General features: G+C 55.6%; 46 protein-coding genes and 5 pseudogenes (1 of these 51 only partly in view). 30 read left to right on the forward strand and 21 right to left on the reverse strand.

What is annotated here, in order from left to right; translation table 11 throughout:
* Positions 1-167: 167 nt before the first annotated feature.
* Positions 168-668, forward strand: a complete 501-nt coding sequence (locus D8U60_RS07555) for a ferritin-like domain-containing protein (RefSeq protein WP_039768421.1) — start codon at positions 168-170, stop codon at positions 666-668.
* A gap of 648 nt (positions 669-1,316) precedes the next feature.
* Entirely contained in the window at positions 1,317-1,643 is a 327-nt protein-coding gene (locus D8U60_RS07560; RefSeq protein WP_125926584.1) for a hypothetical protein, read from the forward strand.
* 1,191 nt (positions 1,644-2,834) lie between these two features.
* On the opposite strand, the gene D8U60_RS07570 is transcribed toward D8U60_RS07560, so the two are convergent.
* Positions 2,835-3,545, reverse strand: coding sequence for an SOS response-associated peptidase family protein (locus D8U60_RS07570; protein WP_130899835.1), 711 nt, complete (start codon positions 3,543-3,545; stop codon positions 2,835-2,837).
* A 97-nt stretch (positions 3,546-3,642) separates the two neighbouring features.
* Between D8U60_RS07570 and umuD the strand changes: the two genes are divergently transcribed.
* The 7 genes and pseudogenes from umuD to D8U60_RS07605 form a co-directional block, all read left to right on the forward strand.
* Complete coding sequence (gene umuD / locus D8U60_RS07575; RefSeq protein WP_125926581.1) at positions 3,643-4,074, forward strand: translesion error-prone DNA polymerase V autoproteolytic subunit; 432 nt, start codon at positions 3,643-3,645, stop codon at positions 4,072-4,074.
* On the forward strand, positions 4,061-5,341 hold the full coding sequence (gene umuC, locus D8U60_RS07580; RefSeq protein ID WP_130899836.1) for a translesion error-prone DNA polymerase V subunit UmuC: 1,281 nt from the start codon (positions 4,061-4,063) through the stop codon (positions 5,339-5,341). The genes umuD and umuC overlap by 14 nt, the downstream gene beginning before the upstream one ends.
* Positions 5,342-5,530: 189 nt before the next feature.
* Positions 5,531-5,782 carry a hypothetical protein gene (locus D8U60_RS07585; RefSeq protein ID WP_125926579.1) on the forward strand — a complete coding sequence of 84 codons (252 nt, stop codon included), beginning with the start codon at positions 5,531-5,533 and terminating at the stop codon, positions 5,780-5,782.
* Between the two features lie 379 nt (positions 5,783-6,161).
* A pseudogene (locus D8U60_RS07590) lies at positions 6,162-6,341 on the forward strand (DNA polymerase V subunit UmuC); the annotation flags it as partial.
* Positions 6,342-6,439: 98 nt separating this feature from the next.
* A complete protein-coding gene (locus tag D8U60_RS07595; RefSeq protein ID WP_130899837.1) occupies positions 6,440-6,556 on the forward strand; it encodes a transposase in 117 nt (38 codons plus the stop codon).
* Between the two features lie 196 nt (positions 6,557-6,752).
* Positions 6,753-7,088 (forward strand): IS66 family insertion sequence element accessory protein TnpB, encoded by a 336-nt coding sequence (gene tnpB / locus D8U60_RS27840; RefSeq protein WP_148101530.1) that lies wholly within the window; start codon positions 6,753-6,755, stop codon positions 7,086-7,088.
* 61 nt (positions 7,089-7,149) lie between these two features.
* Positions 7,150-7,899, forward strand: a pseudogene (locus tag D8U60_RS07605) (transposase); the annotation flags it as partial.
* A 56-nt stretch (positions 7,900-7,955) separates the two neighbouring features.
* Here the strand turns inward: D8U60_RS07605 and D8U60_RS07610 are convergent.
* Positions 7,956-8,315, reverse strand: coding sequence for a DUF2834 domain-containing protein (locus D8U60_RS07610; RefSeq protein ID WP_125926577.1), 360 nt, complete (start codon positions 8,313-8,315; stop codon positions 7,956-7,958).
* 118 nt (positions 8,316-8,433) lie between these two features.
* Here D8U60_RS07610 and D8U60_RS07615 point away from each other — a divergent pair, with 118 nt between their 5' ends.
* Together D8U60_RS07615 and D8U60_RS07620 are read left to right on the forward strand one after the other, a co-directional pair.
* Positions 8,434-9,240, forward strand: a complete 807-nt coding sequence (locus D8U60_RS07615) for a helix-turn-helix domain-containing protein (RefSeq protein WP_241663524.1) — start codon at positions 8,434-8,436, stop codon at positions 9,238-9,240.
* Positions 9,241-9,375: 135 nt separating this feature from the next.
* Positions 9,376-9,558: pseudogene (locus D8U60_RS07620) on the forward strand (DUF4113 domain-containing protein); the annotation flags it as partial.
* Between the two features lie 18 nt (positions 9,559-9,576).
* On the opposite strand, the gene D8U60_RS07625 reads toward D8U60_RS07620, so the two are convergent.
* Entirely contained in the window at positions 9,577-9,927 is a 351-nt protein-coding gene (locus tag D8U60_RS07625; RefSeq protein WP_125926574.1) for a hypothetical protein, read from the reverse strand.
* Between the two features lie 400 nt (positions 9,928-10,327).
* Between D8U60_RS07625 and D8U60_RS07630 the strand changes: the two genes are divergently transcribed.
* On the forward strand, positions 10,328-11,296 hold the full coding sequence (locus D8U60_RS07630) for a toll/interleukin-1 receptor domain-containing protein (RefSeq protein WP_125926573.1): 969 nt from the start codon (positions 10,328-10,330) through the stop codon (positions 11,294-11,296).
* Positions 11,297-12,525: 1,229 nt separating this feature from the next.
* Here the strand turns inward: D8U60_RS07630 and D8U60_RS07640 are convergent.
* Both D8U60_RS07640 and D8U60_RS07645 read right to left on the reverse strand, forming a co-directional pair.
* Complete coding sequence (locus D8U60_RS07640) at positions 12,526-13,023, reverse strand: hypothetical protein (RefSeq protein WP_125926571.1); 498 nt, start codon at positions 13,021-13,023, stop codon at positions 12,526-12,528.
* Between the two features lie 166 nt (positions 13,024-13,189).
* Positions 13,190-13,471 carry a hypothetical protein gene (locus D8U60_RS07645; RefSeq protein ID WP_125926570.1) on the reverse strand — a complete coding sequence of 94 codons (282 nt, stop codon included), beginning with the start codon at positions 13,469-13,471 and terminating at the stop codon, positions 13,190-13,192.
* A 204-nt stretch (positions 13,472-13,675) separates the two neighbouring features.
* On the opposite strand from D8U60_RS07645, the gene D8U60_RS07650 reads away from it, so the two are divergent.
* The 8 genes from D8U60_RS07650 (at position 13,676) to D8U60_RS07685 (ending at position 26,280) form a co-directional block, all read left to right on the forward strand.
* Positions 13,676-14,311, forward strand: coding sequence for a helix-turn-helix transcriptional regulator (locus D8U60_RS07650; protein WP_241663525.1), 636 nt, complete (start codon positions 13,676-13,678; stop codon positions 14,309-14,311).
* Between the two features lie 294 nt (positions 14,312-14,605).
* On the forward strand, positions 14,606-15,643 hold the full coding sequence (locus tag D8U60_RS07655) for a hypothetical protein (protein ID WP_125926569.1): 1,038 nt from the start codon (positions 14,606-14,608) through the stop codon (positions 15,641-15,643).
* The gene (locus D8U60_RS07660) at positions 15,627-18,695 is read left to right on the forward strand and encodes a hypothetical protein (protein ID WP_130899839.1); all 3,069 of its coding nucleotides are present in this window, start codon (positions 15,627-15,629) and stop codon (positions 18,693-18,695) included. The genes D8U60_RS07655 and D8U60_RS07660 overlap by 17 nt, the downstream gene beginning before the upstream one ends.
* A complete protein-coding gene (locus tag D8U60_RS07665; RefSeq protein WP_130899840.1) occupies positions 18,692-21,064 on the forward strand; it encodes an RNaseH domain-containing protein in 2,373 nt (790 codons plus the stop codon). Before D8U60_RS07660 ends, D8U60_RS07665 begins: the two co-directional genes overlap by 4 nt.
* A 58-nt stretch (positions 21,065-21,122) precedes the next feature.
* Positions 21,123-22,691 carry an AAA family ATPase gene (locus D8U60_RS07670; RefSeq protein ID WP_130899841.1) on the forward strand — a complete coding sequence of 523 codons (1,569 nt, stop codon included), beginning with the start codon at positions 21,123-21,125 and terminating at the stop codon, positions 22,689-22,691.
* Entirely contained in the window at positions 22,676-23,701 is a 1,026-nt protein-coding gene (locus tag D8U60_RS07675) for an AAA family ATPase (RefSeq protein ID WP_125926565.1), read from the forward strand. The genes D8U60_RS07670 and D8U60_RS07675 overlap by 16 nt, the downstream gene beginning before the upstream one ends.
* 191 nt (positions 23,702-23,892) lie before the next feature.
* Positions 23,893-25,047: a DUF4238 domain-containing protein gene (locus D8U60_RS07680; RefSeq protein ID WP_125926564.1), complete on the forward strand. Its 1,155-nt coding sequence runs from the start codon at positions 23,893-23,895 to the stop codon at positions 25,045-25,047.
* A gap of 399 nt (positions 25,048-25,446) precedes the next feature.
* Positions 25,447-26,280: a DUF6602 domain-containing protein gene (locus tag D8U60_RS07685; RefSeq protein WP_125926563.1), complete on the forward strand. Its 834-nt coding sequence runs from the start codon at positions 25,447-25,449 to the stop codon at positions 26,278-26,280.
* A gap of 4 nt (positions 26,281-26,284) precedes the next feature.
* Here D8U60_RS07685 and D8U60_RS07690 read toward each other — a convergent pair whose 3' ends face one another.
* The 4 genes and pseudogenes from D8U60_RS07690 to D8U60_RS07710 all read right to left on the reverse strand — a co-directional run.
* Positions 26,285-26,905 (reverse strand): hypothetical protein, encoded by a 621-nt coding sequence (locus D8U60_RS07690; RefSeq protein WP_125926562.1) that lies wholly within the window; start codon positions 26,903-26,905, stop codon positions 26,285-26,287.
* Between the two features lie 113 nt (positions 26,906-27,018).
* Positions 27,019-29,409, reverse strand: a complete 2,391-nt coding sequence (locus D8U60_RS07695) for a hypothetical protein (RefSeq protein ID WP_130899842.1) — start codon at positions 29,407-29,409, stop codon at positions 27,019-27,021.
* A 540-nt stretch (positions 29,410-29,949) separates the two neighbouring features.
* Positions 29,950-30,882: a hypothetical protein gene (locus D8U60_RS07705; RefSeq protein WP_125926560.1), complete on the reverse strand. Its 933-nt coding sequence runs from the start codon at positions 30,880-30,882 to the stop codon at positions 29,950-29,952.
* Between the two features lie 290 nt (positions 30,883-31,172).
* Positions 31,173-31,607 (reverse strand): annotated as a pseudogene (locus D8U60_RS07710) (transposase); the annotation flags it as partial.
* 369 nt (positions 31,608-31,976) lie between these two features.
* On the opposite strand from D8U60_RS07710, the gene D8U60_RS07715 reads away from it, so the two are divergent.
* Positions 31,977-33,614: a hypothetical protein gene (locus D8U60_RS07715; RefSeq protein ID WP_125926559.1), complete on the forward strand. Its 1,638-nt coding sequence runs from the start codon at positions 31,977-31,979 to the stop codon at positions 33,612-33,614.
* Positions 33,615-33,779: 165 nt separating this feature from the next.
* Here D8U60_RS07715 and D8U60_RS07720 read toward each other — a convergent pair whose 3' ends face one another.
* From D8U60_RS07720 to D8U60_RS07730, 3 genes are all read right to left on the reverse strand, one after another.
* On the reverse strand, positions 33,780-34,448 hold the full coding sequence (locus tag D8U60_RS07720; RefSeq protein ID WP_125926558.1) for a hypothetical protein: 669 nt from the start codon (positions 34,446-34,448) through the stop codon (positions 33,780-33,782).
* Complete coding sequence (locus tag D8U60_RS07725) at positions 34,448-36,496, reverse strand: patatin-like phospholipase family protein (RefSeq protein ID WP_125926557.1); 2,049 nt, start codon at positions 36,494-36,496, stop codon at positions 34,448-34,450. The genes D8U60_RS07720 and D8U60_RS07725 overlap by 1 nt, the downstream gene beginning before the upstream one ends.
* A 259-nt stretch (positions 36,497-36,755) precedes the next feature.
* Entirely contained in the window at positions 36,756-37,250 is a 495-nt protein-coding gene (locus D8U60_RS07730; RefSeq protein WP_125926556.1) for a hypothetical protein, read from the reverse strand.
* Between the two features lie 319 nt (positions 37,251-37,569).
* Between D8U60_RS07730 and D8U60_RS07735 the strand changes: the two genes are divergently transcribed.
* Entirely contained in the window at positions 37,570-37,797 is a 228-nt protein-coding gene (locus D8U60_RS07735) for a hypothetical protein (protein ID WP_125926555.1), read from the forward strand.
* A gap of 298 nt (positions 37,798-38,095) precedes the next feature.
* Here the strand turns inward: D8U60_RS07735 and D8U60_RS07740 are convergent.
* From D8U60_RS07740 to D8U60_RS07750, 3 genes and pseudogenes are all read right to left on the reverse strand, one after another.
* Positions 38,096-38,254 (reverse strand): annotated as a pseudogene (locus D8U60_RS07740) (PLP-dependent aminotransferase family protein); the annotation flags it as partial.
* 49 nt (positions 38,255-38,303) lie between these two features.
* Positions 38,304-39,770 carry a hypothetical protein gene (locus tag D8U60_RS07745; RefSeq protein WP_122698204.1) on the reverse strand — a complete coding sequence of 489 codons (1,467 nt, stop codon included), beginning with the start codon at positions 39,768-39,770 and terminating at the stop codon, positions 38,304-38,306.
* Between the two features lie 550 nt (positions 39,771-40,320).
* Positions 40,321-41,343 carry a zinc-dependent alcohol dehydrogenase family protein gene (locus tag D8U60_RS07750; protein WP_016774849.1) on the reverse strand — a complete coding sequence of 341 codons (1,023 nt, stop codon included), beginning with the start codon at positions 41,341-41,343 and terminating at the stop codon, positions 40,321-40,323.
* A 270-nt stretch (positions 41,344-41,613) separates the two neighbouring features.
* Between D8U60_RS07750 and D8U60_RS07755 the strand changes: the two genes are divergently transcribed.
* The 3 genes from D8U60_RS07755 (at position 41,614) to D8U60_RS07765 (ending at position 43,342) form a co-directional block, all read left to right on the forward strand.
* The gene (locus D8U60_RS07755) at positions 41,614-42,528 is read left to right on the forward strand and encodes a LysR family transcriptional regulator (RefSeq protein WP_016774850.1); all 915 of its coding nucleotides are present in this window, start codon (positions 41,614-41,616) and stop codon (positions 42,526-42,528) included.
* 143 nt (positions 42,529-42,671) lie between these two features.
* Positions 42,672-42,962, forward strand: a complete 291-nt coding sequence (locus D8U60_RS07760; RefSeq protein WP_123442394.1) for a type II toxin-antitoxin system ParD family antitoxin — start codon at positions 42,672-42,674, stop codon at positions 42,960-42,962.
* A gap of 2 nt (positions 42,963-42,964) precedes the next feature.
* Positions 42,965-43,342 (forward strand): type II toxin-antitoxin system RelE/ParE family toxin, encoded by a 378-nt coding sequence (locus D8U60_RS07765; protein ID WP_130887938.1) that lies wholly within the window; start codon positions 42,965-42,967, stop codon positions 43,340-43,342.
* A gap of 78 nt (positions 43,343-43,420) precedes the next feature.
* On the opposite strand, the gene D8U60_RS07770 is transcribed toward D8U60_RS07765, so the two are convergent.
* The 3 genes from D8U60_RS07770 to gcvA form a co-directional block, all read right to left on the reverse strand.
* The gene (locus tag D8U60_RS07770) at positions 43,421-44,182 is read right to left on the reverse strand and encodes an SDR family oxidoreductase (RefSeq protein WP_122881639.1); all 762 of its coding nucleotides are present in this window, start codon (positions 44,180-44,182) and stop codon (positions 43,421-43,423) included.
* Positions 44,183-44,211: 29 nt separating this feature from the next.
* Complete coding sequence (locus D8U60_RS07775) at positions 44,212-45,039, reverse strand: DMT family transporter (protein WP_122698202.1); 828 nt, start codon at positions 45,037-45,039, stop codon at positions 44,212-44,214.
* Positions 45,040-45,114: 75 nt separating this feature from the next.
* A complete protein-coding gene (gcvA, locus tag D8U60_RS07780; RefSeq protein WP_122698201.1) occupies positions 45,115-46,020 on the reverse strand; it encodes a transcriptional regulator GcvA in 906 nt (301 codons plus the stop codon).
* 370 nt (positions 46,021-46,390) lie between these two features.
* On the opposite strand from gcvA, the gene mexE reads away from it, so the two are divergent.
* The 3 genes from mexE to D8U60_RS07795 are packed head-to-tail and all read left to right on the forward strand — an operon-like array spanning position 46,391 to position 52,269.
* Positions 46,391-47,644 (forward strand): multidrug efflux RND transporter periplasmic adaptor subunit MexE, encoded by a 1,254-nt coding sequence (gene mexE, locus D8U60_RS07785; protein WP_039761553.1) that lies wholly within the window; start codon positions 46,391-46,393, stop codon positions 47,642-47,644.
* A gap of 15 nt (positions 47,645-47,659) precedes the next feature.
* On the forward strand, positions 47,660-50,851 hold the full coding sequence (locus tag D8U60_RS07790; protein WP_130899843.1) for an efflux RND transporter permease subunit: 3,192 nt from the start codon (positions 47,660-47,662) through the stop codon (positions 50,849-50,851).
* Positions 50,848-52,269, forward strand: a complete 1,422-nt coding sequence (locus D8U60_RS07795; protein WP_016774854.1) for a TolC family protein — start codon at positions 50,848-50,850, stop codon at positions 52,267-52,269. The genes D8U60_RS07790 and D8U60_RS07795 overlap by 4 nt, the downstream gene beginning before the upstream one ends.
* A gap of 201 nt (positions 52,270-52,470) precedes the next feature.
* On the opposite strand, the gene D8U60_RS07800 is transcribed toward D8U60_RS07795, so the two are convergent.
* The 3 genes from D8U60_RS07800 to D8U60_RS07810 are packed head-to-tail and all read right to left on the reverse strand — an operon-like array spanning position 52,471 to position 55,751.
* A complete protein-coding gene (locus D8U60_RS07800; RefSeq protein ID WP_130899844.1) occupies positions 52,471-53,421 on the reverse strand; it encodes an HlyD family secretion protein in 951 nt (316 codons plus the stop codon).
* Between the two features lie 4 nt (positions 53,422-53,425).
* A complete protein-coding gene (locus D8U60_RS07805) occupies positions 53,426-53,626 on the reverse strand; it encodes a DUF1656 domain-containing protein (RefSeq protein ID WP_130899845.1) in 201 nt (66 codons plus the stop codon).
* Positions 53,616-55,751: an FUSC family protein gene (locus tag D8U60_RS07810; protein ID WP_130899846.1), complete on the reverse strand. Its 2,136-nt coding sequence runs from the start codon at positions 55,749-55,751 to the stop codon at positions 53,616-53,618. Before D8U60_RS07810 ends, D8U60_RS07805 begins: the two co-directional genes overlap by 11 nt.
* Before the next feature lie 170 nt (positions 55,752-55,921).
* On the opposite strand from D8U60_RS07810, the gene D8U60_RS07815 reads away from it, so the two are divergent.
* Both D8U60_RS07815 and D8U60_RS07820 read left to right on the forward strand, forming a co-directional pair.
* Complete coding sequence (locus D8U60_RS07815; protein ID WP_130899847.1) at positions 55,922-56,977, forward strand: tetratricopeptide repeat protein; 1,056 nt, start codon at positions 55,922-55,924, stop codon at positions 56,975-56,977.
* A gap of 133 nt (positions 56,978-57,110) precedes the next feature.
* Positions 57,111-57,671, forward strand: the 5' end (the start) of a protein-coding gene (locus D8U60_RS07820) for an ATPase domain-containing protein (RefSeq protein ID WP_122698197.1). 942 nt of this gene lie beyond the right edge of the window; 561 of the gene's 1,503 nt are visible here — the first part of the coding sequence; its start codon is at positions 57,111-57,113; its stop codon lies beyond the right edge, outside the window.

Genomic DNA, 57,671 nt, shown 5'->3' on the forward strand with positions numbered 1-57,671 from the left:
TTTAACCGTCTGTCGGGTTCGAGTTGCCCGGCGGTCTTCCTTCAGCACTCACAAAATTTGAACGCCTGGCTCCAAGGACTGGTCATTTCTTCATGCAGCCCATACGCGTGGACATGCAAATGAGACGTCTCGACACCGAGACTTATATAGTGGAGAGGAGAAATCAAATGGCTAGAAAAACTGTTGAAGACCTGTTTATTCACGAACTTTCCGATATTTACAGCGCTGAGAAACAGATCACTCGCGCCCTCCCCCGCATGGCACGTGCGGCGACCAATCCTCTCTTGGCTGAAGCCTTTAATGCGCACCTTGAGGAAACTCAAGGACAGATTGAACGGATTGATCAGCTCGTCGAATTGACTGGCTTGAAACTCAAGCGCATGAAGTGCGTAGCGATGGAAGGACTGGTCGAAGAATCGAAAGAACTTTTGGAGGAAATCGAGAAAGGTGCCGTTCTGGATGCGGGACTTATCGGCGCCGCGCAAAAGGTGGAGCACTACGAGATTGCCAGTTATGGCACCCTGATCGCCATGGCCAAACATTTGAATCTGACGGATGCTGCCAAGCTCCTCAGCGCAACGCTTGCGGAGGAGAAGGCTACGGACGACAAATTGTCGAAGATTGCCGAGCAAGGCGGCAATCAAGCGGCCACGATGGAGTCTAAGTAAGGTCTAAGCTACGACTGGGCGACGTTGATCGGACGACGTCGCCCTTCTTACGATCCGTTTCGAATTCAGGATTTAGCGCCGCTTCATTTCAGGAGCGTATTCTCCTAGACTCATTTGGGGTGCTTGCGTGCCACGGTGAAACGAGCCGTTCCTTCGCTGACGGCTGGAATTACGCCAGCGCGTATCGCGTCAACTATGAGCTGTCGGGTAGCCTCTACGTCTAGCGTCTTCCCCACATTCTCTTGCATGAATTGCCTGCTAATGAAATAGCGCCCGCAAGCGGAGCAATCGATGACCTGCCACTCCCCTAATTCGTATTGAAGCTTTGCATCTTCCCAACAAATCCAGCACATACATTTCATAAATCGCCCTCCGTGACCAATGGATTGCTCCAGAAAAAGGCTGGTTCAATTCAGTGCCGTCACTGGAATAACCATCGGTCGGCTTCGAGCGGGAGAATGTACGGATGACCGATCATGACCTGTTACGGCTTTTAGCCACCAGTGAATCCAATCGGCCCCAAGTTTTCAGCCAGAGCGGGGGCTTTTTTTTGCGACGTTGGAAACCACGTACACGGGGACTGTGTCTACCATCCCATAACGCTTTGGCATCCGGCCAAGCCGTTCTAACGTGATCAGGAACAGACTTATGTCTTGCGCCTATGAAGGCTTGGCAACCGTTGGCGTGTTAGCCCTATACCTGGAGCAGTCTCCAAACAAGCTGACCACCTACGAATTAAACGTGCGCGTTCTCAACGTCGGCCCGCAGCGTTTTCGCCTTGAATTTGACCGCTACTTGCAAGGCCCCATGCAAGCCAATGCCATTCAGGTGATCTTGCCCAGCGGTCTGGTGCTGCAAGGGCCGATTGTCGACGGCAGCAACGAGCCGGCCGGCGGATGGTTGCTAATCGATGTTGAGCAGTACGAACTGCCGCTTGAGCCACCGGCCAACCTCAACGGCTGGACATGGGAATAAGCATGAATGATGCATTGACTGCATCGACCTGCCGCCAGCGATTCGGGTAACGCTTACTCCGATAAGCAGCTCCGCGTCTCGAATTAGCTCCAACGAGCGCATTGGCTCGATTGCTGTCGCCGCGAACAAACCCGCTGATGTCCTATCTGCAGGTAGTCATAGGATGGTCTCGCGCACGCTAAAGTTTTGAGGACTTCCCGCAACTGTCGATTGAGTTATTTTCCCAGCGTACGGTATCGGCAGTAATCACCGGCCTATGGTGGTGCCCCAGCCTCTGACTAACGAGCCACAGCCTTGTCGCCTGGACGGCCACTATCTTTCCCCAGAACTCCTTCTTTTTGAGAACGTCGGCGCTTACAACGTAGCTACCGCACTAAACGCAATCAACTATCACACCATAGAAGTTGGTTTCCAGCACCCGAGCCGGCGCCCCACAAATTGAACAGCTCATACGTCACTCCCTGCAGTCGTTGAACTGTAGCCGAACGCTGGTCACTCTCCACCTGTCACGGAGGGCTCATAACGATTCTTGCCAACAAAAGCCGTTTCGCCTCGGCATCGAGGCACAGATGGAGACTTCTGAAGATCTTCGAGCGTTGGATGCTACTTAGCGGTAGAGCTGTTCCCTTCTACCGGACGACCATCAAGGACAGGCAGCGGATCGGTTTGAATTCCCGTCAAGATGGAGGCCCAAGCTGCGTACGCTTGCTTGTGACGAGACACAGCTTCATCCCAGCGGCTCCCTGTCACTTCGTGCGAGACGACAAGCATCATTAGATTATTTGTGGCCGCATCCAGATCAACCAGGAGGTGATGGGCGTTGAATCGGAAATCGTCGGATGAAGGCATAATGGCACGCATATTGTAATTAAGTGGTAAGAGCATCGGCGCTCCCCACATGACATCATTATGACACTGTCAGCTATTGTTGGTTCGGATGCGTAGACGACCGGTATCTAGAGCGCTTGGCATTCAGATGAGGCTGTTGAAATCGACCTGTTGCGATGGCGCGTCGAACTGCGGAGACAGAAAGAACCAGCTAGTGAGCTATCTGAGAACGTCCGCTTTAGGGGACACTTGCCAATCGACTTACAGCCATCATCGGGGCAAATTATCCCATGTGGACTAGCCAAACGCTGATGTCGCCAGCGCCCTGACCTCCCGGAGCCAAGTTGCTTGCATCGTCATGGATCAGTCATCGACGTCTGATGCGAGAGTAGTGGGCTCAATTAGATGAAGGCCCTGATTACGTACAATGCCCACTTCTTTGCCGACCTTGTACCAATGAAAATCCGTAGCAGGCCTGCAATGCTCCATCGCTAGTTCGCGAGCGCGTTCAGGTGAAGTGTCGGGGTCGATCCATTCAAGCGCATGTTCAGGCGCCAAGACCAAGGGCTTGCGGTCGTGGATATCGACCATGCCTTCATCACTCGCGGCGGTGATGATGACGAAGCCGTCCCGTTCGTCCGGTTCCAGGGCTTCGTGCACCTCGGCCAACCCTGCGAAGAACATCGGAATCTGTTCTTTCAGGGTGATGAAGTACGGCTGCTTTTTCTTCGGATCTTCTTCGTCCTTGACCCACTCGAACCAGCCGTTCGCCGGCGCGAGTACGCGTCCGTCTGGCCAGAGCTGATTGAAAACCCTGCCGGTGATGACGGTCTCGACTCTTGCGTTGATCGGGTCAGGACGCTTTCCCTTCGCCCAGAAAGGCGCCCATCCCCATTTGACCTTGTCAATGCTCAAGCCCTCCCGAACCGGCCGGATGATTTCCACCCGCGTCGACGGTGCGACGTTGTATCGCTCAACGGGCCAGAGGTCATAGCCATTGATCACCAACTGCCTTGGCCCAAGCTCCTTGAGGTAGTGATCCATCGATTCGTAAATCGAGTAGCGTCCGCACATGCTGTCACCCGTCGAATTGTGGTGCCTATGAGATTGACCGCAAGCGAACCAAATCGTTAACTGTATGCATGTACAGTTAACCTCCAAGGCTTGCATCATGAGCATCACCCTCCTCGGCCCACTCGCTATTGGCGGCAAGAAGCTGCCACTTTATTCATCCAAGGTACCGGCGGGCTTCCCCTCCCCCGCAGCTGACCATATCGAGAAGCACATTTCCCTGGATGAACTGTTCGATATCCGGGCGCCGCACGTGTACCTGGTGCGGATTGACGGGGACAGCATGCAAGGCGCGGGTATTTACTCCGGGGATATGGTGATAGTCGATCGGAGCATCGAAGCGGTCAGTGGCGATATCGTTATCGCCGCGCTGAATTCGGAGCCCTTCTGCAAGCGTCTGCTTCTGCGCGAAAACGCCGCGATTCTCCTATCGGAAAACCCGAAATATCCGGCGAGACATGTCATGGAAGGTGACGAGCTGGTGATCTGGGGAGTCGTGAAATACAGCGTCCGCGATCATGACAATACGTGAGCCTGTCTTCGCGCTGATCGACTGCAACTCGTTTTACGCGAGCTGCGAGCGCGTCTTTAGACCCGACCTCGCCAAGACACCCATCGTGGTGCTGTCGAACAACGACGGCTGTGTGATCGCGCGTAGCTACGACGCCAAGCCTTTCGTAAAAATGGGTCAGCCGTACTTCCAGATCAAAGATCATCTACGCTGGCATGGGATCGTGGCCTTCAGCAATAACTATGCTCTGTACGGAGACATGAGCGAACGCGTCATGACTATCATAGAATCGATGGTGCCAGCGCTTGAGATCTACAGCATTGATGAAGCATTTGCTGATTTGACTGGCATGCCGGCAGATCTGTCCGCGTTAGGCAGGCACATGCGCTCCACTCTTCTCAAGCACACAGGCATTCCAGTCGGGGTGGGGATCGCGCGCACCAAGACACTCGCCAAGCTCGCCAACCACACGGCCAAACGGCTGCTGGATGTCACGGGAGGCGTGGTGGATCTGTGCGATCCGTTCAAACGGGACTGGACGCTGCGCAACACCGATGTCGGCGAAGTCTGGGGCATTGGCAAGCGCATGAAGGCTCATCTGGAAACGATGGGCATCAAGACCGCCATGGATTTGGCGAAAACCGATCCCTGGATGCTTCGCCAGAAATTCAGCGTGGTGATCGAGAAGACTGCTCGTGAGCTAGCCGGTACCCCATGTTTGGAACTGGGAGAAGCTGACCCACAGAAGCAGGAAATTTGCTGCAGCCGAATGTTTGGCACGCGACTCACACAGATCGAGCCGATCAAAGAAGCCGTCGCTACCTACACCCAGCGCGCAGCGGAAAAACTCCGAGCGCAAAATTCGCTCTGCAAGAAAATTCGCGTCAGCATTCGCACCGGCATGTTCAATCCCGAGGAAGCGAAATATGCGAATGGCGCCTTGGTGGAATTGCCGTACCCGACCAACGACGTACGCCTCATGACGAAGGCTGCGACCGAAGCGGTCAATCGCCTCTTCCGACCGGGCTTCAAGTACAGCAAGGCGGAAGTTCTACTTATGGATCTGCGACAGCCAGGCGAATTCACTGATGACCTGTTCGCGCATTCGCAACCCGTGATGGCGGACAAGGTGATGAGCGTTCTGGATGAGATCAATGGTCGCTGGGGAAAGGGAATGCTGCGTTTAGCCAGCGTGCCTACGGCACCTGAATGGGCGATGCGTAGGGAGCTTATGAGCCAGAGTTATACGACGAAGCTGGATCAGCTGTGGACGGTGAGAGCAAAGTAGCAACCACGAGATGGGTATTTACCGCCGTAGAAACGAGCAGCCTTGAACGGCGCTTACGGCCTTGAGCGGACGCTCACAACGGTTGCCCCCAAACCAGGCAAATGTTGTCCTTGCCTGCCTCCTGTCGACGCTTCTGAACTCTCGCCGCGTAACGCTGCTCCACACACAAACTCCCGATAAGTGATCGCCATGAAAATTTGCAAAGATCTTTTTTCTCCAGACGAGGAAGCTAAACTCATTGCTTGTGCTTCCTGGCACAGAGCATTGGAGAACTGCACGCTCCGAAAAGAGTGTCCGGACGCTTACCACGATGAACTTTTGCGGCAAGCGGATGAAATGGACAGGCTCGGACTCATTGATTGGCGAGAATGGCGAGGTCTGCGACGTGAAGCTGACGAAGCCTATCTGCGCGCTGTTGCAGGCTCTGACTTCCATGAGTGAGGGACATTACGTCCGCAAACTGGGCTCGCCTGAAACCATGGATGAATTTTAAAAAGCGCGAGCCACAGCCGATGCTAAGAGCCTTGAAGGCAAAAAAAGCCTGAGATCAAGCGAGGGTCGTATACGGAAAAAGCGCTGAACGCTGGAATTCCCCAAACCAGGTCTCATAGTCTCAAGCTGCGCTTCTTCTCAGAAATTCCTCCCTCCGAGCGCCTATTGACGGCGAACCTCACCACGCTTGAAGGCCTGCCCACTGAGTGGCCATGGATTCACGAATTTCATGGTCATGTTGTCACTTCCGAAAAAGTCCGACGAATATTTGAATTCCAAGCAGCACGCGTAACTCACACACTCATGAGCCAAAGGACAAATACTCATGAACGGCGCCTTGGTAGAAGTGCCGTATCCGATCAACGACGTGAGGCTGACGACGAAGGCTGCAACTGAAGAGGTTAATCGCCTCTTCCGATCGGGCTTCAAATACAGCAAAGCCGAGATTTTGCTGATGGATCTGCGACAGCCTGGCGAATTCACTGATGACCTCTTGGCGCTTTCGCGTAAGCGTCTGGGGAAGTCACCTTCCGAACTCCAGCATTAAGGGCGATGGTGTCCGCGTATTTTTAAGCGGACGCCATCGGCCTTAACGTCAGGATTTCCATGCGCCATCGAAGCTCTTATCCGAAACCCTTCAAGGCCCAGGTTGTTCAGGAATGCCTGGAACCGGGCGCAACCCTATCCAGCGTCGCCATCAGCCACGGCATCAACGCCAACTGATCCGCAAGTGGCTGCCGCTTTACCGAGACCAGCCGCCAGCAGCCTTTCCGGCTTTCGTTCCGTTGAGAGCTGCACCCAAGCGGCAGGCGGAAGCTTTGGCGATTATTGAGCTGCCGCTTGGCGAGCAATCGATCACGGTGAAATGGCCGATGTCTGATCCTGAAGGCTGCGCCCGCTTTGTCCGTGGACTCACGCAATGATTCGCATCGACGCCATCTGGCTTGCCACCGAGCCCATGGACATGCGTGCCGGCACCGAGACCGCGTTAGCCAGAGTGATCGCGGTGTTCGGTGCGGCAAAGCCGCACTGTGCTTATCTGCTTGCCAACCGCCGCGCCACTCGTATGAAAGTGCTGGTGCATGCCGGGATTGGCGTCTGGCTGGCTGCTCGTCGATTGAACCAAGGAAAGTTTCACTGGCCAGGCATTCGACTAGGCTGCGAGATGGAGCTGGATGCCGAGCAACTTCAGGCTTTGGTGCTCGGTCTGCCTTGGCAACGCGTTGGGGCTGGCGGTGCAATCACATTGCTCTAGAAGCTCTAATTAGCGCCTCGGCCTGCTGCCGCAGGCGATCCGCTTTGGTAAAATCCAGGGCATGACTTCCTCGCCCAATCTCGATCAGATGACCCCCGACCAACTGCGCGCTTTCGCTGCGCAGTTGCTGTCCCAGGTTGATTCGCTCGGACAGCAAGTCGACAGGATGGGCAAGAAGAACGACCGCGACCAAACCATCATCGAGCAACTCACCCACGAAATCGCCTGGTTCAAACGTAACAAGTTTGCCAAGCGCAGTGAGCAATTGAGTCCCGACCAAGGCAGCTTGCTCGACGACTTACTCGACACCGACATCGCGGCCATTGAAGCCGAGCTGAAGGCGTTGAGTCCGCCGGCTGCGCAAGCTGAACCACGCAAGCAGCCCAAGCGTGTTTCCTTGCCTGCGCAGCTTCCGCGTACCGTGATTTATCACGAACCCGACAACATCCAATGCGCCTGCGGCTGCCAGCTCCAGCGGGTTGGCGAGGACGTCAGCGAGAAGCTGGATTACACGCCGGGCGTGTTTACGGTGGAGCAGCATGTGCGCGGGAAATGGGTCTGCCGCGAGTGTGAAACACTGACTCAGGCACCGGTTCCCGCCCACGTCATCGATAAGGGCATCCCGACGGCAGGGCTGCTGGCTCACGTGATGGTGGCCAAATTTGCCGACCATTTGCCGCTGTATCGGCAAGAGAAAATCTTTGGCCGCGCCGGCTTGGCCATCGCCCGCTCGACACTGGCGCAATGGGTCGGTCAAACCGGTGTGCAGCTCCAGCCCTTGGTCGATGCGCTACGCGAAGGCGTGTTGGCCGGACATCTAGAAACAAAGGAATTGCCAAACGCCAACGGACTTCCTCTGCATTCCTTTTAGTCGAGATTGCGCGAAATATTGATGCTGTAACCGGTGGTATCCGTAGGCAGCTTCTTCTTGGCGAATCCGTTGATAACGAGGTAAAGCAATGGGCCAATCGATACGAAGACTGCCGTTATCAGAAAGTAAGGCACAAGAGAGACCGCAGATCGACCTTTGGAGCGAGCGTCCCGATACATCCAGATGCAAGCGAGGACGCCGAGCAGGTAAAGGTCAATAACTACTTGGGCAGTGTCCGGGCTGGATATTAACTCCAGGCCGAAGTCGATGAGCGATTGATCGGCAACGAGCATGGTACCCGCCGTATACAAGGAAAAAATTACCAATGTGGCAAGTGAGAGGTAGGGTCTTTTCATTTGTCCTCCTTGAGCAAGAAGCGATGATCAACGCTGACAAGCTAGTGATATTGTCACGACGAGATCAATGACCTCACAGGTCATGGACTCAGCCAATTCGCGCCGTCAGAGTCGAACAATGAGCACCCGACCTTTTCCTCGAACGACACCCGCCATCACTGCCAGTGAGCAGTTGCGTCAACTGCGACGTCAGGCAAAATTGAGCCAACTCCACCTAGCCTTGATGTCAGGTATTTCTCAGCGCCACCTCAGCTGCATCGAGACAGGGCGCGCCAAGCCAAGCCCAGGAACTCTGCATAACCTACTCATGGCACTCGATGCGCCTCTAGAGCACTGCAACAGTGTCTTTCTCGCCAGTGGTTATGCACCGCGCTACGAAGCAACACCTCTTACCTCGCCAAGCATGGAGGCTGTTCGTGACGCTATAACTCACCTGCTTCATGCCAACAACCCCGCACCAGCGATTGTCTTGGGGAGTCAGTGGGAGATATTGGCAGCCAACGCCAGCACTGGAGTGCTGTTCGATCTGGTCGGCCTGAGTGCCGATGCGGCAGAAGGCCTAAATCTGTTGGTAACGCTGCTGGAGCCTGGAGGGTTGGGCGATCATCTGAACAACGTCGAGGAAATCAGATTGATTGCTTGGCAAAGGGCAGCTAGAGAGGCCCTGAGCAACCCGGGGCTCGCTACGCTTCTGAAAAGCCTCCCCACGCCTCAAGAGGCTTCCACGTTGACAAACGAACTGCCTCCGTTGGTACTGACGCGGCTCGACTCAAGGCACGGGGAACTGAAATTCATGTCAACTTTTACAACATTTGGCATGCCTCTCGACATTACGATGGAGTCGCTGCGTATTGAGCATCTGATTCCTGCCGACGCGAGAACCTGGGAAGTCATGGCCCAAGCCTATGGACAATTGAAATGCTGATGCCGTTATCTTCGGTTCAACACATTCATAGGCGTGTTCGCCAGACGCTTACGATGTTCTCCACGTATTTTTAAGTGGAGAACATCGCCCTTATCGCAGGGATCGGGTAGGTGACTTCGCCGGACGGTTAAGCTTTCGCAGCCTGTGATTGCGGACAAAGTAATGGGTGCCTTGGATGAGATCGATAGTCGCTGGGGAAAGAGAGTGCTGCGTTTAGCCAGCGTGCCTGCCGCGCCTGGTTGGGCGATGCGCAGTGAACTGATGAGCCAGAGCTATATGACGAAGATTAACCAGCTGTGGACTGTCATTGCTAAGTAATGAGCGAATGTTTCAGCCTCACACGCCCAAATCAGCAGCAAACAGCGCATCTCGGAGCGCCGGTGCGACCTGATTACCTAGAACGAGGCGGCGAAGTAAGTACTGCTCAACGTGCTCTTTGAGGCGACCACGCAATTCAACATAAGCGTGCGAGCTCTCACCATTGACCTTGGGCCACTGCTGGATTAGCGCTTGTCTCAAAACTTGAAAAGCCTCGTCACCTACCGCGCTCGGGTACAAGCGCTGCATCTCATCGTAGCCGGCGCTGCGCTTGTAGCTAGTAAAGGCCTCACTTAATACCTTGCTCAGAGATTCGCCGAAGACCTGCCACGACTGTTCCCAAAGCAGATTCGCTACCTCATCCTGCACGCTAACCTCATTAATTTCCTCGGGCAGTGCCTAGCTTTCAACCCGTCGCCCCTCACTTACAGAGAGCAAGCTGATGCAAATCGAATTCGACCTTAACCAAAACGACCTAGAGGCCCTGTTACATCACTGTCAATCGCACAAGCCTGCAAGTGGCGATCCTCGGGAAGATCGCCGTTTGAAGTGCGCTCTCGCAGCTCTAAAAGAAGCGCTACTCGAAGCTAACGCACCGAAGTGACTTAGAATCCCTCCCAATATATCGATTCCCAGAGCTATGACAATTTGCGCTTTATGAATCGCACGACACGCTGCACGTTGTCCTACACGGGAAAGTTAAGGCCTGTACTTCGGCATCGGACAGCCCCTAAGATCTAAGCCGTCACCAATCCATGGAGCGCCGATCTTGCCAAGCGTATTTTTTTCATACTGCCATGCCGATGAGGCGCTTCGTGATCAGCTGGAAAAGCAGCTATCGATGCTCAAGCGCCAAGGCGTTATCGACACTTGGCATGACCGCAGGATCGGCGCTGGTCAAGAAATCGATTCAGCCATCGACAACCACATCAACAGCGACGAAATCATCCTTCTCTTGGTCAGCCCGGACTTCATCGCCTCTGATTATTGCTACAACATCGAGATGGCTCGCGCCATGGAGCGCCACGCCGCAAAGGAAGCGATCGTCATCCCTGTGATTTTGCGTGCGTGCGATTGGCATCATGCTCCGTTCGGTAAGCTGCTTGCCACGCCTGAGGATGGTAAACCCGTCACCCTGTGGCCTGACCGCGATGTAGCTTTCCTGCAAGTAGCGCAGGCAGTGCGTAAAGCTGTAGAACGATGCCGCAAGGATGTGCCCATTCCTTCATCGCAAATCGCTCGCTCGGCGACAGCTATCCTACAACCGCCCTCCCCGCTACCGGCCACTGGCCCCCGGTCGAGTAACCTTAGAGTTGCCAAGATCTTCACCCAGCGGGACAAAGATCAGTTCTTGCTGGACACGTTCGAATACATCGCTCGCTACTTCGAGAACTCCCTGCAAGAGCTTCAAGCTCGTAATCCTGGCTATGAAGGTGTGTATCGTCGAATCGACGCCAATCGCTTTTCTGCGGTCATCTACAAGGACGGACGGGACGTTGCTAGGGGGACGGTGTTTACAGGAGGTCAGCTGGGTGCCGGGATTTACTACAGCCAAGGCGATTCATTCGCGGGTAACAGCTACAACGAGTCGCTGTCGGTAAACGCTGATGATCAAGCCCTGTATTTGAAAACGCTGGGCATGTCCCACTACGCTGGGCATGATCAAAAGCTATCTCAAGAAGGTGCTGCGGAAGCGCTGTGGAGCATCGTTATCACACCATTGCAACGCGGGAGGTAACCTTTCTGATCAACCTCAAAGGCGTAGTCATGGCATGAAGGCGTGACGAATATCGAGTGCTTATCGCCTGGAGTCGATGTCTGCCATCACTTGGGGCGCTTCGAAGCAATAAGGGCATCGAACGCCCCCTTGCTCGAAAGTCCCTCCCGCATCCTCGCGACCAAAAACTCAGCATCCAACCCCGCTGGGTCAAAATGCTCTCGGGCATGCCGAACGATGCTCAACCAGAGTTCAAAAGGGACTGCTGTGTTATCACCATTTCTGCACCGATAACTTGGGCGCTGAAGCAACGACGGAGCTCGTAATACTAGGTCGTCACACAGCCGTTGGAAAATTTGGAAGGGTGTCTCGCTCATCCCTATTAGGGAGGGATGGGTGAGGCGGCTGATCGATTGGATAGCTGACTCGGTATCAACGGTATGCAGGCTCGATAAAAATCGTACATCGGCTTCGAACGCCGCTGGCCCGATTGACGCTACTAGTCGTTCAACAGATTCGAGTTCTGATAGGTTGTCACGGCCCAGCGTTCTTACGTGCTTCTCCATCATTCTCCTCCCGCTGACTAATTCCCTGCTTTCCATACTCAAGAGACCACTCTGATCCACTGGAGTAACATCGTGGGCATTCGGGAAATTGCCGTTACTCGTCATCAAGCGCCAATCGATGTTGTTCCACGTGCGCGACTTCGCGCTCCCAAGCCTCTAGAAAATCAGTCCAATCATGCCAGTAGAATCCTGCCTCCACGCGACCTGCTGGCCCCAGAGCCACCGCGAAGCGGGATCTCCAAGGCTCTGGGATATCTGAGTTCCGAATAATCCAGCATCCTACAGGATGAGCCTCCCTAGGCAGCCGAACCAGCTCAGCGTGGTCGAGATGGCAGGCGCTCAATGGAACTTCATGATCAAGTCGTTCAAGCTCATCCAATCGTTCCAGGATCGCTCGTGCGCTTTGATCGCCTGGTACTAGTTCAGCGAGCCGCCATAGCGCCTTCCTTCGTTCTCGTTCTCGTAGCCAGATATCACTCATCACGACTCCCTGGGAGCACGTAAGTACTCATAGTTAGTTGAGTGGGTGCTGCGCAGTTGTCCGTCAGCCGTATCCATAGATTGCAAGTCCAGGCTACGCCTCCCAAGCAAAGGTCGGACGGGAGACAGGGAGGTCAGCTTCATAAGTTAGCGGCCTCTCGACTACCGCAGCCGAAACACATATCCAAACGACATTCGCGGAAATTAACGAACTTTGATTCCGTGCTGCGCAAAATCATTAAGGAGTGTCTTGCGACTCAGCATCGCTGGAAGCTTGAAAATGTTCCTGTATCCGTACCAGAGGCCCATAGGCATGATCACTAACCCAAGACCGAATGTGGCCGTAGCAGCAATGATGGCCGCAGGAATTGAGCCGAGCGAGAACACCACGCCTTTCAATATTGTCGATCTAGCGATCAATCGGAGGTCATCCAGATCGTATTCAACTTTTCCAGCTTTGTTTTCAAAAGCCAGCACCACAATGGTCTTTTTCGAGATTCTCTTGAAATACCAAGTTCGTGGAGTCTCGGTCGCCATCGCACCATGAATTTTCAGGTATTTCGGAACGACCACCTGTTTGAAATAGAATGTTTCTCCTTTTTCATCTTCAAGTCGCACCCGACTGTAAAGAGCATCAAGATCGCCTTGCGCCTGGACGTCATAATTTTTGATCGTCACGGTTATTTTTTCGAGGTCAGCCATTTTTCATCCTTAAGCGCTCCGGTTTTCGGGAGGCGCGGCTATCTGAATCCCCATCAAACCCCTCCTGATGGCGTCGTTCATGCGGTACACGTTTGAAAACGAGTTTGGGGTTATTGTCCTTTTCGACTCCCAATGGGGCTGAAAGACAGTCGGAGCTTTTAGGCTTTCAACAATCGTGCTCGCTTGTGATCACGTAGTGATCTCCTCCGATACTGCGAACCAGCTTGAATCCGTCCTTCTCGGCGATGCACCGCACGGGAGGTGTCGCGATTGTCATACCGTTTTTCGACACTCCCGATTGGTCGTTGTAGACAAGCGCGACATAGCGCTCCCCCACTCTCGCGGCGCCGAAAAGGAATGCGTCGACACCGACCGACCAGTCGACGTGCTGAGCCCGAACGACCTCTGGAGGCAAGCCTTGTAAGGCGCCCTGGTGATCCTCAGCCATCCGGCGATCTCGCGCAAAATCACAATTGAACATCTGCTTGATTCTCGACAATTGGTGAAACTATTACGAACGCGGAGCGACTACGCCGCCCCATCTCCCAGTAGGCTCCCAGTACGCGGCGCGATTTAGTAAATAATTGGGGGAATTGAGTGAGCCTCCAACCGCAGTCACGCTGCGTACGCAAAACCATACCCAGGGCTGTGCATGCTGAGCCAGCCGTGTCGTACCACGCCGCTGATTGGTGCGCCGGCCAGTGCAAGCGAGATCACCGACAGCAAGTCGTACAGTTTTATACATCATATGACGTGTAACTGTACACGACAACATGGCTACATCCTCTCTTTTGAGGACATCGTTTTGTTGAAGCCAGCACTCGCAGCAGTCGTCCGCACGATTCGAGAGAATTTGGGCTTCACGCAGGAGAACCTGGCCAATGCCGCCTCCCGCACCTACCTGAGCAAAATTGAGAATGCCGTGAGCAGTCCTACGGTTGAAAAATTTGCGGAGCTCGCCGAAGCTCTTGGACTCAGCCCTACCGCTCTCATGGCATTGGTTGTCTCAACACGCGACAACACTTCAGTTGCTGCAATTCTGACGAAGGCGCATGACGAACTGGACAATCTTGGAGCCAAGGTCAGCGCCGAAGACATCAGACAGCACCTCAGCGGCGTGGAGGTGGCTAAGCGCCCCGCATCGCGACCAGCGGATATCGCTAAATTGCAAAAAGTGCTGGCGTGCAAAGAGGCAGGTTTAACTAAAGCTGAGACTGCGCGTCGACTGGGCCTCACCCGCTCAACCGTTGGGTTTCTTTGGGAACGCTCGTTGACAACCGAAGATTGAACGACCCTCGATCTGCGGTAGCGTGGAAAGCACAAACAATGCAGAGAAGGCACACTGTGGGGCACCACGCTGATGCCCTTGGGATGCGGTATGACTTATCTTTGAACAACGCGCGCCTTGTCACAACCCCCTGGGTGACAGGGCGCGTCAGATCATCATGTTCTGGGCTGTTGCTTAGGTAGCCAAACAGCAACTCGGAGAATTTAAGCTAACTTTTCTGCATTGCACACGCGGGGGAGGCCACACGCCCCATTTCGGCCATTCAAGGATGGTATCAAGCGCAGGAGCCCACTCGTGGATTCTGAACGATTCGAGTATTTGCTGAGGCTGCTTTCCAAAGCTGCATCGCTGTGCGGGTCAGACAGGGAAGCCGCGTTGCTGTTACTGCGCGAGTCTCAGGCTCACCTGTGGCGTTTGAATAACACCGATGCACTATGCTCCGCCCTGGATCTTGAGCGAAAGCTTTCACAGCCGCTGGAGCAATGGCTTCCTGCGTCGGTGCGGCTCGGCTACAGCGGCCCACTCCTGGCCTCCGGCCTACCCACTCAGACTTGTTCTGAAATGCTGCTGGAGCTGGATGCTCAACAACTCTCGGAGGCCATCCAGGTAAACGTCAGAGAAGTCCTGCATCTGTGTCGTGTGATTTCCGACGGCGACGCGCTCTACCGCCGCTTCAGACGATTCCTGATCGAAAATCCAGTTATCGAAACCGTCCAGGCCGCTGCGGTTTTCATACCCTTGGGTCGGAAGCTGGAAGACTTTTACGAGCCAATCCCTGAGCACCTTGCTATTGATGCAAATCTTTATCGATGCCCTGAGTGCCGATGGCCGATGAATCCACAACGGCGTGAGGTGCAGTGTGATTCGGCCTGGTGTCGAGAGAAGAACAGCCTTTACAGGTGGGAGAGCAATAGGCTTATCAACTTCGTGACCGGTCAAAAGCTGGAGGGCGAAACCGCCGGCAAGCGTTACAGGCTAAAAAGCGCGCTGTGGAAGTACACCCTTTTACCTGGGCTTCTGGAACTTCAGCTGGCCGAGCAGCTTTCCGAGCACGGCTTGGATGTCACCTTGTGGCCTGACGTGGATCGCTCGGATTTACGAATTACTCAAGGTGCCATGACCACCGACCTTGATGCCAAAGTTTGGGTTTCACCGCTCGCGCTAGGCCGCTACTTGGAAAACCTTGAGTACTCATCACCACGCTGGATCGTGATTCCTGACTACCAGAAGTCCCACCTGGACTGGCTGAGAAGCATATGTGCCAAAGGGCTGCAGGTTTTCACGCAAACCGAATGCATCAAGGAATTGACACAACGTGCGAACCCTTTCTGATATCGCCACGACGCTGTTTCTTGCACTCGCGGCTCGACACGTTCAGGGCATCCCCTGCTTGGCGGACGCAGCAGCGTTGATTGCCGGGCGAACGCACAAGTGGAGCACCTGGAGTAGCCTTACCCAAGACCAGCAGATCGTGATCGCAATAGGTCTACGTTTACGTCCTGCCCTCCTCGCCCAACCCGCGAACTTCATCCAAATCGCTGAAGGAGTGTTCAATAGCGAGCTGAGCCCCTTCGAGCTTATGGAGCCGGAAGTTCTGAAGCCCAAGCTAGCAGAGACGGATCGCTACCGGGTGAAGGCAATCCTGGAGGTAGATCTGATCATTCAGGAAAACCTCCATGCATTGAAGCGCTGGCGTAAACCATCATCGCCCGTTGTATTGCCTGATGGAGGGAAGCTGGTATTCAAGTCGATCACCGCAGAGCGTACTCGAATCTTCGCTGTTCCAGCCAGTGAGCGTAAGTACGTCCCACCCGCTGGCCAGCATCTCAAAATCCCCACCACAACGCCGCTCTCTGAAATCGATTGGGATTATCAGTCCCTGCGAGAAATCGCCGAAAAGCTAGATGCCGCATCGACGCCTCATACCCAGCATTGTGTATCGCTGGAGAATATCTGGGGCGAGAGTGGTCGCCGCTCAGCCACTGCAGGCAGCTTCTTTCGAGTCAACGCCGCCACCGGTACCGGCAAGACAGTCGTCATGTCGTTGATGGGCGTTGACGCGGCCTCACGTGGACACAAGGTCGTCATCGCAGTTCCAGGTTACGTTGAGCTCGACAACACCGTGAAGATAATGCGCCAAGTCGCATCCGTGGTCGCTCCCAAGCTTAAGGTCGCGCCACTGCACTCCGTATCGCGAACACATCAACGCGCGGGAGTACATTTCAAGCTGCAGAACGAAGATCATCCATACGATTACGCATGTTTGCTCAACGCCTATGCTTCAGAGCTGGAACCTATGCCAGCGGATAGTGAACCTTGCTTCAAGCTTCACGTTGTCACATCCAAGGGAAATGCCAAAGAAGAGACTCAACGACTGGATCATTGCCCTTTCCTCTTCTCGTGCGGTCGGACGAAAATGGTTGCACAGGCGCTTGAGGCTGATGTGATCGTCATCAACCACCACGCGTTGCTGTCTGGGACAACACGAATACCGTTTGACGATTCCAGCCAGTTCCCAGGGCCCCGTAGCTTCATCGAGCTGCTTCTGCGGATTTCTCCCGTGTTCCTGGTGGACGAGATCGACGGCCTGCTGAAAACCGCTATCGACAACAGTGCATTCAGTTTGCAGCTCGGCAACATCGGGGAAGAAAGCCCGCTCGTTCAGCTCTTCCGCACCATCATCAATCGATCAAAAATACCTGGCATCGACAACAGTAGCCTGATCAGACTGACCTGGGCGCTCACCTACTGCTGTGTCAGCGTTGATCAATTGATGAACCTGCAGCAGCGCAGGTACTTTGATTGGCCAAAGAAAGAAACCACCTGGGCTGAAGCCGACGACGGCTACATCATGACCAAGTTGGAGATCGACTACGAAACGCTCCAAGCGCTCTACAGCAGTGGGAATGCTAGTGTCCCAGAGCACCTTCGGAACCTGCGCGAAAATCTCATCTATTGGCGTACGAACGATCCGTCCAGTAGGCCAGAGAACAAGGCGATGGAGCTTGGTAGCTTGCTCACCGCCCTGGCAAGCAGCAATCACCTGAAAGCAAAACCGAACGCGAAAGACCTGCAGCGCCTCAAGGCTTCGCTCATCCTGCGCGGTGTACTCGACTTTATCGAAGTGGCCCTGAGGAATCTGCAGATTGAGCTGCCCAACTTTGCCAGCGCCGAAGTGCCCTATGCGCAAGAGGTGCATAGCAACCTCAAAGGCCGAGAGCCGCTGTCCTTCAGCCCAATCGGGCCACTGCACCGAACAGTTTTTGGGTTCAAACGAAAACAGACCAGTGAAGTGGAGGCGACCCTCAATGTGATCGCCATGCGAGGTGATCCTCACGGCACCCTTCTCGCCCTCCCTGAACTCGCGGCACTCGGTTACGCCGGGGTGAGACGAATGTTCATGGGGTTTTCCGCAACAGCCTACTTCCCCGGAGCCAGTGCCTTTGACCTCAAGGCCAGGGATTTCATCGATGTTCCGGATGCAAAGGGGCAGGTGACCTTTGAGAATATTGGACTCACCACCACTGTCTCTGGCGCTCCCTACTTCGAACGTAAAGACCGGATCAGGCAACTGGCTGCGGAGCTATGGCCTTGGCTGGAGAAACGGCTGCGGGCGCTTGCAAAAGATCCAGCCACGGAGAATCGCGCTCGACTCTTGCTCGTCGCTAGCAGCGATGCCGACGCCGAGTTGCTAGCCATCACCCTGTCCGACCTCTCTGAAACGTCCAAGGTAGGCTGGGTGCGGGGACGCGCAAGCGAGTACAAGCCCACACAACTCAGCGCAGACCACACACTGGTGTATGACGACCTTGCCCAGTTCATTGAGGGCATCCACAGGGATAAAACGATTCTCGTCAGTGCGCTCCATCCAATGGCGCGAGGACATAACATCGTCAACAAAGATGGTATGTCTGCCATCGGAGGGGTAGTCATCTGCGTTCGCCCATTACCCGCTTCCGATAGCCCCGAAAACAACCTGGCACATATCAGCTACGAAACGTGGAACACCATGCGTCCGCAGACTAACCTCAAACACATTTTGCAATCAGAGCGAGCCATTTCGAACATGCTGCTCAACAGCATTCGAGGCGCCCCGCCCGCATTCAGTCAACAACCCGCCAACATCCGACACTACACAGTGATGAACATCTTGGTGACGCTGACCCAATTGATTGGCCGAGGTCGCAGAGGCGGAACGCCCGTGACCTGCTATTTCGCAGATGCCGCATTCACAAAGGGTCGCACCCCATGGGCCAAGCTGCTTTCCAACAGCGTTCAGTGGCTTAAGGACGAGGGAAACTGGGAACAATTCGCCCTCCACCACAACGGCATCGCTACCGCCATCACGCGCTACATAGACCAATCAGCAAAGGACGCTCGATGAAGAACCTTGATCTACGCACTAGCCTCTTCAGCTTCGAACCTAGAGAGCTTGGGCATGCTCACCGCGTTCAGATAAGCTCGGATTACCTAGCAGCCTGGCAAGTTCTACAGAACCTGGGCAGAAAGCATCACCCCGGCCTCCCCACAAATGCGTTGAAAGAAATGCTGGCCGCAGTGTCAGGAGGCCCCGTTGACGTCAACCTGTATCCATACCGGGACAAGGGTGTGTCAGCCATCCTGATGCTAAACCCTCTACCTATCGATACGATTAACCAGATCCTCTACCTATGGTCGCTTGAGGTAATGCGCATCTGGGGTGAGCAGGTTGAGGGGTTGGAATCAAAGCTTAACGTAATCGACATCGCCCCCATCCTGGCCGATGAACTAGTGCGGGAAGATGGTTTTTCTCCATTGGCCTACAACGTGATTCCATGGCTCGTAGGACGAGCCATGTGCGCTGCTCCACTGCAGTCGACACAGAACGGTAGCCCCAATCCGATTCCTAAGCTAATCGCCTTGCAACAAGCTTCAGATGGATCCCTACTCGCCTGGGATGACCCCATTACGCCAGAAGGCGAGCGCCACGCTTCAGCCTTGCACGTCATCGAACCGAAGTTGAAATTGCTACGAGACTGCACTGAGCCCTTCATTCAGCTGTCCGTGAAGCTGAGTCAGATCATGCCGACATCGGTGGGTCGTAAAAAGCATGCATGGGTTCATGCCGGTCAGACGATAGTGAAAGCTCGCATCCGCAGCAAAATGACGGAATCCGGCTGGCGGACACTGTACGAATTCCCCACCAACAAGCTGCTCGCGTATATAGGCATTCAGCCATTGCCTGAGCCCATCGAAGGCGACATCCCGGCTAATAGTCTGGTGAGGCCAATTTACGTGAACCCGCCACTGACCCCAGCAATCGGCTCAGGGCCAGGGCCACTGTTTCTCGACCAAGCGTGCTTCCAACTTCTTCGCTGTGTGAAAGGCTCACAACCACTCTTGGTGCGCAAGGCTGTCTCCAGCGTTAAGACTGCTAAAGCCATCCCTCCTGTCGAACGAATCACGGTTCATGCAGCGGTGCTCGCCGCCAACTCCGAGATCATGCTCCGACTGTCGACCGCAAGCGAGACCCTGGGCGCCGCGATGCCTTTCTTCAAGAAGTACGCACCACCAGAAATTGCACTGACGCGCCTGGCTGTTGAGAACGCTTCCAGTATGCTCGAAGGTGCCGCGCCGATTTCCGACTTGGACAAGTGGCTTAGAAGCGCCGTCATCCCGGAAATCGAGAAGCACAATACCTCGGTGGCCATCGTTGAAACCAGTGTTGCCGCAGCAGCACGTGACGCCAATTCCGACCCCAAACACTACATACGCAGGGTACTTGCCGAGCATGGGATCGTGACCCAGTTCATCATGCATGAGGTTCCCGATCCGGAAAAAATCAAGACTAGAGCCGGGAAAGAGCAACGAGATTTCAGAGCACTCAATACTGTCACCGAAGCCATCCGCCTGACCGGCTACTTCCCTACTGCATTCGTGAAGGCCAAATCTTTACCCGCCAACACGACGCTCTTGTCCATACGCCTCGATCGGATCACGGACAGAGGTGATTTGATTCACTTGCCGGTGATCACTCGAACAGTTGCTGGCAGCCAACGTTGCGAGATCTACTGGTTCGTCAAAGGCAATCCAGATCGCGGTCAGTGGTATGAGTTCACTCAGGGTGTGGCAGCTATCCACGCTACCCCTGCGCTCATCAACCCTGAAGCCATCAATAAGCTCGTGACATGGTCGATGCTGGTCGCCACTGAAGAGGCCGACGCTCCACTCATCGTCTGCCTCGATAGCAATTTGCGTACCTTCTATAAAGGACTGCAGGACAGTCCTAACACTGGCCTTCCTCCCGTGCCGCCTGGATCTGCAATCGTGCGCATCAGAGTTGATGACGACATTGCCCAGATGTCCGGCAACCACACTGACCACCCGCACGAGCCCCGGTACATCGGCCAAAAAATTGGTCTGTTCCAATCGCTTCGCAGCCCTGCGGTGTACTACTTCGTCTCGCCTTCAAAAATCTACAGCAAGGCTGAAGGGCAACGTAAAAACACCCGCTATCAGGTAGACGACAAGCTACTCAAGGATCCTTGGCAACAGCTAGGGGTTACCGAGATAACCGTCATCGAACCAGGTGTATTTGCACCCGCAACGGTGATTGCCGAGCAGGTGGCGTTGCTCTGTCGCAACGCGCCGCTGTGGGATGGGCAGCTCAAATTACCCAGCCCGATGCACCTGGGCGCTCAAGTCGCGGGAGACCATCCCATCATGGAAATGCACCGAAAAAGTGAAGCTAATCGAATAGCAGAGAAAGCCTGACTTCTCGTAAACGATCCAACACCCGTAACCGACCCGAAATGGCGAAAGGAACCGCGCAATGCCCGCAATCAAGAAAGTGATGCTCCAGCATTTCAAACAGTTCAGCGCCCTCACCCTTGAGTTTGACGCGGGCATTAACGTGCTCATTGGTGACAACGAAACGGGGAAAAGCAGCGTCCTTTTGGCACTTGATCTCGCGCTGAGTGCGAGTCGCAGCCGCGTCGAGACCATTGGCTATGAATCGCTCCTGTCTCAGTCCGCAGTGCGTGCGTTCAAAGCAGGGCCAACGACACTTGATCGGCTCCCCAGGGTGGTAGTGGAAGTGTTTCTGGAAGAAGGAGATGACCAAGGGTACTACGGCACACAGAACCTAGCCGGTGCCATGACCGACGGAGTCGGCATGGAGATCGCACCACTGATCGAGGAATTCGGCGCGACTATCCTGCAGCTCCTTGCAGAGGATCCCGAGAATTTCCCCTATGAGTACTACGGGGTGAAATTTTACACCTTCTCGGGTGCACAGCACGTCAATTACCGTCGCCCGGTGAAACATCTACTGCTGGACAGCTCACGCATCGACAGCGAATACGCCGCGCGCGAATACACCCGCACGGTGTTCAGCTTCAATGCGGAGCCTCCAGAGCGCTACAGCCTCGAAAATCGATACCGTCGCGGGAAAGAGTCTTTCCGGGACAAAGAACTGGCCACTCTTAATGCAGAGCTAGGTGCTTACCAGTTCGGGGTCAGAACCAGTATCCGCTCCAACCTCGAAACAGATTTGATCATTACCAAAGACGGAATCCCGATCGAAAACCGTGGTAAGGGGGAGCAATGCTTCATCAAAACCGAATTTGCGCTGCGTCGTCACGATGCCAAGGGCGAGCTCCACGCCCTGCTCCTTGAGGAGCCAGAGAACCACCTTAGTCACACCAAGATGAAGCAGTTGGTCGAACAACTCTCGAAGACAGCGGGCACACAGCTCTTCATTGCCACGCACAGCAGCCACATCTGCTCCAGGCTCGATCTTCGGCATGCACTCCTCCTCGGTGGAGAGCAGAAAGCAGGGCGTCTTAAAGCCCTTTCTGAGCCGACTGCGAGCTTTTTCATGAAGGCACCGGACAACAATGTTCTGGAGTTCGCCCTATCCAAAAAGGTCATTTTGGTGGAGGGCGATGCTGAGTTCATCCTGATCGAAGAGATGTATAAAAAACACGCCAATGGCCGTACACCTCAGGCCGATGAGGTGCACATCATTTCCATTGGTGGCACAAGCTTCAAACGCTATCTGGAGCTTGGAAAACTGCTAGGCATTCGGGTAGCAGCGATCCGAGATAACGACGGTGACTACAATAGCCACTGCGTGGAAAATTATGCCACGCACCTGTACGACCGAGCCCGAGTCTTCGCGGATCAGGATGATCAGCGATCGACTTTCGAAATCGGGCTGTACCAGGACAACAAAGCGGCCTGCGACGACCTTTTCGCAGCGGGGCGTAAAAAGCTGACTGTCCAGGAGTACATGCTCAAAAACAAGGCAGATGCAGCCTTCGAGTTGCTCACCAAAAAAGGCACTGAGCTCCTAGCCCCTCAATATATTCAGGATGCGATCACATGGATAAACGAGTGATCTTTGCGGTGGCCGGGTCGGGTAAGACCACTCACTTGATTAGTCGGCTGAGCCTTGAGAAGCGCGCGCTGATCATCACCTACACGGAGAACAACCACAGCCACCTGCGAACCAGCATCATCAAAAAATTCGGCACCATTCCGTCGAATATCACCTTGATGACGTACTTCGCCTTTCTCCATGGCTTTTGCTATCGCCCGCTGATGCAAAGACAAGCAAACACCAGGGGGTTGAACTTCAGACGGCCTGCCCAGCGCAATTTTCCGCTGACCGATAGGAGGCGATACAGAGACCCCAGTGGCAGGCTGTATCACAACCGCCTGGCCAAACTCATCGAGATCGAGGGGCTACTGCCTGCGGTGCGGTCTCGCATCGAGCGCTTCTACGATGCGGTGTACGTCGATGAGGTACAGGATTTCGCGGGCCACGACTTCAATCTGCTATTGGCGATTTCCGCAGCCGATGCTGAAATGCTTTTCGTAGGAGACTTCTTCCAGCACACCTTCGATACCAGTCGCGACGGATCCGTCAATGGCACGCTTCACAACGAAATCTCAGCTTACGAGAGACGGTTCGCACAAGCCAAAATCAACGTCGACAAGGAGACACTCAGCAAAAGTTGGCGATGCGGAACGACTCTCTGTGAGTTCATCAGCGTACACCTGCAGATCAAGATCTATGCCCATGAAGACAGGCTAAGCGAGATCGTCAATGTCGAGAGCCAAGAGATGGCGGATCGACTGCATGGAGACTCCACCGTGGTGAAGCTCTTCTACGAGCAGCACTACAAGTACGGGTGTCACTCGCAGAATTGGGGAGCGAGCAAAGGGCAGGATCATTACAACGATGTCTGCGTCGTGCTAGGTGCGAAGGCATGGAAGCAGTATCAGGAGGGCAAGCTCCACGAGTCTGTGGCCAAAACCCGGAACAAACTCTACGTAGCTTTTTCCAGGGCACGAGGCGCTGTGTATGTGGCCCCAGATCGGTTGTTCAAAGCGTACAAATCATGAAATGGGCAGATGGGCAGATGGGCATGAGCGGACATACCGAATCGCCGAAACACTCTTACAATCAAAGTTAACACCCATTATCAAAGCCTAATTACAGGCCTACACCTAGACCACAAAGACATGACAAGATAAAACTCGACGTACTCATATTTCTTACTGACGTAGATCAATCACTGAAGGAGCAGCTTTGGATGCAAAACGAAAAAGATCCTAACAGAAATAAAAACCAACACTATGTACCTGAGAGCTATTTTGAAGAATTCTCTAAAGATGGCTCCAGCGTTTGCGGCTTATTTAAAAAGAGCGGAACTTCTATTCCACATGTTTCTTTTAGCGGCCAATCCTCCGCAGCGTGGTTCTACGGCGATGCGGAAAGAGAAGATGAGATAACAGAGTTCGACACCAGGCACTTCGAGAATCGCAAACGTATTTTGAAGGCACTAGCTGATGGTGTCACCGACCTTCCGCCCGCAGAGATTGAAATCCTTCTGGAGAACACTCAGTTTCAACGGGAGCGGACTCTGAGTCACCGTAAGGCCGAACAAGGAGTTCACGAATTTCATGAAGATTTTTTTGCACCTCAGGTTGAGGATCTGGACAACTACGACTCAGGCCATTCACCAGAGGCCACCCAAGCCGTCAATGACGCCATGAGGATGTTTTTCAAGTCATTTAGCGACCCCAGAGACTCCCAGTTTGTCAAACTGATGATGATCGATAAGAGTGAGGTCGCAGATCTTCAGCTAATTATCCTCAAAAATTGCACTTCGCATCCTTTTATTTTCAGCGATTCCCCGATCGCCTATACAAATCCCGCGCTTAGTGATTTTAAGTGCGACAAACTGGGCAACACCAACGTTGGGCTGCAGATTTTTTACCCCCTGAACCCCGATTTTCTAGCGTTGTTTTTTGATGCTTCCGTTTATCGAATTGGCGACGCAAAAAGTATGGTACTCAACGTCACGAATGATGATGACATTACACAGATCAATAAGCTTCAGCTTCATGAAGCTGCCAACTCGATATACTTCAGTCGCGCCGAGGATTCCGAATACGTAAAAATGCTTTGGCGCGAAGAAAACATTAGATTTGAGCAGAAGAAGAGAAACGTTGAAAACGTACCTGAACGTTCACTGGATGGTTATGCCACTGGCCGTCACACCTTCGCAATTGTCGAATCAGAGCCTAACTTTTACCCTTGTCTTAGCTTCGTAACCAGCGACCTTTCAAGCTCCAATCTTCCTTATCGAAAAGCTTATTGGCGCCGATTTATCCCTGAAGGAGCAGAAATCCCAAGGTTTAACGATGAGATTGATCGTCATTCCGATGTAGAGAGAGAGGAATAAGCGCGACTTGGATAAATTTGCCCCCGCCTCAATCCCAGCGCCGTGAAAAATTTTTGGCGCTAAACCTAACTTTTAGACAAGCGACCGCTCTCTTGTGTTTGGAGAGCGATCGTTGGTTCGACATACAGTGCTTGTCCAAGTATATAGCTCTTTCAGCGGCGCCGATCTGCAGGAACTTGGCGTGGCTAGGATTACCGAGCCACTGCCTGCGCTTAACCCCATCAGAACGCGATACACACCGGTTGCCCACGACTTCTCAGAACGGTTCGTCCGCCACAATATGACGACTCGGTTTCTAAGACGCCGGCACCTTTTCGTCCCACCTGATGTACCAATAGCAGTACGTCACTGCCCAGGCATGCGGCAACATGCACGCACCCTGTCAGTGGAGGGGGCTCAATGAGCACGTATGATGGGTACATCGAGAGGTTGGCGAGGAAGGTCGACGCACGTCTGCAGGACATTGAGTCGATTTTCAACTTTGACCTAGGGGATGAATTCGAGGTCGCCATCTGCGCTTTGCTAGAGGACATCCTCCCAGCCAAGTACGGCGTTTGCCGAGGGTTTGTTGTTGCTAAAAATGGTGACAAGGCCGGTGACGACCTGATCATTTACGACAAGATGTCCAGTCCTACCCTGCGCTCGGGCATGAGCCGTAAGTTCCCCGTGAAAGAGCAGATCACTGTTGATGCGGTATACGCGTACATCGAGTGCAAACATTCCATCACTGACGCCGCTGTCTTGGAAAAGGCCATCACTCAGGCCCAAGCGGTAAAAAAACTGATGCTTACCCGTCGTGGTCTTTCCAATCCTGAATATGAATCAAACGGGCCGACTTACAATGGGAGGGTCAGAGACTGGCCCCGTACCTTCCCCCCGCTCAAGAACCAACCCTTCTGCGCAGTTTTTGCACGCCATTATTCACTTGAAGTTGCTGTTCACAACACCAGAGGAGAGCACACTCCAGACCTACTCATTTTAGGTAATAACCATATCGCAACCCACACCGTGAACATGGGCGCGGATGGTATTCACTCAGCACTCTTCTACGATACAAAATTCCGCTCGCCCCTGTGCGTGGAGTCGGCTGCCGGGAATGCCTATGGCTTGGGCCTGGTGTCACTTTTGCAGGCCCTGAGCTGGATTCAATTGGTGCCGATCGACTGGCTGGAGGTTTTGAACGCCACCTTCCTCGACAACCTGCTCAACCGCAAAAGTGCCCCCGAGGGATAGCGCTTCAAAAAGGCAGCGGCTCAGCCGGCATGGACTCGTATCGCATCACAGCACGTGCCCACGGGTCGCCTTTAATCGCGGCATTCTTAATCAAAGCTGGAGATGTCACCAACCACTTGCCAAGTTTCGGTTTGACCAGAGGCTGCCTCATCCGCGCATGGCAGGCTGCCAGGAATGGTTCCATCTTCTCGATGATATGCGGTTCAAGATGCCCCAATTCTGGAGCGGCATAGCGGGCCTCCGGGGCGTACCTCAACCCCTTGGGCATACGGTACTCCTTACTCCAACACATTGCCGGCATCTCAGAGGCCAGGAAACTTGAACCGATTGGCAGGTAGTAAGTCCCAAGGTCGATGATCGAGCCATCGACCTCCACCCAGTAGTGTGAGTGTTCACCTGACTCGGATCCGTATCCTTGCATCGACGCTTGGCGCTGATCACGCGAGACGACAAAGGCCAAGAAATTCCCACCTACTACTACAGGGCTGTGCCCCATGGCCCGAATGAGACTATGAACGCCGAACGATGCATACAGGCAACGCTTGTAGTAATCATCAGGAAACTGGCTTTTCAGGCACCTGTCCACTACGCAGAGAATGCGCTCCACAACCACAGCTTCAACCAAAACAAGCTCCTTCTTGAAAATGCATTTCTATTCGAAAGGTGTGGCCATACACGGTCTACCCTGGAAACTCTTTTAGAGAGCCGGCCACACGCTGGAACGTATCCAGGGCTGGTCTATTTGCTCTTTCGAGGCAATCGAGAAAAGACCTCTGCCATCTGCACCAACGACTCCACCAGCGATTCAAGCATCAGACGTCCCTTCACCACGTCCAAGTCTGTTTGTTGATCGATTCCTACCAGGCCATACGCTTTGGCAAACTCCGAGGATGGTAGATGAGCATCTGCCTGCCTGAGCTCATTGATACCCACCAGCACTTTGGTCAGTGCTCTCGCCTCATCCTGGGTCACCCCAATCTGCAACACCGCTTCCAGATGCTTGACCGATCCAAGCTTCATTTTGCCTGGCGGCGCGGCGATGACTGAAAGGCCATTTCCATACAGCGACTCCACAGTGACCCTAGCCAGGTCTTTAGCCAGTTCCAGCACGCCCGTTGGTTCGAGTGCACGGAAACGATGAATTCGACCGAAGATGTCATTGATAGCGTGGTGCTGGGCAAACAGATACTTGCCAGTGAGATTCTCGAATTCCGCATTGACCTCATCATAAGCAGATCGCAACCTCGCCTCGGGGGCCCGAGTGTCGGCGGGGTCAGCTTTCGCCTGTGATGCCAGTAGCTCTTCTGAAACGCCTCCATCTGGAGCCACGTTCACCCCTGCCCATACTCGCTGTTGCCATAATGGAAGCAGCCCGATGTCCTTGGCGTAGACATTGATGAGCCCGAGATCATTCAAGCCGAAATGCACACTGTGCCCTTGCGAAATACCGATGGAGCCCGTGTCACGGGTATACCAGCTCAAAGAGAAACCCCGATAGCTGCCAAGCAGGGTCGTGACGGTCGGTCGGAACCATAGCCAGCAGCCACGATCCCGTAGCTCAGCACCATCGACCCGCTCCCCGGAGCCATCAACCGCAAAGTCCACTTTCGCAAGTGGTGGTTCATTCAATACCCGCTCGCTGACCCGGGCTGGTTCGACCACGTCGGTTTTCCACAGCGAACCGCTCAAACTGTGAAGCTTCCTTCCTTGATGCTTGACCGACCAAGACTTGGACACCACAGAGTCGTCAGTTGGCAGGCCCAACACGGGCACTTCATCATCGGCGTCAACATCGGTGCGAGAGGCATGGAAAACAGCGGTAGAGGAACCGTAATGACTGCCCCCTTCGTGGATAGCCTGGTTGATGCCCTCCCACTTATCCTCCCCTGCCATCTCCTCAACATACCCTGAAGCCCAACTGATATGAGAGGCATCTGATACGATCTGACGTCGACTTAGGAAGCTAGAGACCAACAAATACATCCCATGTGCTTTTAGGTAGTCGCGAAGGTACTCCGACCGTACCTCCAAAAGAACGGGATTCCCGGCCTCATTGCGCGATAGCCTCACCACCTCCTGATACCCCTCGGCAGGTCGAAGCCAGCTATCCCCTTGCCGCTGCAAGCCCAGCGCGATAACGAAATCTTGATGGAGGTGCCACTCGCAGGGAGCCTCACCATCAAACGACTGCTCAATGACTAAGCCGGTGCCTACAGCGCCACCGTGGTAGCTACGCCAATCACCAGCCCTGGAGTAAGTCGTGGTTCGCTGAGGCTCTGCGAGACATTCAGCTTCTGGCTCGTTCTCAGGGGGAACTGAATGAGAGGGCAGCGACTTGCTCTGTCTCGAATTCAAAGACAGAGTCAGATTCGTGAAGGGTACGCGGATAGACGCAAACAATTTCCCCGGTTCGTCTAGGGCACTTTGCGCTTCTTGGGCATGGACTTCTGGGTGACCATCATCCTTAGTGTGGATGCGTTTCGGCCAGACATACTCAGTTTCGAAACCGCCAGCGAAAGCGTTCCCACCAATGTCGCTCCAACCCAGCTTATGAATCTGCTCACGATGACCAAGTTTGAACATCACCGAACCGACGCCAAGGTACTCTTCAAGGAATCCTTCGTAGCCGTACTCTCCCTCCTTGGATATCACAGAGGCGGCGCGGAGCGGTATCCAGATTTTTTGAGCAACGCGGGTCTTCCGGATCTTGGCCATCTCAAACCAGGCTTGCGGCTTGCACTCTGCGGTTTTGGGGATCGCTGCTACCGCTGACTGCACTCCCAGCTCATTTCTGAATAGCAGCACGATGGTCATTTGGCGGGCATGATCCATCTCACTTAGCTGCTTACGCACTGCTTCGCGTACTTCCTCTGGCGGTATGAGCTGGTTGAGCGCATCAGCAGGGAAGAATCCGCCCGGGCTGGCAGTGCCGTTTTTATCGGAATACCAGAGGACAAAACTCGGGCCCTGAGCAATTACCGCCTCAGTGCGACTGAGGTCAGTCCAGGCGCTGCGCCAGTGCTCCAAAATTGGCATAACCGGATCATCCGATGCCGACGGTGGGCCATCGGCTTGACGCCCACGATCAGGGGCATCCGTAACCAATTCCATATCTTGATCCTTATCCATAGCCCCTCTCTTATCCGCTGCCTTTCGCCAAGATGAGAATTAAACCATGAGCCCAGAACGGCCTGCATGGAGCATCTGAATTTGATCACTCAGCCAGCAACGACCGAGGTGCGTAAGTGCCCGCGTATTTTTCACTGGCCAAGTATTCGGCACGGCCCAGAAGTCGAACTCGACAGCGAGCAACGTCAGACCTTGGTGTTGGGGTTGCCTTGACAAAGAGTCGATGGGTGGTCGCCATACGCTTTCCGCTTACGCCTGATCGGACGCTTGGGAGCAAGACACCCACTTCGACACCCATTCCGCTTACCGAGGTGCATTCAACTCCATCACTTGATCTATTAGAAGAAGCGAGCCATTTAAGCATCTCTTCGCACACCTGCATGCCCTGCTTGCAGCGGAAGGGATAGCAACAAGCTCAAAGTCGCACGGTCAGCGGAATCAGCGACTGGGACTGCGGCAGGTGTTGAGTTGATCTGCACAAGCTCCTACGGTCTCAACTCAAGAGCTTGAACACTGATTGGTGGCATGTAGGCTGTCGTGTTAGTCGGCGGCTTTGCGATCGTAATGAGCCTTTATTTCGGCAAGTGTGCCTTCGCTGAGTGCTGCTGTGGCTGCCTGAATTTCGCCAAGGGCTACGTCAGGGTCGCCGCCGATGTTACCAAGCTCTGTCATTGCAACGGACAGTTCTACATACGCTCCGCTAGGTGGCAGTGCTAGCAGTGCAGAAGGCTCCCCCACACCACGCAGATCTTCGCTAGCCGTACGTAGAGGCAGCTTACGAATGGTGGTGGTGCCTGTACCCAGCTTTTTGATCTCCAAGTCTTTCAGCGCAGTCGTTACAGGAGAGCTTGCTGATATGGCGACCGCGACGTTGATCTCGCCCTCGGCCAAGTTAGGTTTAGAACACCCAGCCGTGCATACCGTAGTCGAGATACTCTTTTCGACATTGGCGTAAATGGGGGTGAGTTGGTAGGCATTCTGACCAAAGGTTTTTATTTTCAGAACGACTAATGCGCTTGGTTTGCCTGCTTTGTTTGGTTCTTCACCTGCCATCTCTACTGGCTCGCCTCGATACAGCACGAGGCATGATCCGTTCCTGATGGAGTCGCTCTGAACTACGGCCTTGAATGGGAAGGATCGTGACGATTCTGCCTTAATTTTTTTTACGTAACCGCTGGCTTTTTCACTCATGTTATCCATCACTAGCTTGGCTGCGATCGGTACCCAGATAGCGGCACTCAATCCTGCCACGGGGCCTTTCTGGCACTCGTTGATTACGGCTTGAGAAGGCTTGGGCTTAGTTTCTCCCCAAAGGTAATGCTGGGTTCCGGGATGGGTAACTTGCAGCAGTCCGACATCTTTAGCTTCTGCATCCACCGGGGTTTTTGAGGTGGTTGCGACCTTGATGGTCTCGCACCCGGACAGTGAGATCATCGGTAAAAGCACTAAAGTAACGAATACGAGAGGACGCATTGCAGACACTCCTTTTGGGTTGCGTGGGATGGAGCATAGATGAGCAAATCGTCTTTGGTAGCTACGCTATTGCTTGCAGCTCTCTTGGGCTTTAAGGTAGTTCCAGCTTGAAGATCCTCCATCATGGTACGCAGGAGGGTTTCGCATTGAAGTACGGCTTCGGAAGGTGAGTGCACTCTGAGGTACCTATTGGATAACGTGTGCCAAGGCTACCTCTCGACATTTGAGGGTGACGGTTCCTATTTGAAATTCTTTCTAAGCGAATAGGTACGCGCACAACAACACCTGCGATAGGCATACGGATCATGCCCATTCACGCGCGCCGACTGGATCAGGTTCATGATTGCAGCCGCCCGCTTGGCACTGCGCAGTGACCCGACAAACAACCAGTTCGCGCGTCCGAGCGCCCATGGTCGTATCTGGTTCTCGACCTGATTGTTGTCGATCGACACATCCCCATTGTTCAGGTAGCGCATCAGCGCTACCCAGCGTTTCAGGCTGTCATCGAGGGCTTTGGCCTTGGCTGATCCATTGGGCACCAGGTCGCGCTGGGCCAACATCCACTCATGCAGTGTTTTGCTGATCGGTACCGCCAGTTTCTGACGTATTCACCAACGATCTTCATCATTCATGTCTCGCGCTTGGCGTTCGATCTCGTACAAGCCGCTGATTGAGTGCAACGCTTGTTCGGCCAACTAGCTTTTGTTCGCGACATGTAGATCGAATCCCCTCAACAGGATGCCCTTCTCAGAAGCTGGGCATGATCTCCGAAGTTGCTCTAGCCACCAATGGGGCAGACTGGCCGGTAAAGAACGGAGCTAGTAGTAGGGTGTAGATACCATGGATGAGCTTGCAGCTGGCCCTTCGGCGCGACCAAGCTTCTTCCCCTGATCTCGCCCCGACTGGAAGCTTCCGCCCACGCCAATCAGATGTACGACCCTCCAGGCTGAGCGCTCTTCAAAACCGACGGCAAAAATCCAATTAGTGAAGCTACTGATTAGGGCGCCCTCAGCAGGCATCGTGCTATTGTCAGGCAGTAGCGCTTTGACATCAATCAACATCAGGGCATCGGCTTCAGGGAATTGAGCTCGAATATGAATGTAAAACCAAATACTCGGTACAACTACCCACAGCGGAATAAAGCTTATGAGAGCGAAATTGATCTAATACTCGCGACTGAGCTAATGACAGTCCAAAGCATTAAAGTGTACCTAGACGCATTAGAGACCCTACTAAACAAATATCACGAAGAACCAGCCACCCACACACTAAGAAACTTGTCGAGATACGTCCTCCGAAACAACATCGACTTGCGACTTAACCACCCCTGCTATTACCTAAGCGGTAATCATCAGCAGTATTTAACAGAAACCGCTGAATACATAAAACTCCTTGCAGAGTCTCTAAAACCCAACAATGCAAACCGCTGGGACACCATAGAACTAATCACATACAACATTGAAACCCTTATCAGCCAGAGGAACGCCACAAACGACGATATCAAAAAATTTATTCAAGAAAAATTTAACATCCACCCTGACAAAGACTACATTGAATTAGGGCCTAATCTTGAAATTCGGTTGTTCTTTCCGGAAACCGTTATATACATTGTGCGCTCATGGCAAAACTTCAGTCTACCTACAAGTAGGCATGCGGTCGCTTTAATTGCTTGCACAACTGATTTGAGCTCCGCACCAGAGGAGATTTTTGCTACCGGGCGTCTCCGCACCCTCTCTAGCCTTAACCATTTCAATAAATTCGAAAAGATTTGGCTACAAAATCCAATCCAATCATGTATAAATATGACCGAAAACTCAATCTATCGCATGAAATGGAAGCACAGTGAATTTGAGCAAATTATTCTTCAGCTCGAAAATCTTTTCAATGAACTAAGACAGATCAGCATACAGACACATTTCGCAATAGAGCCTAAGGGGCACTTAGTCTTAACCGGCGTAAAAAGCTGCTTGAGTCTTATTCATCCACTGCTAAAAGCTGTAGAAGCGCTCCCCGACTCAGAGGTCAGAAGTACAACTACCAACAGACTAGAACAAACCGCATTTTCATTATCTGCATTTTTCACAAACCTTTCAACCAGACTAAACACCAAGAAGTATATTGCTAGCTCACTGAGCAACATACTAATCAACGATGGGCTCTACAAGCACAAGCAAAAACCCAGAGCTCTAGAGCACGCATTCAGCGAAGAAAACCTCAATACCATTTTAGCTGGCAACCTCGCGTGCTTCTATCACAATCAAAAATCTATAGACGTCTTAACTGAAGTACCGATGGGCGCCGGATTTGCAGACGTGGTAGTGAAATATGAAAAAACAGTGAGCGCGATTATCGAAGGAAAACTAATAAAACAACTTAATCAAACGGAAGCCAAAGTGCTAGATGGCCTCAACCAACTTTACAATCGTTACGGCGACCACAACAGCATTCTCGACACATTCGGCATCGAGCTTTACTTGGTAGTATTTGCTTATGACCAAGTCCTTAACAGCCTATCAAAGGCGACACTTGAGGCCGTAAAAAAATTCAGCCACAACCATAACATTGAATTGCAAACTCACTTTGAAAACCTAGGCCACCTACACTTCAGCTACTTAGACAGCCGCACAGGTACTGGGCTCCCACCAAAGAGACGCTCAATTTACATATTCTATTGCAATATGGAAGTCGTGAAGAAAAACGAGCCAGAATACCGAAGCCAGCGAAAGCTATAAACTTCCACCCAACACACCAACATCGCCATCTCAAACAAGCCTTTACTCAGGTCAAAATCTAATAGCGATGTTTACAGCCTTCGATTTCATCTCAAACGAGCTGAGACTGAACTGGTTAGACGATACTGCAGTTAAGGCCAGACGATTTCTCTGGCCATAACAACCTCAATACGTCAGACCATCGGGTTTACCACCTTCATTATCGGTGCGATGGCCATCATCCGCCGGGGATGATTTAGGCTCACCCTTGGCAGTTTCATGTCCAATCGAGAGCGCTCCGCTGGAGCTTTCGCCGAGGCGGGAACGATTCAGGAGTTTCGTAAAGGTGTCAGCATCCAACTCGTCCGAGCCGTGCGATGCCTCTGACAAACCCTGCTCAAGTGACAAATCGGGCTCACTCGATGTGTATCGTTCAATCCAAGCCTTGGCGTAGCCAGTGTTATCACCGCTCATGAACATAGCAACCAGATCGCTTATGTTATCGGCAGATGATTTGATGACCTCGCTGGTATTATTTGGCAGCTGTTTTTGGATATCAGGATCTTTGATCCAATCATAAAAATCCTCGGTTTCCATGCTAATTGCGCTGCCCTTGAAGCGTTGCACGTCTTTGGCAATAGCATCGAAGTGTGGCTTCGTTTCGTTTGTCAGGAGCCACCCGGCACGCCGTAGCGCATCAACATGCTCATGACGAACTAGCCTGCTCTGGACTGCCTCACCAACCCACTCGCCTAGCACTTTGATACGAGGAGAGACATTGACCCCAGTCGCGTGATCCGGCACGTCGATCTCCCGCGTGCCCCGGAGACCATAATCAATCAGCATCTTACCCATCACACTCCCCTCTGCACAAAGTCAGCCAGTCGCAGCTCTGATTTAATCGCTACACTCTCTAACTCTAGCACCGCCGTTTTAACGGATGCCACGAAATCTTCGAAGGATTTAATCGTGTGCCTGCTGCCGTTATCGATGTGAGCGTTGGTTTCGATAACCAGCACACATCCCCTTGGGTTCTCATGCTCGTGGTAATTTGTTGCCCGCTCACTCATTTCCATCGGAATACAAATCAAGCACTTAGATTCAACCCATAGGTGTTCGCGACTAAGTGAAGCCTTGGATTGACCATCGAGATCAAAACATTGGTCGCGTTTCTTCTCCCAAGCCGTGATCGCGCGATGCTCTCTGAAGGACTGTCCATTAGGTAAACCGACGTCTTTCTTTTCGTAACCGGCACTCAAAGAAATCTTGAATACGGATGGATCGTTAAGATCCTGAAGCGCCAAGCCAACCCTCAACCTCGCACCGATTGGGTCAGTCAAAGCCCAATTTTGCATCGACTCAAGCAACAGCTCTAAGATTGCCTGCTGAACAGCACCAAGGAATCGCTTTGCGACGTCATTGCGCAAGAACAGATCATCAATCAACTGGGCTTGGGAAATGATCCGGGCGCCCGTGGCCTCAGATTTCAAACGATATACTGGAGCGTCAAAGTCAAGCATTCCCAGTGAGGTTTTCAGGATGATATGAGAAATTTTACCCGCTGCTCGGGTGTGAACCTCAACGTTGCCGTTGACCACAGTTCCCGTGATCGCTGACAACCAGTGCTTGGGGGACGAATTGGCGGGTTCACCGATAGCCAACGCGACAGTGGCCACGTCCCCCTGCTTGCGTCGCTCATCATCAAAAGGCCAGGCAGGAAGGTTTGATACCAAACCACCGTCCTGGAACTTTGTGACTTCCGGATCTTTGTTTTTCTTGTTGTTGACATGCCTGTAAAAGGTCATTGCCCATGGCTTGAAAATTACGGGTAGACAGACGGAGGCAGCCACCGCATCGGCAACCGCCACATCTGGCGTTCGCTCGAAACAAAATAGCTCCAATTTCTGAGCATGCACATTCGTGGCAACGATTTTTAGAGGAGGTTTCCCAGCCAGTTTGATATCTCGAAACGTCACACCAATACTCGGATTAGCAGGCTTAACTTTATTCGATAGTGCAGCACTGATGAATTCCCTTACCCGAGACACATCAGTTATTCCGGAGATAATCCAACTGACAGCTGCAATGGCGAGAACGCCAGACAGGACTACTAATGTCACTAGCAAGGTGAGCTGGGTGTCACCCAGAAGTTTTAACTTAGGTGTAAGTGTCCCAGCAAAGTAGTAGATCAAGTAAGGGATGCCCAAAACGTAAGCCCAAGGCCTGACGTAAAACCAGCTTCTGCGCACTAAGCTTTTGGTTACGGCCTTTACCTTATACCACTGCCGGCGCACGAATGAGCCCTCAGGTGCTGGCGTTTCGCTGAGGATGTCAGCCAAGCAATCGGAGATTGCTCCCATCAGATTGGCCATTGGTGAAAAGGCCGTTTTGCATCCCCGACCGAAGTTCCGGGCAGCTTTGAGGGCTAGCCATCCCCAAAAAGGGAACAAGTCCGTTGGCTTCTTAACTACATTTGATTGCAGGGTCTCAAACAGATTGCCGCTACCATCCAAATTGAAGAGCTCTTTAGGCGTATACCCTACAGCAAGAAGCGCCGCCACAATCGACCCTGCCGAGGTACCCGAAATGCCTCGGATATCAAAATCCAAATCGTTCAGCGCGGTAACGCCGCCAATATGGACGATCCCCTTCGCTCCTCCGCCTTGCAGTGCAAGAAAAATCGGCGGTTTGACTTTTGATTTCTTACTATCACGGACGATGTCACTCAGCGAACCCTGAGGATTTTTTCGGCTTTTGTTGCCTTGTTTGAGCTGAGTGGCAATCGGTAAATTCGACGTGATAGCTAGGCCACCTGGCTCTGAAATGCTGGTCATGGCTCGGATGACGTCCTTTTCGCGATAAATATTAAGCTGCGCAGGATAATCCATCTGATCTAATGGCATCCGATGCGCCGGTTTGGTAATTCACAGCCTCAGCCTGATAAACCGTGGTTCACAGACAGGCGACCGCTCTCTTGTATTCAGAAAGCGATCAAAGCATCGACATACCGTGCTTGCCTGGCTGCTGAGCGTCCTCAGCGGCGCCGATCTGCAGGGCCTTGGCGATTAACCGGAGGCTCCTCCGAACGCCGTTGATACTCAGTGGTAGGCGGAGGTGGCGGAACGCGCGTTTGCTCGTTATTGCTTGGTTTCTGGTTGTCGGTCACGCAATTAGCTCCCTTAAGGTGACTAGAACAGCAAGCGCCGCAAAGGCCCCTGCTCCGATTATGATTTCCTGGTACGCCAGATCGAGTGGCTTGGTCTTCTCTGCTACCGTGACCTTCAGCGACTCCAGGGTATCGATGTAGCAGTTATAGATGTGCTTCTTCTGCGCCTCTTCATCTACTGCAATCAGATACTCGCCAGTCGGACGCGAGGACGGCAGGTTCGGATAGTCCTTGATCCGGAGCGCACTCAGCGCGTGCCCCCATGCGCAGGCGATGGCGAACGCTGCCACGGCGAAGGCAATGAAGATCAGTATGGCCAAGGGTGACCCCAGCTGAAAAATGACGCCGTTCTTTAGGCCTGCGATTGCGCTGAGGCCTGCGATGAGAATCGAGACCGCCGTGAAAAAACGTGCGCTCTTGTTCTCGACGTGGTTGAAGCGTTCCTGCTCATCCTTGAACCTGTCTTTCAGGTAGGAAATGGTTTCGTCCATTAGACCATCCAGAAGTTGCTGGCATGCTTGCACACGGGACGTGACATCAGCTGTGGCAGTCGCACGTACTAGGTGGCGCTATGATAGCGTTTTAGTGCCTCGTCGGGCACCCAACGCTACAAGAAAGGATCTGACCGGTGAGTACTAGCCTCTATCGCACCCAGGTAGCGCAGCATCAGCGCACCATCGCCAGGCTCCAAGGTGAAAAGTCAAGAAGGTCAAGGCAGCGGCGAACGCTGGCAAGAAAAGCGCCGATGCCAGCGCCGCAGCTAGCAAGACCTCCTCTGCCTCAACTATGAAGTCCAACTTACGCGACGCCATGCGCTACGACAGCGAGCAAACCAAAGCTCTCTCTGATGTGAGCCAGTTGGAAAAGAAAATTTTTGAAGCACAGAAGCGCCTCGCACAGAGTGAGCAGCGCTTTGCTGATGCACTCAAACGCGACCAGCGACGTGCAGATGCCGCGCAAGAGCTATTTTGGTCGAATACAGCCCTCGCCAAGTATGCGGGATGCGAGACGTGGGATCAGCATCGCGCTGGGGGATAAAACGAATGATGACGATGATCTCACACGGTGACGCGGCCTTTGCCGCTAGGTACTTGAGAGCGCGCAGAAATCTAGCTCTCCCCACGTAGTAGCGGACGAACAAGGCCTTTGACCGGAATTGGGTGGAAATGGAAAGGATTTTTGAAAGTGTAAACAGCGGGCATCATTTGCTGGCTATTTTTACATTTTTCCGTGTTATTATTGTCGTGAGTGACAAAGTAGCTCCGCGTCCCTCACAAACCAAGGGCCCTGCTAACGACATATTTTTTACACAGTCGTTGACAATGCGGAGTGTTTAGGCGTACTGCACCGTTGAGATGGAGACATTCAGTCGATCCGCCAGTTGTCGCAAGGAAGGCATGCGTACCGCCGCACCACCTCCGGCGTCATCAATCAGCGTGGTCAGATATCGATAAACTGCCTGATAAACAAAGTCGTTGTCCCGCGCGCTTTTCACACCCTCATTTCCGTAGATATCGGTTCACAACCCAGGCTCCGGCTCACCGTCAGCGTTCCGTCGACCGCTCGAACGGCGCAGCCGAGCGCGCCTCATCCGAACCCGAACTCTCCGAGGCCAATTGCGCGGGCGCATGAATCTGCACAGGGCCCGTTGCATAGAGGCGGATCACCAACCTGACTGGCAACCCGCTCACTTCCGTTATCCACTTCAAAACCTGCTCCGGCGCGTGCAAGCCTTGCATGGCGCGGTGCAGGTCAGGCATGGCGACCAGCATGCCGGGATGACAGTTGCGCAGGAACCGCTCGAGACCTTTGCCGTTGTCGATGAACGGCGCAAACAGTAGGCACACCAGCTGCGTTTCGCTCAATCCGAAACCATTGATGAGGTAGTCCTCGGCAAGCGCCCGCAGCTGCTCTGGCCCGCCGGCATTGTCATAGCTGGCCAGCAAGTGCTCGCAGACAGATTCGGCGACCTGTTTTCGCCGCATGTCGGCCAGCGTGTGACGAACATAATCGTCGATACCCGCCTCATAGTCGCGCCCCTCGATGAAGCGTGCGTACAAACCTCGCACGTGCGCCGAGATCAGAGGGTCAGCGAATACCGCTTCGCCCTGGTACAGCGCCAGGTCGTCAGGTTCATAACCGAGAAATTCGCCCAGCAGCGGCCAGCGATCCTCGATTTTGCCGACCATCATGTCGTTGATGTCGATAAAACTGGTGCGCCGGCAGGCTTCGAACTCACCTTCCGGGCGCCACGCTATCCGGTCATCATCTGCGCGCAGCTCGCGGTAAAAATCATCACCGAGCCCGTCGAGCAGCGGAAAAAGCGCTTCGAATCCGGCATTGACCAGTTCTGGACCGGCTATTGCCACTCGCTGCATTGCACGGTTCAGGCCTTCGAGGAAATGCTGCTGACTGCCTTTGGTTTCAGTGCTGATCATGGCGTCGACACCATTGTTCCAGCGGGCGATCTGGCTGTAGTACTCGGCCGTCGCCAGATAGGCGTCATCCCATAATTCAGGCGTTTCCAGCCAGGTGCGACAGTGCCCGACCAGCAGCAGATTGACGCGGCTGGCCTCACGCCCTTCGCTGCTCACAGGCGTGCGATGGTCGAACGGCAGCACTTCGCGGTTATCGACCATCAGCACCTCGACCCGCGGATCGTCATAAAGAAACAGTGCGCTGTAGCTGCGATGCAGGTTTTGCAGGGCGAGCGGGCTGTCGCCACTCCAGCGCAGGGACGCCACGCGCAACTGGAAGGTCGCCGGGGCACGTCCGGCGATGGTCAGCTGTGCGGCCCGGAGCAAGGCCAGGGTGTAGCAGCCGTCACGCAGGCCGGACTGAGGCACCAGCACCTTGAATTGCCCAATGTTTTCCATGCCGCCTGCGGCCACCACCAGGCGCTGTATCAGCAACTGCAATGCCGTGCGCTCGGCTCGGGAAAAGAAACTCAGCAGACGCTGCAATACTTGCTGATAGACATAGTTCATTGCCTGATCATGGATCGTGCTCATCGGTATTTACCCGGTATCAAAAGTTTCATGCCGCGCAGACATGACAATGGGCGCGCGGCAATTGGATCAATAAGTAATAGACGCTGAAATGCTAACACTTACAAAGTTGTAGTTATTTGAAACACTTCACCTGAATAAAGCCATCCAGATGCCAATCGTCACGTTCAACCACCCGTATTCATTGGGCTTTCGCCATTCGCAAATGATCTGAGGAAACTTCCCACAACGTCCCACGACAAATCATTACAAGAAAAGGAGAAGCAACTTCCGAAACGCCCTACAGCAATTAAACAGAAATTGACGAAGCCAGCCGAGCCAGCCATTTGATATTGCCTTGGACAAACTGAATGCACAGCCATAGCTCATTCCTTGAGATGAAAGTAATCATTCAATTATCAGTACTTATAGTGTGATTAGAAGATACAGATCGAAGGCAAAAACCAGTTCAGTTGCTGAAGGGCCGATGCTTCGATATCGGGAAGGGTTTACTGACAGCGGAGGATCTAAACAGAAAAGAGTCCGTGGCGGCCACGGACTCTGGTGAGCGGATTTACGCGGTTTCCACTTGCAGGGCCACTCGCTCGCGGCATGGGCATTCGTCCATGTAGCGATGCGCTTCGACGAACTCGTTGAACGCGAATACACGCGTCTTGAGCGGCAGGAGCACGCGGTCAGCGGTCAACTGGTTGATGTCACGCAAAGCACGCTGCAGAGCGACGTGGTCCTGGACAATGCCCAGCTCCGGCTTGCCGGTGAAGTTGCCGATGCAGTGCACGAAGAACTGGATGTTCTTCTGAAACGCCGCACACGCCGGGAACGGGGTCTGGTTACCACCTTGCAGGCCGTACAGCACCAGACTGCCGCGTGGCGCCAGCACATCGCCAAGCAACGACATCTGCGGGCCGCCAAGACCATCGAACACCACATCGACGCCGCGGTTGTCGGTGATCTTGTTGATGCGCATCAACAGATCTTCCTCTTCGGTGACGATGACCTTCTCCGCACCGAGGGACAGCAGGTACTCACGCTCCTCTGCCGATTTGGTCGCGGCGATCACTCGCACACCCAGCGCTTTGCCCAATTGCACAAACGACGGCCCGGCGCAGTGGCTGGCGTCAGTCACCAGGGCAAATTGACCCGGTTTGACCCGCGCCAGATCGGCATAAGCGAAGTAGGCGATCAGCAGCGGCGTGTAATGCACACTCGCTTCGATCGGGCTGAGCACATCGGGATAACGGGTCAGCGCGGTGCGCGGCAGAACGATCGACTCGCCGTAAACCGGATAGTCGTTCGGGCTTTCCGCCGGAAAGCTGGCCACTTTGTCGCCGACGGACAGGTCGTCGACATCAGCGCCCACCGCAGTGACCACGCCAGCCATTTCATGACCGAGGCCCGAAGGCAGACGTGCCTGGGACGACGCCAGATTCTGGCGCCACAGGGTGTCGTACCAACTGATGCCGATTGCCTCGACACGCACCTGCACTTCGCCAGGACCTGGCTGAGCAGCCGCATGCTCTTCGCATTTGAGCACCTCGGCCGGACCAAACTTGTGAAAACGGATCGTGCGGGACATCGCAAACCTCGTCAAAGTAACCTCTAATGCCATGAACTCTATCTGGGCTTTGGACCCAAGACCATCAGTGGCTATTAATAGTCGACATGCCTGTCATTGATTCCGCATCAAGGGCGGCATTGGCAGAATCCATGAAAAAAGGCCTGCCACCGTCGCAGTAAAGCTGAATTTTCCGGTGCAGAGTACCAGCCTTTCCCCGTAAGATTCATGCCGGCCATTGTTCTCATATGGTCGCCCTCGTCAAGTTTGATGACTCTGCCAGGACTCCAGATGAATCGTAATGACCTGCGTCGTGTCGACCTGAACCTGCTGATCGTGTTCGAAACATTGATGCACGAACGCAGTGTGACTCGGGCCGCGGAAAAATTGTTCCTCGGCCAACCGGCTATCAGTGCGGCCTTGTCGCGCCTGCGCAGCCTGTTTGACGATCCCTTGTTTGTCCGCACCGGCCGCAGCATGGAGCCGTCCGCCCGCGCGGTGGAAATCTTCGCCCTGCTCTCGCCCGCCCTTGATTCGATCTCGACCGCCGTCAGTCGCGCCGCCGATTTCGATCCGGCGACCAGCACATCGGTGTTCCGCATTGGATTATCCGACGACGTCGAATTCGCCCTGCTGCCGATGCTGCTCAAGCGCCTGCGCGCCGAAGCACCAGGCATCGTCCTCGTGGTGCGGCGGGTCAACTACATCTTGATGCCGGGCCTGCTCGCCTCCGGCGAGATTTCGATCGGCGTCAGCTACACCACCGACCTGCCGGCCAACGCCAAGCGCAAGGTCCTGCGCCGCAGCGCACCGAAGCTGCTGCGCGCCGACACCGTGCCGGGGCCGCTGAGCCTCGACGACTACTGCGCCCGACCGCACGCACTGGTGTCGTTCGCTGGAGACCTCAGTGGTTTTGTCGATGAAGAACTGGAAAAACTCGGACGCAAACGGCACGTGGTGCTGGCAGTGCCACAGTTCAACGGACTCGGCACGCTGCTGGCGGGCACCGATATCGTCGCGACCGTGCCGGATTACACGGCTGAGGCACTGACGGCGGCTGGTGGGCTTCGTGCTGAAGATCCGCCACTGCCGACGCGTACGTTTGAACTGCACATGGCTTGGCGTGGCTCGCAGGACAACGACCCGGGAGAGCGGTGGTTGAGGTCGCGGATTCAGATGTTTTTCGGGGATCCGGATAGTCTTTAGGTATCGTCGGCTAGGGTGCTTTATCGGAAGTACCGTAGGACGCACCCCGTCGGAATCAGATCCCGATTCAATATCCGGACGGGCAAATTGGCATAATATGCCAATGTTCGTAACTACCGGTTTGGCCAGCACTGGAGATAATTATGGCGACCCGAAACGTAGTGCTCACTCCTCACCAGGAACAGGTTATTCATGACCTTGTCCAGTCAGGCCGGTATCAGAATGCCAGTGAGGTAATGCGCGAAGGCTTGCGGCTGTTGGAGCAGCGCGTCGCCGAAGATACCGCCAAAATCGAGGCACTGCGTCAGGCGACCTCGATCGGCATCATGGATCTTGAGCGTGGGCGTTTTACTCAGGTGAACGAAGGGGATCTGGAACGTTACCTTGAAGGCTTGAGCCAGGAGGCTACCCTCCCCGCGCGCGAGAAACACTGAGGATACCGCGATATCGGATTTCCAACCCCGCGCGCGCCGACATTGTCGACATACTCAGACTCTCCCATACCCAGTTCGGCGACCAGGCCCGCCAGCGCTACCAAGCGCTGATCCTTGCAGCGCTGCAAGCGCTGGCCGACAAGCCTTATCGCATTGGCAGCCATGACCGCGATGAGCTTGCACCAGGCCTCCGCAGCTACCACCTCATCTATTCACGCCAGCAGGCGAAACCCACTCATGGAACGGTCAAGAGCCCGCGCCATATCGTGTTCTATCGCGTGGCAAATGACGACGTGATCGAGGTCGTCAGACTCCTTCATGACGCCATGGAAGCGCATTTGCACTTGCCTGCGGCTGAACGACCTGACCCCATGACCTGACTGGCCAAGAACAGGAAGATCAGGCGCCCCCTCTGAATCTGGACCCTGAAAGCCCTTTAGCCTCTTTCCCGACCCGAATCACTTGCCGCCAGTCACATCCAGAAAAGTACCCGTGACAAACGAGGCCTCCGCGCTGGCCAGCCACAAGATGGCCCGCGCCACCTCTTCCGGCTGACCGCCCCGCCCCATCGGGATCGTGTCCTTCACGCGATCCACCCGCCCCGGTTCGCCGCCGCTGGCGTGCATGTCGGTATAGATGTGCCCCGGGCGAATGCAGTTGACCCGAATACCCTCGCGCGCGACTTCTTTGGCAAAGCCGATGGTGAAAGTTTCCAGCGCGCCTTTCGATGCTGCGTAGTCAACGTATTCATTCGGGCTGCCCAGGCGCGCCGAGGCAGAAGAAACGTTGATCACTGCCCCACCTGTGCCGCCGTGCCGATAAGCCATGCGCTTCACCGCTTGCTGCGCGCACAGGATCGGTCCCAGAGCATTGACCGCGAAGATGCGCTGCATGCGTTCAAAGCTCAGGTCCTCCATGCGTGACTGTTTTGCCAGAACGCCAGCGTTATTGACCAGAACGTCGATCCGTCCAAATGAGCGATCGAGAGCCGAGAACAGTTCAGCAACCTGCTCGGGGTCAGCACTGTCAGCACGCACCGCGAGGCCTTTGCGCCCCAATGCTTCGATATCCGCCACCACCGCCAGCGCGGCGGACTCGTTGGCGACGTAGCTGATGGCGACGTCGTAGCCTTGCGCGGCAGCGAGTCGGGCGGTGGCGGCGCCGACTCCGCGACTGCCGCCGGTGATCAGAATCAGCGGGGCCTGCGAAACGTTATCCATGCGACGTTCTCCTGAGCAGTTGGGCTGTGTCAGCCGATGATGATGGCGCCGCTGGCGATGACCACGCACGCCAGCATCCTGCGGACGGTGAGCTTTTCACCGAGGAACAAATAGCCGAGCAATGCCGCGAACAACACGCTGGTTTCGCGCAAGGCCGACACCGCACCCAGTGGCGCTTCGTTCATGGCGTAGATAACGATTGCGTAGGCCAGCAACGAGACCAGTCCGCCGACCGCAGCGGTCAGCATTGCGGGCCGTACGGAAAACAGACTGCGAGCATCGCGCAGGCCGATATACACCAATGGCATCAACACACCCCACAGGGCGCTCATCCACACCGTGTACGCGAGCGGCGCACCGGAAAGCCTGGCGCCAATGCCATCGACGACGCTGTAGGCAGCGATGAAACAACCGGTGCCCAGCGCATACGGCAGGCTCGGCACCGACAGGCTGCGCCCGCGAAAGGCCAGGGAAATGATTCCGCCGGATACCAGACCGATGCCGAGCAGCTCAGCGGGAGTAATGGTTTCGCCGGCAAACAGCGCGGCGCCGAGGGTGATCAGCGCCGGTGACGAGCCGCGGGAAATCGGATAGATCTGCCCTAGATCGCCGACCCGATAGCTGCGCACCAGGAACAGGTTGTAGCCGACATGCAGCAGTGCCGAGAGCAGCGCATACCCCCAGCTCTCAGGTGCAGGCGCGGCCATGAAAAAGGTGGCAATGAGGCAGACGATGGCGATGGCCACGCACATTATTGTCATCGACCAGAGCCGATCGGCACCGCCGCGCAGCAGCGCGTTCCAGCTGGCGTGCAGGAGCGCGGCGAACAGAACGAGGAGTACGAGATGGATTGGCATGCGGCATTTTAGTCATCGCTGCAGCCCACATTACAGAGAAGTCTCTTCATCCAGTCATGAGCAATACCTCATGACTCAGTGCTGCGCGCCCTGCACTTTCAACGCCTCACTGAGCAACCACTCGCGAAATTTGAGGATATGCGGCTGGGCTTCGATGCCTTTGGGACAGACGAAATAATAGGCAAGCGGCGATGTGAACGGCACATCGAACAGCCTTACCAAGCGGCCGTCGCCGATTTCATTTTCGACATGGCCGCTGCGCACCAGCGCCACACCCTGGCCGAGCAATGCAGCTTCGACAGTCATGTTGGTGTCGCCAAACCTTACGCTTTCGCGCAGCGGCGAAAATGCCAGCCCGACGGACTCAAACCACACCTCCCATTTCGGCGCCAACTCGGCGCCGTCGCGAATCAGCAACGGCAACTGCAGCAAATCGGAGGGAGCGCCCGGCATGCCGACACGCTGCAGCATCTCGGGGCTGGCCACGGGAAACACCTGCTCCCCAAACAGAAACTCCGAATACAGACCGGGATAATTGCCCTTGCCCAAGCGAATGGCGACATCGGCTTCGCCGCTGGCGAAATGGATGATCGTGTCCGTGGTATCCAGCGACACCAACAGCTCCGGGTGCAGGCGCGACAGATTCGGCAAGCGTGGCAGCAGCCACTTCAAGGCAAACGAATAAGTGGTGCTGACGGTCAGGCGAACCCTGTCCTTTTGCTCGCGCAGATCCTCCAGCGTGGCCTCGAGGCTCATGAAAAACTCGCGCACGATCGGCGCCAGCGTCGCCCCCGCTGTTGTAAGGCGTAACGCCTTGCCGCGCTCGAACAATTGCAATCCCCAAAGTTCTTCCAGATGCCGGAGCTGATGACTGACAGCGCTTTGGGTCACGTGCAGTTCTTGAGCGGCAGCCGTGAACGTCGGGTGCCGGGTGGCCACTTCGAAAGCCCGCAGGGTCGCGGTCGGGGGCAGGTCTCGCATAAAAATGATCCGGGGACGGTAAATATCAGAGCATGAGGTTACGCTCATGTTAGAGCGAAACTCCCTTGATTGCCCATTCCGCGACATTGGCGTATTGCTCCGGCAAGTGGGCGAGGTGCTGATAGCAGCGAGGCATTTAATCGCCGGATAATCCTCCGCGCGCAGCTTCGGTCGCAATCATTGCAGATCAAGCAACACAGAATTGCCTTCAGGCCGATTGATAGCCCCCTAACGAAAGGTGCATGCTAGAGGGCTACCTCGGTTCTTATATCATTCCGAATGATAGTTACCTTTGCTTCATTCGATTCGTGCCATCACACCCGCGCCGAGCATCATCCGCCCATCTTCAATACTTCGGCGGATTGCATCCATGGAACAATCACTCAAACATTTGCGCTTCCCGTTGGCCATGCTGGCCGTACTGGTGATGAGCGCCTGCGGCAAAACTCCGGAGACTGCCGGCGCCCCGCCCGCTGCCAAAGTCAGCGTGGCCAAGGTGCTGGAACAACCGGTCAACGAGTGGGACGAATTTACCGGGCGCCTCGAAGCGCCGGAAACCGTTGAAATCCGCCCACGGGTTTCGGGCCAGATCGATCAGGTCGCGTTCACCGAAGGCGCGCTGGTCAAGAAAGGCGACCTGCTGTTCCAGATCGACCCGCGTCCATTCCAGGCTGAGGTACGCCGCCTCGAAGCTCTGGTTGCTCAAGCCCGCGCCACCGCCACTCGCAGCGAAAACGAAGCGGCGCGCGGCGAACGCCTGCGTACCAGCAACGCCATTTCCGCTGAACTGGCCGACTCGCGCACCAGCGCTGCCCAAGAGGCCCGCGCCGCCGTCGGTGCCCTGCAGGCACAACTGGACCTGGCCAAACTGAATCTGAGCTTCACCCGCGTGACCGCACCGATCAGCGGCCGCGTCAGCCGCGCCGAAATCACTGCAGGCAACCTGGTGACCGCCGACACCACCGCGCTGACCAGCGTCGTCTCCACCGACAAGGTCTACGCCTACTTCGACGCCGACGAACGCGTGTTCCTCAAATACACCCAACTGGCCCGCAACGGCCAGCGCGGCGCCACCACACCGGTGTACATGGGCCTGTCCAACGAAGACGGCAACCCGCACCTCGGCCAGATGAACTTCGTCGACAACCAGGTCAATCCGAAAACCGGCACCATCCGTGGTCGCGCAGTCTTCGACAACGCTGACGGCACCTACACCCCTGGCCTCTACGCTCGCTTGAAGCTGGTTGGCAGCGGCACCTACAACGCCATGCTGATCAATGACGAAGCCGTGGGCACTGACCTGGGCAAGAAGTTCGTGCTGGTGATGGATGGCGACAACAAGACCGCCTACCGCGCCGTTGAACTCGGTCCGAAAATCGAAGGCCTGCGCATCGTCCGCAACGGCCTGAACAAGGACGACACCATCATCGTCAAGGGTCTGCAACGGGTTCGTCCTGGCTCACCGGTCACCCCTGAGGTGATTCCGATGGCCAGCGAGCAGACCCTCGCCGCCCTCGCTCAACAACGTCAAGCGCTGGAAGCCAGCAACCTGCCCAAAGTTGCCCCCGCCAAGGGTGCATCGGGTTCGGCTGCGAAGCTGGCTGCTACGACCCCACGCGGTTAAGGGACGACAACTCCGATGAATTTTTCCCAATTCTTCATTTCCCGGCCGATCTTCGCAGCGGTGCTGTCGCTGTTGATCCTGATCGCCGGTGCGATCTCGCTGTTCCAGTTGCCGATCAGCGAATACCCGGAAGTCGTGCCGCCGACCGTGGTCGTGCGCGCCAACTTCCCGGGGGCAAACCCCAAAGTCATCGGTGAAACCGTGGCCGCTCCGCTGGAGCAGGCCATCACCGGCGTCGAGAACATGCTGTACATGTCCTCGCAATCGACCGCTGACGGCAAGATCACCCTGACCATCACCTTCGCCCTGGGCACTGACCTGGACAACGCGCAGGTGCAGGTGCAGAACCGGGTGACCCGGACCGAGCCGAAGCTTCCCGAGGAAGTGACGCGCATCGGTATCACCGTCGACAAGGCTTCGCCCGACCTGACCATGGTTGTGCACTTGACCTCACCGGACAAGCGCTACGACATGCTGTACCTGTCCAACTACGCGATCCTGAACATCAAGGATGAGCTGGCTCGCCTGGGTGGTGTCGGTGATGTGCAGTTGTTCGGTATGGGCGACTACTCGCTGCGCGTCTGGCTTGATCCGAACAAGACCGCTTCGCGCAATCTGACCGCCACCGATGTGGTGGCCGCGATTCGCGAGCAGAACCGTCAGGTCGCCGCCGGTCAACTGGGTGCGCCCCCTGCCCCGACCGCGCAAAGCTTCCAGCTGTCGGTCAACACCCAAGGCCGTCTGGTTTCCGAGGAAGAGTTCGAGAACATCGTCATTCGTGCAGGCGATGACGGTGAGATCACTCGCCTGAAGGATATTGCACGCATTGAACTGGGTTCCAGCCAATACGCCTTGCGCTCGCTGCTGAACAATCAGCCGGCGGTGGCGATCCCGATCTTCCAGCGTCCCGGTTCCAACGCCATCGACATTTCCAACGAAGTGCGCGGCAAGATGGAAGAGCTGAAGAAAGGCTTCCCGCAAGGCATGGATTACAGCATCGTGTATGACCCGACGATCTTCGTTCGTGGTTCGATCGAGGCGGTGGTGCACACCCTGTTCGAAGCGCTGATCCTTGTGGTGCTGGTGGTGATTCTGTTCCTGCAGACCTGGCGCGCCTCGATCATTCCGTTGGTGGCAGTGCCGGTATCGTTGATCGGTACGTTTGCGGTCATGCACCTGTTCGGCTTCTCGCTCAACGCCTTGTCGCTGTTCGGCCTGGTACTGGCCATCGGTATCGTGGTCGACGACGCCATCGTCGTGGTGGAGAACGTCGAACGGAACATCGAACTTGGACTGACGCCGGTCGAAGCGACCAAGCGCGCCATGCGTGAAGTGACCGGGCCGATCGTGGCCACGGCACTGGTGCTGTGTGCAGTGTTCATCCCGGCGGCATTCATTTCCGGCCTCACCGGGCAGTTCTACAAACAGTTCGCACTGACCATCGCGATCTCGACAGTGATCTCGGCGTTCAACTCGCTGACCCTGTCGCCAGCGCTGGCTGCTGTGCTGCTGAAAAGTCACGACGCGCCGAAAGACCGCTTCTCGAAAGTGCTCGACAGAATCTTCGGTGGCTGGCTGTTCCGTCCGTTCAACCGTTTCTTCGACCGTGCCAGTCATGGCTACGTCGGCACCGTGCGCCGGGTCATCCGCAGCAGCGGCATCGCCCTGCTCGTGTATGCAGGCCTGATGGTGCTGACCTTCTTCGGTTTCTCCAGCACGCCGACCGGTTTCGTACCCGGCCAGGACAAGCAATACCTGGTGGCCTTCGCGCAATTGCCGGATGCCGCGAGCCTGGATCGCACCGAAGACGTGATCAAGCGCATGTCCGACCTCGCGCTGAAACAGCCGGGCGTGGAAAGCGCCGTAGCGTTCCCGGGCCTGTCGATCAACGGCTTCACCAACAGCCCGAACGCCGGCATCGTCTTCGTGACCCTGAAACCGTTCGACGAGCGTAAAGACCCGAGCATGTCCGCCGGTGCGATTGCCGGTGCCTTGAACGGCCAGTACGCGAACATTCAGGAAGCGTACATGGCGATCTTCCCGCCACCGCCGGTACAAGGCCTGGGCACCATTGGCGGTTTCCGCCTGCAGATCGAAGACCGGGGCAACCTCGGCTACGACGAGCTGTACAAAGAAACCATGAACATCATCAACAAGAGCCACAACGTGCCGGAACTGGCCGGCCTGTTCACCAGCTACACGGTGAACGTGCCACAGGTCGATGCCGCCATCGACCGTGAAAAAGCCAAGACCCACGGCGTGGCCGTCAGCGACATCTTCGACACCCTGCAGATCTACCTGGGTTCGCTGTATGCCAACGACTTCAACCGCTTCGGGCGCACCTATCAGGTCAACGTTCAGGCCGAACAGCAGTTCCGTCTTGAATCCGATCAGATCGGTCAGCTGAAAGTACGCAACAACAAAGGCGAGATGATCCCGCTGGCGACCTTCATCAAGGTCAGCGACACCTCGGGACCGGATCGCGTGATGCACTACAACGGCTTCATCACCGCTGAAATCAACGGTGCCGCAGCCCCGGGCTATAGCTCCGGCCAGGCGGAAAAAGCCATCGAGAAACTGCTCAAGGAAGAACTTCCGAACGGCATGACCTACGAGTGGACCGACCTGACCTACCAGCAGATTCTGTCCGGCAACACCGCGCTGTTCGTGTTCCCGCTCTGCGTACTGCTGGCGTTCCTGGTGCTCGCCGCACAATACGAAAGCTGGAGCCTGCCACTGGCGGTGATTCTGATCGTACCGATGACCCTGCTGTCGGCCATTACCGGTGTGATCATCTCCGGCGGTGACAACAACATCTTCACCCAGATCGGCTTGATCGTACTGGTAGGACTTGCCTGTAAAAATGCGATTCTCATCGTCGAGTTCGCCAAGGATAAACAGGAAGAAGGCCTCGACCCGCTCGCAGCGGTGCTGGAAGCCTGCCGCCTGCGTCTGCGGCCGATCCTGATGACCTCCTTCGCGTTCATCATGGGTGTGGTTCCACTGGTGTTCTCCAGCGGTGCCGGTGCCGAGATGCGTCACGCCATGGGTGTGGCGGTGTTCTCCGGGATGCTCGGGGTGACCTTCTTCGGTCTGCTGCTGACGCCAGTGTTCTACGTACTGATCCGTAACTTTGTCGAACGCGGCGAGCAGCGCAAAGCAGCCAAGGCGCACACTCTTCAAAAGCCACTGGAGGCGCAACAATGAGTCTGAAAGTCTTCCTGCCGAGTCTGCTGGTGCTGGCCCTCAGCGCCTGCGCCGTCGGCCCCGACTACAAGACCCCAGCCACGGAGGCGGCCAATATCACCACCGCCACCGACGGCGCCGCCGGACAAAAGAACTTCGACCGCTCGAAATTCGAAGGCATCTGGTGGCAGCAATTCGATGATCCGACCCTGAACCAGTTGGTGAGCCAGTCGCTGCAAGGCAACCGTGAACTGCGCGTGGCGTTCGCCCGCTGGAAAGCCGCCCGGGCAATCCGCGACGACGCCAGCAATGACGCGATGCCGACCATCACCAGCCGCGCCAGCAGTGACCTGGGCAAGGGCCAGATTCCCGGCCAGACCACCGACCGGGTCAATAGCGAGCGCTATGACCTCGGTCTGGACATGGCCTGGGAGCTCGACCTGTTCGGCCGCATCCAGCGCAATCTGGAAGCCAGTGATGCCGACCAGCAGGCCGCCGAAGCCGATCTGTACCAGCTGCAAGTCACCATGATTGCCGAACTGGTCGACGCCTACGGTCAACTGCGCGGCGCCCAGCTGCGGGAAAAAATCGCCGTGGCCAACCTGAACAACCAGCAGGAGTCGCGCAAGATCACCATCAGCCTGCGTGACGCCGGTGTCGGTGATCAGCTTGATGTCGAGCGCGCCGATGCGCGTCTGGCCAACGTCGAAGCCACCGTGCCGCAGTTGCAGGCGGAACAGGTTCGGCAGAAAAACCGTATCGCTACCCTGCTCGGCGAACGCCCGGACAAACTGACCGTCGACCTGAGCCCGAAAGATCTGCCGGCCATCGCCAAGGCGCTGCCAATCGGTGATCCGGGTGAACTGCTGCAACGTCGTCCGGACATCCTCAGCGCCGAGCGGCAATTGGCTTCGGCCACTGCGCGCATCGGCGTGGCCAAAGCCGACCTGTTCCCCCGGGTCAGCCTCAGCGGCTTCCTCGGCTGGACCGCCGGGCGTGGTTCGCAGATCGGTTCTTCGGCGGCCAACGCCTGGGCGCTCGGCCCGAGCATCACCTGGGCGGCGTTTGACCTCGGCAGCGTCCGTGCCCGTTTGCGCGGCGCCGATGCTGACGCCGAAGGCGCGCTGGCCAACTACGAGCAACAAGTACTGCTGGCGCTGGAAGAATCGGAAAACGCCTTCAGCGATTACGGCAAGCGTCAGCAACGCCTGATCTCGCTGATCCGTCAGAGCGAATCGAGTCGCAAGGCTGCCGATCTGGCAGAAATCCGTTATCGCGAAGGCACCACCGATTTCCTCGTCCTGCTCGACGCCCAGCGTGAGCGCCTGAACGCCGAAGACACTCAGGCCCAGGCCGAAGTCGAGCTGTATCGCGGCATCGTCGCAATCTACAAGGCCCTCGGCGGTGGCTGGCAACCGGAGACAGTTGCCAGCAAGTAAAGATTGTTAAAGAGCTCCTTTGGTTGGCCGCAACCAACCAAATTTTTTGCCCCGCGTATCATTCGGTCGCGGGGTTTTTTTATGCCTTTGTGCAGCACTGGGTTTCTTGTGGGAGCGAGCCTGCTCGCGAAAGCGTCAGGTCAGACATATCAGCGGTGGCTGATACTCCGCCTTCGCGAGCAGGCTCGCTCCCACAGGGGATCAGCGGTGCTCCTCCAGGACGGTGACGGTGGCGGTTGTACCGGCGCGCAGGCGATGCTTGCCGGCAAAGTCGCCATCGATGCCGATACGCACCGGCACCCGTTGCGCCAGTTTCACCCAGGTGTAACTCGGGTTGATGTTCGCCAGCAGACGACTGCCCGGCGCGTTTTCGCGGTCGGCGATGGCGAAGGCGATGCTTTCTACCGTGCCGCCGAAACGCTCACCGCTCATCAATTGAATGCGTACCCGATCACCCTCCTCGATTCGCGGCAGCTTGGTTTCCTCGAAGTAACCACTGACATAGAACGAATCGCTGTCGACCAGCGCCAGCACTGCCCCGCCCGCCTGTGCGTAATCACCCTGGCGGGTCAGCAGGTTGGTCACGTAACCGCTCACTGGCGATTCAACGCGGGTGCGCTGCAAGTCCAGTTCGGCTTGGGTCAGCGCGGCAATTGCCAGTTGCACATTGGCTTCGGCCAGCCCGAGGTTGGCCTGATTGCGCAACAGATCCGCCTGGGCAACCGCCACGTCGGTACTGGCCTTCTCCCATTCTTCACCGGAAATGGCGAAGCCCTGCTTCAGCGTGCGGCGCCGGCGTTCCTCGCTTTGACGTTGTTTGAGCAACGCTTCACTGGCGACGATTGCCGCTTGCGATTGCCCCAGCGACGCCTTGGACACTTCCACCGAACGCCGGGCATGCTCGACCGCCAGTTGATAGCGCGCCGGATCGATCTCCAGCAACAATTGGCCCTTGTCGACATGCTGATTGTCCTGCACTGCCAGTTTGACGATTCGCCCCGAAACATCCGCCGACAGCGTCACCACATCCGCCCTCACCCGAGCATCCCGTGTCCACGGCGCGCGGGTGTAATACTCCCAGGCGAACCAGCCGAGGACGATCGCCAGGATCACCACTGCCACGGTCATCATTCGTGCAACTAGTGCTTTCAAGACATCAGGCTCCCATCAACAGAATCAGCGTGGCGCTAACACAGGCATACAGCGCGCCTTCGAACAGTGCTTCATGCCACACCAGGCGCAGCACGCCGAGGCGCCGCAGACACCAGTCCAGCAACATGAAAATCGGAATCGCCAGTAACAGTGCCTGGGCAATCGGCGGCAGATAAACCCCGCCAATTTCGAAATCAATGGGCAAGTTGCGGTTCTCCTTCCAGGCCTTGAGGTTGCAAATAATCGCCGTGCCGCTCAAGGAACGACACCACAATCAGCAGCGCCACACGCATGCGAAACACCGACCAAAGATGTTCATGACTGACGGCGTGCAGCTCGTCCAGCTCGTCTCCGAGCTGGTGCAACGTGGCCAGCAGCGCCGCAAGCTGGACATCGTCGCGACCGGCAACCAAACGACCGGTCTTGCGCAACGCCGACGCCAGGCGTTGGCCGAACGCATCGGTGAGCAACCCATTGTTCTGCGCCTGCTGCCGCAGCTGATGCATCGCCACGCCCAAGGCCACGCATGCCAGGCTGATTTCATACAAGCGCTGCATGGCACGATCGTTCGCCGCTGGCAGCAGGCCGAGCATGCTGGTCAGGCGATCGGTCATCCGACTCTCGAAAGCGAATTGTTGTTCATCGGTCGCAGGCAATTTGCTCAGCTGGTACACCTGCTCCCGCGCTTCGCCGTACAGGCGGCGGATGCGCAAGGCCGGGCGGAACGGGAAGATCAGCGCATAAACGATCAGGGCCAGCATCGCTGCGCTGACGTAGGCGCCGCCGAATTCGAACCATTGGATCGCCGTGTTCTGCCCAGTGCCGGTATTTTGCGGTCCGAGCATGAGAAAACTCGACAGCCCAAGGCCCATGCCGATGCCGGCGGTGGCCGGACTGGAAATGCCCACAGCAATGGCATACAGCAGCGGCGCCAGCAGCAAGGCCAGCAGCTCGAAATCACTGATCGCCGGCACCAGCATGAACTGGTAGAACGCCGACACCACCAGCGCCAGGCCCAAGCCTCGCGCATAGCTTTGCGCAGCCATCAGCGGACGCGGAAAAGTCGCCATCAGCGAGCAGAGAATCCCCACCAGAATCATTCCGCCGCGCGCGCCATCCCAGGCCGTTTCGATCCAGATCAACCCGCTGACCAACAGCGCGGTAAAGGCGCGGATCGCATTCATCGAGGCCAGGGTGAAATCCAGGTGCAACGGACTGCTCTGGCCGCGATAGAGGCAACTGGCCGGGCTCCCTTCCTGAATCGCGTCGCTCAGTTCGAGGATCTGCTCAAGTTGCTGCAACAGGCGCGCCTGCTCCCAACGCAGCGCCCAAGCCAATGAACGCAGGGTCGCGCTCATGTTCTCGGTCTGCTGCTCGGCCTTGTACGCCAATGCTTCGAACTGTTGCTGCAAGGTGACGAAACGCTGCCGATCGGCGCCAGACAGCGCGCGGCCCTGTTGCGCCAGTTGCTCAAGCAACGCCAGTTCCTCGGCACGCAGCTGCTGGACCTCCAGCGGCAGATCACCCTCCCAGCGTTCGATGAGCAATTCGCGCTGATGACGCAGCGCGGTCAGGCGCGAGGTCAGCAGCATCAGTTGATTGCCGAGCAGCAATACCAGATTGTCGGCATCGCGCAAACGTGGGGCATCGAAATACAAATGACGTCGTAAACCTTCCAGTGCGCTGATCTCGCCGAGCAGCTGCATCTGCCGACGCTGGAAATCGGCTTCGCTTTCTTCCGTGCGAAGCACTTCGGCGGCGTGGCTGGCGGCCAGTTTTATGACCTGATCGATTTTGGTGAAATAGCCCTTGGCGACGGCTTCAGGCCGGGCCGTCAGCAAACTGACCACACAGACACAGGCAACCGCCAACAGGGTTTCGGTGACGCGGGTGACCGCCAGCAGAAAGGTGCCGTCCTGATCCGGAATCGCCAGCAAGGCCACCACGACTGCGGTGTAACCACTGAGCACGAACGCCTGGGAGCTGGTGTAGCGCAACAAGGTGCCGCCCGCCGTGCACAGCGCCAGCCACAACGCCAATGTCGTGATGAACGGCAGCGGCGCCTGAGGGAAAATCGCCATGATCAGCACCGCCACCGCCGCACCCACGGTGGTGCCGATCACCTGGCCGAAACTGCGCGCCAGTGCCATCCCTGCCAGTGGCTGGCTGACGATCACCACGGCCATGATTGACCACTTCGGCTGTTCGAGATCGAAGATGAACGCCAGATAAAGGGTCAACAGCCCGGCGGCGATGGTCCGCAGGGCAAACAGCAGAACAGCCTGACCGGGATGGATCAAAGCCTTGAAATAGGTGTACAGCGCAGACATGGGCACTCTCTTTAAAACGACTTCTGCAAGCGTAGACATTGCAGCAAAAGCCTGACGGATTTCACAGTCGACACGTGTTGTAGGACGATTCGCTGGCAACGGTTTGACTCACGCGCCAAGCTGAACGAAGCTTGCCGCTCTGCTCAAGTTCGAAGCTTTCGGAAACCCGCATGACTCAGTCCCGCCGCAACCTGCTGATCGGCTTAGGCCTCGTACTGATCCTCGGCGTCGTCTGGCTGTCCTGGCGCAGCAGCACTCCGACCATCCCCGATGCTATCAAACATGGCTACAGCGAAGCGCTGAACGCCGCGCGCACCGGTGAACCCGGAGCGGCGCGCCAGTTGTACCAGCAATTGGGCCGCCCGGACATCTCGGTCAAGCGCCGGGTCTGGCTGCATGGCGAGTTGCCCAATTACCCCAGTCCGCAGGCGTTGAAGCTGGCGGACATCGACTTGCATCACGAAGCGCCGCAAGTTCGCGTCGCAGCGATCAAAAGCATCGTCGGTCTGGTGCCCGGCGGGCAGCGCAGTCTGCTGCTAGGACCGTTGCTTGATGATGAAGAACAAACTGTCCGTTTCGCCGCGATCAATGCCCTGCTCGGCCTGGCCCCGGACGAGCTCGGCCTGTATTTCGCACCGCTACAGCAGGCCATCGACGGCTGGCAACAGACCTTGGAAAGCCAGCCGGAAAGCGCCGCCAACTATGCGCAACTGGCCCGTCTCTATATTCACAACGCCGAATACAAACAGGCCCAACAGGCTTTGGACAATACCTTGCGCCTGGAACCAGGCAACCTGCCGGCGCTGGTCATGCAGATCGATGTGCTCGACCGCCAGGGCCAGAGCGATGCCGCTCGCCAGTTGCTCGCCCGCCAACTCAAGACGCAGCCCGATTCGGCCTATCTGCAACATGCCCTCGGCCTGTGGCTGCTGCACCACGGCCAGCGCGAATATGCCCTGCTCGGCCTGTCCAAAGCAGTCGAGCTGGAACCGGACAACAAGGATTATCGCTACGACCTCGCCACCACTCTGCACAGCGCGGAAGAACTGGAAGCGGCGCAGAAACAACTGCAGGAAATCGTCCAGCGCCACCCCGCCGACCGCAAGGCGCGGGTGTTGTTGATCAACTATTGGAAGGAAAGCGGCCAATTGCAGAATGTGCAGATTCTGCTGGCGCAACTGGAGCAGCTGAATCCGGACGACCCGGCCCTGCAACAGGGTCTTTAATCAAGGTAAAGCGGGTGCAATCAACCACCTGTCGAAAGAAAAAGCGGAACCGTGAACATGCCCTGAGGTCAAGTTATTCAGGCGGCTCACTTAAGCCAGCCGCCGGATTACCCTAGTCATAAGAGGGCGTTTTTTGACTACATCAAACGAGTTGATCAGTGCAAAGGCCGCCGTCGGCATTGTAGGTCTGGATGACATCCTTGCCGGTGGCCTGTCTCGCGGCCATGTGTTTTTGCTCGAGGGGGAACCCGGAACCGGCAAAACCACCGTGGCTTTGCATTTCCTCCGCGCCGGTGCGCTGGCCGGGGAACGTTGCTTGTACATCACTCTCTCGGAAACCGAGAAAGAACTGCGTCAAGGTGCGCTCTCCCACGGCTGGGAGCTGAACGAAAACATCAAAATCTTCGAGCTGACACCGCCGGAAAGCCTGCTCAATGCCGAACACCAGCAAAGCCTGCTGTATTCCTCGGACCTTGAACTGGGCGAGGCGACCAGGCAGATTTTCGAAGTGGTCGAACGCTTCAAACCGACCCGTGTAGTGCTCGACAGCCTTTCGGAGATCCGTCTGCTGGCGCAGAGCTCGTTGCGCTATCGTCGGCAGATTCTGGCGATCAAGCATTACTTCGTGCGCTACGACGCCACCGTCCTGCTGCTCGATGACCTGACCACCGAATCCCTCGACAAGACCGTGCAC

Source organism: Pseudomonas sp. Sample_11 (assembly GCF_004307505.1).
Classification (GTDB): domain Bacteria; phylum Pseudomonadota; class Gammaproteobacteria; order Pseudomonadales; family Pseudomonadaceae; genus Aquipseudomonas; species Aquipseudomonas atacamensis.

Bases quoted from the DNA above. Each gene is read 5' to 3' on its own strand.
- D8U60_RS07555 (WP_039768421.1), top strand. From the start codon at position 168: ATGGCTAGAAAAACTGTTGAAGACCTGTTTATTCACGAACTTTCCGAT.
- D8U60_RS07560 (WP_125926584.1), top strand. From the start codon at position 1,317: ATGTCTTGCGCCTATGAAGGCTTGGCAACCGTTGGCGTGTTAGCCCTA.
- D8U60_RS07570 (WP_130899835.1), bottom strand. From the start codon at position 3,545: ATGTGCGGACGCTACTCGATTTACGAATCGATGGATCACTACCTCAAG.
- umuD (WP_125926581.1), top strand. From the start codon at position 3,643: ATGAGCATCACCCTCCTCGGCCCACTCGCTATTGGCGGCAAGAAGCTG.
- umuC (WP_130899836.1), top strand. From the start codon at position 4,061: ATGACAATACGTGAGCCTGTCTTCGCGCTGATCGACTGCAACTCGTTT.
- D8U60_RS07585 (WP_125926579.1), top strand. From the start codon at position 5,531: ATGAAAATTTGCAAAGATCTTTTTTCTCCAGACGAGGAAGCTAAACTC.
- D8U60_RS07595 (WP_130899837.1), top strand. From the start codon at position 6,440: ATGCGCCATCGAAGCTCTTATCCGAAACCCTTCAAGGCCCAGGTTGTT.
- tnpB (WP_148101530.1), top strand. From the start codon at position 6,753: ATGATTCGCATCGACGCCATCTGGCTTGCCACCGAGCCCATGGACATG.
- D8U60_RS07610 (WP_125926577.1), bottom strand. From the start codon at position 8,315: ATGAAAAGACCCTACCTCTCACTTGCCACATTGGTAATTTTTTCCTTG.
- D8U60_RS07615 (WP_241663524.1), top strand. From the start codon at position 8,434: ATGAGCACCCGACCTTTTCCTCGAACGACACCCGCCATCACTGCCAGT.
- D8U60_RS07640 (WP_125926571.1), bottom strand. From the start codon at position 13,023: ATGGCTGACCTCGAAAAAATAACCGTGACGATCAAAAATTATGACGTC.
- D8U60_RS07645 (WP_125926570.1), bottom strand. From the start codon at position 13,471: ATGGCTGAGGATCACCAGGGCGCCTTACAAGGCTTGCCTCCAGAGGTC.
- D8U60_RS07650 (WP_241663525.1), top strand. From the start codon at position 13,676: ATGCTGAGCCAGCCGTGTCGTACCACGCCGCTGATTGGTGCGCCGGCC.
- D8U60_RS07665 (WP_130899840.1), top strand. From the start codon at position 18,692: ATGAAGAACCTTGATCTACGCACTAGCCTCTTCAGCTTCGAACCTAGA.
- D8U60_RS07670 (WP_130899841.1), top strand. From the start codon at position 21,123: ATGCCCGCAATCAAGAAAGTGATGCTCCAGCATTTCAAACAGTTCAGC.
- D8U60_RS07675 (WP_125926565.1), top strand. From the start codon at position 22,676: ATGGATAAACGAGTGATCTTTGCGGTGGCCGGGTCGGGTAAGACCACT.
- D8U60_RS07680 (WP_125926564.1), top strand. From the start codon at position 23,893: ATGCAAAACGAAAAAGATCCTAACAGAAATAAAAACCAACACTATGTA.
- D8U60_RS07685 (WP_125926563.1), top strand. From the start codon at position 25,447: ATGAGCACGTATGATGGGTACATCGAGAGGTTGGCGAGGAAGGTCGAC.
- D8U60_RS07695 (WP_130899842.1), bottom strand. From the start codon at position 29,409: ATGGATAAGGATCAAGATATGGAATTGGTTACGGATGCCCCTGATCGT.
- D8U60_RS07705 (WP_125926560.1), bottom strand. From the start codon at position 30,882: ATGCGTCCTCTCGTATTCGTTACTTTAGTGCTTTTACCGATGATCTCA.
- D8U60_RS07715 (WP_125926559.1), top strand. From the start codon at position 31,977: ATGAATGTAAAACCAAATACTCGGTACAACTACCCACAGCGGAATAAA.
- D8U60_RS07720 (WP_125926558.1), bottom strand. From the start codon at position 34,448: ATGGGTAAGATGCTGATTGATTATGGTCTCCGGGGCACGCGGGAGATC.
- D8U60_RS07725 (WP_125926557.1), bottom strand. From the start codon at position 36,496: ATGCCATTAGATCAGATGGATTATCCTGCGCAGCTTAATATTTATCGC.
- D8U60_RS07730 (WP_125926556.1), bottom strand. From the start codon at position 37,250: ATGGACGAAACCATTTCCTACCTGAAAGACAGGTTCAAGGATGAGCAG.
- D8U60_RS07735 (WP_125926555.1), top strand. From the start codon at position 37,570: ATGCGCTACGACAGCGAGCAAACCAAAGCTCTCTCTGATGTGAGCCAG.
- D8U60_RS07745 (WP_122698204.1), bottom strand. From the start codon at position 39,770: ATGAGCACGATCCATGATCAGGCAATGAACTATGTCTATCAGCAAGTA.
- D8U60_RS07750 (WP_016774849.1), bottom strand. From the start codon at position 41,343: ATGTCCCGCACGATCCGTTTTCACAAGTTTGGTCCGGCCGAGGTGCTC.
- D8U60_RS07755 (WP_016774850.1), top strand. From the start codon at position 41,614: ATGAATCGTAATGACCTGCGTCGTGTCGACCTGAACCTGCTGATCGTG.
- D8U60_RS07760 (WP_123442394.1), top strand. From the start codon at position 42,672: ATGGCGACCCGAAACGTAGTGCTCACTCCTCACCAGGAACAGGTTATT.
- D8U60_RS07770 (WP_122881639.1), bottom strand. From the start codon at position 44,182: ATGGATAACGTTTCGCAGGCCCCGCTGATTCTGATCACCGGCGGCAGT.
- D8U60_RS07775 (WP_122698202.1), bottom strand. From the start codon at position 45,039: ATGCCAATCCATCTCGTACTCCTCGTTCTGTTCGCCGCGCTCCTGCAC.
- gcvA (WP_122698201.1), bottom strand. From the start codon at position 46,020: ATGCGAGACCTGCCCCCGACCGCGACCCTGCGGGCTTTCGAAGTGGCC.
- mexE (WP_039761553.1), top strand. From the start codon at position 46,391: ATGGAACAATCACTCAAACATTTGCGCTTCCCGTTGGCCATGCTGGCC.
- D8U60_RS07790 (WP_130899843.1), top strand. From the start codon at position 47,660: ATGAATTTTTCCCAATTCTTCATTTCCCGGCCGATCTTCGCAGCGGTG.
- D8U60_RS07795 (WP_016774854.1), top strand. From the start codon at position 50,848: ATGAGTCTGAAAGTCTTCCTGCCGAGTCTGCTGGTGCTGGCCCTCAGC.
- D8U60_RS07810 (WP_130899846.1), bottom strand. From the start codon at position 55,751: ATGTCTGCGCTGTACACCTATTTCAAGGCTTTGATCCATCCCGGTCAG.
- D8U60_RS07815 (WP_130899847.1), top strand. From the start codon at position 55,922: ATGACTCAGTCCCGCCGCAACCTGCTGATCGGCTTAGGCCTCGTACTG.